This window comes from Shewanella sp. ULN5 (assembly GCF_030731885.1).
In the GTDB taxonomy this organism is placed as follows: Bacteria; Pseudomonadota; Gammaproteobacteria; order Enterobacterales; family Shewanellaceae; genus Shewanella; species Shewanella holmiensis.
The window spans coordinates 1-57,671 of record NZ_JAPJEE010000015.1; the positions used below are offsets into that span (position 1 = coordinate 1).

The following is a 57,671-nucleotide window of genomic DNA, read 5'->3' on the forward strand; positions in this document are numbered from 1 at the left end:
CGAACCGATGACCTATACCTTGGCAAGGTATCGCTCTACCAACTGAGCTAATGTCGCATATTGTTGCTTAACTAGTACAAGCTAAAAGGTATCGTCTTTCGATCTTCCAACTGAGCTAATGTCGCATATTGTTGCTTAACTAGTATCAATCTAAAAGGTATCGTCTTTCTACCTTCCAACTGAGCTAATGTCGCATATTGTTGCTTAACTAGTAACAATCTAAAAGGTATCGTCTTACTACCTTCCAACTGAGCTAATGTCGCAAACTTTCAAATTTCTGTTCTACTTTCTATGGTTCAGAGTTTGGTGCTCTGTAGAAAGTTGAGGCCGCATTATAGGTAATATTTACTATGCTGCAACCCCTTTTTTCACTCTTTTTACAAAAACTGAATCGTTTGCTTAAATTTTAAATACTTGGCTACGATAAAACTGCAATTCTGCAATCGATTCTTTGATGTCTTCTAACGCCTGATGAGCATTCTTCTTTGTAAAGCCATCCATAGTTGCCGGGCTCCAGCGGCGAACTAACTCTTTAATGGTACTTACATCAACATTGCGATAATGGAAATAATCTTCCAGTTCAAGCATGTACTTATTCAAAAAGCGACGATCTTGACCAATGCTATTACCGCACATTGGTGAAGCTCCCTTTGGAACATATTGAGATAAAAATGCAATGGTCTGCTCTATCGCATCTTGTTCAGAAACCTGACTAGCCTTAACGCGATCAATTAAACCTGACTCACCATGATGCTTTTGATTCCAGTCATCCATCCCCGCTAAAACAGCATCGGTTTGATGAATCGCTAAAACAGGTCCTTGAGCAATAATATTTAAATCTTGATCTGTCACTAAGGTAGCAATCTCAATAATTCTATCCACTTCAGGTTCAAGCCCCGTCATTTCAAGATCAACCCATATCAAATTTTTCGCATCAGCAGCCATTTGTTCGCCTTATTCTATCTATCGCCCTAAATTCAGGCTTTTTTATTTCATTGGGTGTATCATAATCCTTTTAAGACACAAAAAAATACCTTTATTGATGAAGATCTGCCTGTGAGTAAAAAGAAACCCCTAAGCCAAGGCCAATTAAGGCGCATGCGTGCCAATCAATCAAAACGATTAAAGCGCTCCGATTCCGCCAGCGATAATGCTGACCTTCAAGATCATTTGCTTACACCAGAACAAGCTGGTGTGGTGATATCTCGTTTTGGACAACATGCGGACATTGAAACCCAAGATGGCACTATTACCCGTTGTAATATTCGCCGCGCCGTCACCAGCTTGGTTACTGGTGACAATGTTATCGTCCGTTTAGCTACTGAAGTACAATCAGGCTCCAATATTGGCGGGATTGTTGAGGCGGTACATCCTCGAAAATCATCTCTTACACGCCCTGACCTCTATGATGGCGTTAAAATTATTGCCGCCAACATTGACCAAATTCTAATTGTGTCATCGGTTTTGCCTAGCTTCACAACTCAAATTATCGACCGATACTTAGTTGCCTGTGAAGATACCGATATCGCACCTGTCATAGTACTAAACAAAATTGATTTATTGACCGATGATAATCGTCCTGAAATTGAGCAGGCACTTAATCGTTATCGTGAAATTGGTTATCAAGTTTATCAACTCAGTAGCCACACGGGTGAAGGGATTGACGATCTAAAAGCATTACTGAAAGATAAAGTCAGTGTATTTGCAGGTCAATCTGGTGTTGGTAAATCATCGGTGATCAATGCATTAATGCCTGAAGCAGATTTATTAATTGGCGATGTATCTGATAATTCAGGTTTAGGCCAACATACCACTACCACAGCTAAATTATTACATTTTGCCAGCGGTGGGGATTTAATTGATTCTCCGGGTGTACGTGAGTTTGCCCTATGGCATTTAGATGCACAAAGAGTCGGTTGGTGCTTTATCGAGTTTAGAGACTTTTTAGGCACCTGCAAATTCAGAGACTGCAAACATGGGGATGACCCAGGTTGCGCACTGCAAGAAGCGTTAAAAGAAGGCAAAATAGCCCAAGATAGGTTTTATAATTACAGCCGTATTATTGCCAGTCTTGACGAGCAACGCCATGCTCGACATTTTCGAGCCATCGATGATATCTAAATGAATCATGTGACTCATTGCTTAATAAATATAATAAAATAATCCAACAACCAATATTTTGGTAAAACGACATAAAAAAGTAAGGGAATTCAATTGGACTCATTAAAAATTGCGTTGCAATACATTATGCCAAAACACTTTTTATCACGCTTAGTAGGTAAATTTGCAGCAGCTGAAGCCGGTGTATTAACCACTGCATTTATTAAATGGTTTATCAAACAATACAAAATTGATATGTCTGAAGCCGCTAAAAGTGAGCCAGAAGCCTACAATACATTTAATGCTTTTTTCACCCGTGAATTAAAGCAAGGTTTACGTCCAATAAACCAGCAAGCAAGCATCATGGCACACCCCGTTGATGGTGCTGTCAGTCAATGTGGTCCTATTGAAGCTGGCAATATTTTTCAGGCTAAAGGACATAGCTACACGTCACAAGCCTTGCTAGGTGGTGATAAAGCTGATGCTGAACGTTTTGATGGTGGCGACTTTGCCACAATTTATCTTGCACCTAAAGATTACCATCGGATTCATATGCCGATAAAAGGCACCCTATCTAAAATGACCTATGTACCGGGTGATTTATTTTCCGTTAACCCACTAACAGCACAAAATGTACCAGGATTATTTGCTCGTAATGAACGTGTTGTGGCCATTTTTGAAACAGAAATAGGCCCATTAGCCATGGTGCTAGTTGGCGCAACTATCGTGGCCAGTATTGAAACGGTATGGGCGGGAACGGTAACGCCACCGGGTGGCAAGCAAGTATTTAGCTGGGATTACCCAACAACAGGACCGGAAGCATTAACATTAGACAAAGGCGCTGAAATGGGGCGTTTTAAGTTAGGCAGTACGGTTGTTATGCTGTTTGCTCAAGATGCAATTGACACCTTTGCTGATGGTGTTGAACCAGGCGAGACCACGCGTATGGGTCAAGCTTTTGCAAACATTAACCTTAAATAACCAGTGTTAATGTGACAACTGTTAACCCTCGCTCAGGTCTTATTGAAGTCCATTTAGCCGTACTACTGTTTGGTGGTACGGCGTTATTCTCTAAGCTTATTCCGCTAAGTGCACTTAATATTACTTTTTTGCGCTGTGCGGTTGCGGCGTTAGTGCTGGCATTATTAGTCAAAGCCAGTAAACAAACTCTAACGCTAAGACATAAAAATGATTACTTCATTGCCATCTTGCTTGGCGTATTAGTTAGCTGCCACTGGGTCACCTACTTTGCCGCAATGCAACTGTCCTCTGTTGCAATAGGGATGATCGCTTTTTTTACTTATCCTGTGATGACAGTCTTAATTGAACCCTTCATAAACCGAACCCAATTAAAAGTGGTTGATGTTTTATCAGGTATGGCTGTATTGGTTGGTGTGATACTGCTAATCCCCGAGCCCAACCTCGACAACGATATTACCTTAGGTATTATCATTGGCGTCATATCGGCAATGTTATTTACCGCACGTAATTTGCTGCATAAACGCTACTTCACCGGTTATAGCGGCCCTCACGCCATGTTTTATCAAACCTTGGTTGCCGTCGTATTTTTAAGCCCCTGGCAAGATGTGACCTTGGCAGACTTAAATCAGCAAACGGTGGGATTAATTATTTTATTAGGGGTTGTGTTTACTGCAGCGCCACATGCATTATTCACTACAGCATTACGCTATTTAAGTGCTAAAACAGTAGGATTAGTGTCATGCTTACAACCTTTTTATGGTGCTATGTTGGCCTTAATTATTCTTGATGAGCAATTGAGTACTAGAACTTTATTTGGCGGTGCCATTATCGTCGCCACAGCCTTATTTGAAACACAACAAAGTCATCAAAAAAATAAGCGCTAACAATAGTTCTTTGCTACTATCCCCATGTCTTTCTTAGAGCTTATTATTATGTTACGTCTGACTAAAACATTGCTCATCTTCATTTTAACCCTCGGCTTTACCTCGTTAAGCTGGGCGAATTCTCCGTTGCAATTAAATAAACCTTTTGGCTTGAACCAAGCTAATAGCCAGCCTGCTGCGTTAGATATCAATACGCAGATAGCAACACTCAAGGACCTCATCAGTCAATCTTCGGCAGAAGAGCAGCATTTTTTAAAAATGGATAAAAACAGTGCTAGTAAAAAAAGAGCACTCGAAAGACAGGTTAACGCCCCTAATATTGCTCCTAAATTAAAAACAGACACCAGTATTACAGAGCAGACATCAACCGCATATCAAACGTTATCGGCCTTAAAACAAACCGATACAGACTTAAATGAACAACTCAACGCCTTAATTGCTCGCCAACGGTTGCTCCCTAATTTGCTGACTCAAATTGAAGCAGCAATCAGCCAACAGAATAAAACTCTAGCCCCTCCTCTGGAGACACCTGTCGGCGAGCGCTATGAGCTTCAAACCCGTTTATTGCTTCAACAAAAGGCCAGTTTAACAGCTGAATTAGATACCAGTCCAAAGCAAGCAGAAATTATCCGCTTACGTCAGCAACTGAATCGTTTGCAGCTTAACCAACAAGAAGGGCTCATTGAGCTAATAAACCATCACAACATTGAAAATCGTCAACAAAAAACGGCTTCTACTCTAGCGGTTAACTTGATTGAGCAGCAGCAATTTTCAGACCCACTGTCTCAGCAAATTCACTCATACAATCAAGAGCTCGGCGAACGTTTAATATCGTTGAACAGTAAAATATCAAACTCGATTGATTTACAAGAACAAACGGAAAAACGCTATCAAAGGTTGGCACTGCAATTAACCAATGTTCAGGAGCAACTGACGTGGGTAAAAAGTAATGCGACTTTTGGTGAGCGATTTCTAGAAATATTACATTCATTACCTAAACCTCCTAATCAGGAACTATTACAAAGTGATATCACAGATAGTCGCTTTGAGCGTTACCAATTAGAGCAACAGCAATCAGCTAATGCACAACAACTCAGCGCTGCAAATATGCTGAGTGAAGAACAAATAGCCGTACTGCGATCACAACAAACGTTAATAGACCAATTAATTGAAAGCTATGATCATTACTTATCAGAGCTGGCGAAACTGAACATCAGTTATGACCAATATATTGTTTTGCATGAGACCCTCAAAAACACCCTAAATGAACAATTATTCTGGGTACCCAATGCCGCACCTATCAACACCTTATGGCTTAAGGATTTAACACAAAGTGGCTTGTGGTTATTTCAAGATGCGCAATGGCAGCAGTTAATCGATTCTTTGCACAATTATGACTATCCATGGGCATGGTGGATTATCATTGTCATCCTGTGTTTTATGGCACAAGATTTATTAACCCCCCATTTTAATCAAGTCATGCATCGATATAGTGAATATGTCGGTAATGTGACCCAGGATAAATTTAAATACACTGTAAAAGCCTTAGTTTTTACACTTATTTATTCCATATTTAAACCGCTTCCCATCTTACTGGCGGGGATCATTTTATTTGATTCATCGAATAACTTTACCCATGCCATCGGTGCTGGTGTGTTATCTATCGGTGTGGTTTACCTCATTTATCAATTTGCGTTTATATTGTCTCAAGATAAAGGCATCTTAATTAGCCACTTTGGCCGCCCCAAAGATCTCATCCAAGACTCCCATAACAAACTCCAAACCTTGATGATTTTCTCATTGCCGGTTATTGGTATTTTGGGATTTACAGAAGCGATTGATAATACGACGTTTAGAAATAGCATTGGCCGCGGAGCCTTCATTTTTTTCTGTTACATATTATGGTTAATGTATAAGTTTTTACTGGGTACTATTCAACAATATCGCAGTGATAAACTCGATAACCTCAACATGAAAATGTTCCAAAAAATCATGTGGACTATATTGCTTTCAGCGCCAATCATCAGCGCCGTGCTCTCGGTGATAGGGTATTACTACACCGCGTTCCAAATGCTGATCCAATTACAAATATCGCTTCTTTTTGGTTTCGGTTTTTTATTGGTGTATCAACTAATTAAAAGATGGATGCTCATTGAACGCCGCCTGATCGCATTTGATCGAGCAAAAGCCAAAAGAGCAGAGCGTATTGCCCTAAGAGAAAGAGAAGGTGCTAACGATATTGAATCTCTCGATAATTTTGAAGAGCCAGTAGTCGACTTAGAAACCATATCCAGTCAATCACTCGATTTGGTAAGATCACTGCTTATTTTGGCCTTTTTTGCCACCACTTTAGCCTGGTTATCACAAACCCATACCGCGTTACTGCCATTTTTAGATGGCATTACCTTATGGACCACCACAACCAATTTAAATGGTATTGAACAACTTTTACCTATTACCTTAAAGTCACTGTGTATCAGCAGTATTATCATAGGTTTATCGGTAATGATATCCAGAAACCTCCCCGGTTTATTAGAGCTTACCTTGTTACAGCGTCTGGATTTATCGACTGGAACTGGATTTGCGATTACCACCGTCAGCAGCTACTTGGTGCTGTTTATTGGTACGTTAGCAAGTTTTGGCTCCTTAGGTATGGAGTGGTCAAAACTGCAATGGCTAGTCGCCGCACTTTCAGTTGGTTTAGGTTTTGGCTTGCAAGAAATTTTCGCCAATTTTATCTCAGGTTTAATCATCTTATTCGAAAAGCCGATTCGAATTGGTGATACCGTCACTATTCGTGATTTAAGCGGCACGGTAAGTAAAATTAAAATCCGAGCAACGACAATTGTTGATTGGGATAGAAAAGAAATTATTGTCCCCAACAAAGCCTTTATTACTGAACAATTAGTTAATTGGTCATTGTCTGACCCCATTACGCGCGTCATTGTCACCGTTAACGTAGCCAGAGATTCAGACCCCAATAAAGTTGAAATGCTATTACGTCAGGTGGTGAGTGAATGTGAATTTGCATTAAAAATACCAGAACCTGATGTTTGGTTTGCTGGTTTTGGCAGTCACACGTTAAACTTTGAAGTGCGCACCTATGCAAAAGATATGGATGCACGCTGGCCACTTCGTCATTCATTGCATAAACAAGTAGTGCAAAAGCTCAAAGACAATCATGTGGAATTAGCTTATCCACAAATGGATTTACATATTAATCAGAAACCGTCTGAAAATAAGTCAGTCTTTACAAAACCATAATCAATAACACTGAGGCTAACCTATGTTGATATTTGCCCATCGAGGCGCAAGTGGTTATCAAACTGAAAACACATTAGCCTCCATGCAAGCTGCATTAGACCTTGGCGTCGAGGCGGTGGAACTTGATGTCCACAATGTGGAAGGGCAATTGATTGTATTTCATGACCGCCGTCTTGAAAGCAAATCGACGGGTAACGGCTTAATCAAACAAAAAACGCTTGCTGAATTACAACACATCAACATAAAAGGACACCCGTTCCCGACGTTGTGGCAGGTGTTGAGCTTGATAAACGGTCAATGTATCGTCAACATAGAACTAAAAGGCGATAACACCGTCGCGCCTATGTTAGCCATGTATGATGATGTTATTAGTCAGCTAAACTTTACCCCTGATCAGTTGCTTTTTAGCTCTTTTAATCATCCCTATCTAGCCCAACTTAAACAGGCTAAGCCTCACGCCTATGTTGCCCCATTACTGGGCGGCATCCCCCTTGATTTAGCAAAGTCGGTCAGCGATTTAAAAGCATATTCATTGCATATCGATTTGGGGTTTATCAGTCAGGCACTGATTGATGACGCCCACCAGCGTGGCGCTAAAGTGTACGTGTATACGGTAGATAATCCTGATGACATTCGCGCATTACAAGCGATAGGCGTTGATGGGGTGTTTAGTAATTATCCCGATAGAGCCAAAGCGGCGATAACAACCAATGAAAACCAATATCACGGCTGGTTTGAGTCAGGGGTAAACTAAATGATCGCTCGCCGCTAAACGGACGTACCCTTAATGGACAAAAGACATTAAATGGCGTACATAAACAAGGACAAGTATGAGCATTATTGTTGCACTGAAAAATATCAACAAAGGCTTTAAAGATGGCAGTACATTTCATCAAGTGCTTGATGATGTCAGCTTAAGCTTGCATCAGGGACAGACTGTCGCCTTAACCGGCCCAAGTGGCAGCGGTAAAAGCACTTTGTTAAATATCATTGCCGGTTTTGAACACTTAGACTCTGGTCAGCTATTACTGCCATCAGCCACAAATACCCTCGCTTCAATCCACTTAGATGACACCTCGCCATGGCAAGATCAACACTGGAGCCGATTTAGGCGTCAGTCACTCGGCGTCGTATTTCAACAATTTAATTTACTCACGCCTTTGAATGTCAAAGATAACATCAGTTTTTCTTTGTCATTAAATCAGCAAGCATGGAGCCCATGGTGTGATGATTTATGTGAGCAATTAGGCATAGTTGAGCTGTTATCTCGTCCTGTAGAAACTTTATCAGGTGGTCAGCAACAACGCGTTGCCATTGCTAGAGCCCTCGCCCACAAGCCGCAATTACTGTTAGCAGATGAACCTACAGGTAATTTAGATGAGCAAGCAGGGATGCAGGTAATGGCACTGTTAACGGATTTAGCCAAACAATCCAATACGTGTATTCTAATGGTTACCCACAGTGATCAATGCGCCGCCTTTATGCAAACTCGCTGGCATCTGCAACAAGGGCATATTATTGAAACCCATGTTCATGCATCGGCGTAATTACCTATGACACTTTCATTGCCACTTATATATCGCAGCTTAGGGGTTTTCAGTCGTCATTACCTTAAGGCGCCTATTCAAGCCAGTGCCATTTTATTGGGCATCATTCTCGCCGTCACTCTGTTAATAGGCGTCAAAGCCACCAATGAAAATGCTAAACAAAGCTACGGCAATGCCACCGAATTACTTAGCCAGCGTGCGAGCTTTTACCTCAGTAATAACGATCAAACCAGTATTGATGAAGGTGTTTATTTCGCCCTACGCCGTGCAGGTATTCCGGCATTAGCCGTCATAGAAGGTATCGTGAGTGATCCCCAAGGACGTTCATGGAAAGTCACAGGCAGCGATATTATGGCTGCGGTATCAATTAAGCCAACATCTCCCCCCCAAACAGCTTCTCCAACGTCGCCCCCCCCATCAAAATCAATACCACTGGAGCGCTTGTTAAACGGCCATGCTGCGGTGATGATGTCAGCTAGTGTGGTTGATAGAGTGAATGCATTGGCCAAAGGGCCATTAGTACTAAATGATATTCCGCTTGAGCTGATTGCAGTAGAAGAAAGCATTGGCTTAGGTAATAACATGTTAGCGGATATCTCATTTGCTCAGCAGTTATTGCAAATGCCTGATCAGTTAAGTTATATCGCGGTATTTTTTCCCAAACAAACCGACGTCGTCGATATCGAAGCGCAAACAAACATCATCATTAATGCACTCGAAGATGCCAAACTGGATAGCCGCCAAATCAGCATAAATCGTCAAGATGATGGTGAGTCGCTCAGCGCACTGACCAGTAGTTTTCATCTGAATTTAGATGCAATGAGTATGCTTGCCTTTGTTGTGGGATTATTCATTGCCTATAACGGGGTACGCTACAGTTTGATGAAGAGACAAAAGTTGTTCATTCAATTGCTCCAGATGGGAATAGGCCGCCATAATTTACTTTGTGCACTTGTGATTGAAATCGTCTTACTGGTTGTTATTGGCAGCATTGTTGGCTTTATTATGGGACTGCAACTCTCACAATGGTTACAACCCATGGTTGCGATGACATTAGCACAAATATACGGCGCTAAACTCTTACCCGGTTTGTGGCAGTGGCAGTGGTTTGCTCAGGGGGTGGGGCTAACGTTATTCGCCTCATTAGCCGCGTGTTGGCCATTATTATTGCAATTATCACGGGTTCCGCTGGCTCAGGGGGGACAACGTCAGGCTCAGTTAATGCCGTTTGAAAAACTTTTCAAACGCCAAGCGTTTGCGGCCTGCCTAATATTAGCGACAACTGCAGTACTGTTTAGTATTACCACCCAATATAAACTCAGTTTGCTTTTACTCGGGTTAGTGACGATTGCCATTCCATTACTTTTACCAATGACTATCAATGTCTGTGTAAAACTAATATTACCTTTAATGCCAAAAGGAATTTGGTATTACGTGGTTGCTGAAACAAAAGAGATTATCGCCCCGCTTTCTTTAGCCATGATGGCAATATTGTTAGCATTATGTGCCAACATCTCCATGAACACCTTAGTGGGCAGCTTTGAAGTCACCCTAAAACAGTGGTTAGATGCTAGGCTTCATGCTGATTTATATATCAAGCCTAATCCCAATGCTATCCCTGAAATGAATGCATGGCTGCAAGCCGAACCTAAGGTCAGTGCGATATATCAGCAATGGATCACCAAAGCCAAGCTTGAAATTAAAGCTCAATCATCGGTACCTATTAACTTAGTCAGCAGAGATATTTACTCTATCAAACACACCACAGCATTTAAGTCCCCCAGCACAACGTCTGCATTATTCTGGCAACAATTCCAACAGGGGCAAACGGTACTGATCAGCGAGCCTTTATCAATAAAGTACCAACTCAATGTGGGCGATAGAATTAAAATAGACAAACTACATAACCAGTCTTCTAAAACATCTGCAGCTATACAGACTCAAGCAACACCCGAATTCATCATTAGTGGGATCTATTTCGATTACGGTAACCCCGTTGGTGAAGTCATCATTCCTCCGAGTGTTTGGCAACAACATGCATTGCCACTCCACCCCATCAGTTTAGCGGTTAATTACCAGGGTAACATTGAAGCACTACAGCAGGAATTGATCACCCAACAAGGGTTATCATCGGCTCACATGTATAGCCAACAAGGCATTAAAGATGAAGCCATTAAAATGTTCACCAAAACCTTTTCGATAACCGTCGTACTGAATAGCTTAACCTTAATGGTCGCAACCATCGGCTTGTTCAGTGCTTGTATTATGCTGACTCAAGCAAGGCTTGCACCTTTAGCAAGGTTATATGCGTTAGGAGTGAGTAGAACACAACTCAGAGTGATGGTGACCTCTCAGATGATGTTAATTGTATTATTTACCTGCTTGCTTGCACTGCCCATGGGAGCAATATTAGGTTATTTACTCATTAACAAAGTTACCTTACAGGCCTTTGGCTGGACCATTGCCATGCTATGGGACTGGCCTGCATATGGGCGCGTTGTCGTAATCGCAATGATAAGTTGTCTGGTTGCTGTGGCGTTACCTTTATATTGGCAAACACGTAAGCCACTCATAAGTAGCCTGCAACAGGAGTCATTATAATGAACCGCTTACGCACGATATTACTTTGTGGTTTGACGCTGCTTGGTTTGATGCTATGCACGAGTGGTTGCCAACCTAATGCGCAAAAAAATGACCATAATGATAAGCAAAATTCTGGCATTTCGATGGGTAAGTTATTAGCCGCAGATGATGCTTTATTACAATACCATCAAGTGAGTAGAGATAATCGCATTGAGTTTCCTAAAGATCATTTACCCCACGAAGGATACCGGATCGAATGGTGGTATATCACTGCCAATCTAACCACTTCAGAAGGTGAGCAAGTCGGTATTCAATGGACTCAATTTCGCAGCGCATTAAGTCCTCCAGACACACAAGAATCGAGCCCAAAATCGGCATGGGCGACTAATCAGATGTTTATGGCGCACGCCGCGCTTACAACCGAAACGAAACATTATAGCGCGGAAAAGTTTTCCCGTAGTCATCCTGAATTTGCCCATGTCAGTGCCGATCCCTTTTCAATTTACCTAGAAAATTGGCGCTGGCAAAGTGAAACTCAACACCCCTTTCCAGCCATCTTGAGTGTTGAAGAGTCTGAATTTGGGTATCAACTCGAACTCAACAACACGGCGCACTGGCAGTTGCAAGGCGAACAAGGATTCAGCGTAAAAAGTGCTGATGCTCAGGTAGCCTCGCATTATTACAGCCAGCCTTATATTGAAGTCACGGGCACAATCACCCGTAAAGGTAAGACAGTGTCCGTATCAGGGGATGCCTGGTTAGATAGGGAGTGGAGTTCACAGTTATTAACCCAAAGCCAACAAGGATGGGATTGGTTTTCTATCCGTCTCAATGCACAACAAACGTTAATGATGTTCAGGTTAAGAGGCCAACATCCACAAGATAGCTTTTATAGTGCCAGATTGATGTTCGCTGACGGCACTGGCCGCAACATAAACAGCGCGACTCACCCCGATGATATCGTCATGCAGCCAATATCGTGGCATACCCAAAATAACACCCGCTACCCAACAGCCTGGAAAATCGACATTCACAGTGAAAACATTCATATTGCCACCCAAGCCTTAAACCCAAATAGCGAGATGTCTTTATCCACCACTTACTGGGAGGGGCCGATAAAAATCAGCGGCTCACATTCTGGCAAAGGGTATATGGAGCTAACTGGGTATTAATCACGACCAATAACACTCCTTTATGAGTATGCTAACTATTTAGCTAGGACTCTATAAAAGCGTTATCTAAATCAGCATTTTCATTAGTAATAAAATGGGATCTACCTCACGCTAAAAAATGTGACATCGAGCAACTATTAATCAGTATACCCATTCAGGGGTATACCCTTACAAATTATCAGGTTTACACTCAAGAACATAACAAACATGAATTACATGTGTATTTGTGAGTTTAAATCAATAAAGAGTGAGGGACACCATGAGCATAAGCCGTCGCGAGTTTCTAAAGGCCAACGCAGCTGCAGCAGCAGCCTCTGCCGTTGGCTTAGCAATACCTATTAGTGTCGTGAACGCTGCCGAAGGTAGCAATGACGTCAAATGGGACAAAGCCCCGTGTCGTTTTTGCGGCGTGGGTTGTAGCGTTTTAGTGGGAACCAAAGGCGGCAAAGTTGTTGCTACCCAGGGTGACCCAGAAAGCCCAGTCAACAAAGGCCTTAACTGTGTTAAAGGCTATTTCCTATCAAAAATCATGTATGGCAAAGACCGCCTAACATCTCCTTTATTGCGCATGAAAGATGGCAAATACCACAAAGAAGGTGAATTCACTCCTGTAAGCTGGGATGTTGCACTTGATACTATGGCCGACAAATGGAAAGCCAGTATTGCCAAAAAAGGCCCAACCTCAGTAGGTATGTTTGGTTCTGGACAATGGACAATTTGGGAAGGCTACGCTGCAGCTAAACTGCATAAAGCCGGCTTTTTAACTAACAACCTCGATCCAAATGCTCGCCACTGTATGGCATCTGCGGTAGGCGGTTTTATGCGTACCTTTGGTATTGATGAACCAATGGGATGTTATGACGACTTAGAAGCGGCTGATCATTTCGTGCTTTGGGGGGCGAACATGGCTGAGATGCACCCTATTTTATGGGCACGTCTTACTGACCGTCGTTTAAGCCATAAAGATGCTCGCGTTCATGTGTTATCAACCTTTGAAAACCGCAGCTTTGATCTTGCTGATAACCCAATGATTTTCAAACCACAAACGGACTTAGTCTTACTTAACTATATTGCTAACTACATTATTCAAAATAATGCCGTAAACAAAGACTTCGTTACCAAGCACACCAAATTTGCCCTTGGTGTCACCGACATTGGTTATGGTTTACGTCCTGAGCATCCGCTACAGAAAAAAGCTAAAAACCCTGACAACGGTGGAGCAACCCCAATTAGCTTCGAGGAATATGCTAAATTTGTTAGCACTTACACCGCTGAGTACGCATCTAAAATGAGTGGTGTACCGGTTGAAAGCCTTGAAACTATGGCCAAAGCTTATGCCGATCCTAACATCAAAGTGATGAGCTTGTGGACCATGGGTATTAACCAGCACACCCGTGGAGTGTGGGCTAATAACATGCTTTACAACATCCACTTGTTAACCGGTAAAATTGCCACACCAGGGAACAGTCCGTTTTCATTAACAGGTCAACCTTCAGCTTGTGGTACTGCACGTGAAGTCGGAACATTTGCCCATCGTCTACCTGCTGACATGGTGGTAAATAACGATAAGCACCGTGAAATTACCGAAAAACTATGGCAACTTCCTGCAGGCGCTATTCCGCCAAAACCAGGTTACCATGCCGTACTTCAAAGCCGTATGCTTAAAGATGGTAAGCTCAATTGTTACTGGACTATGTGTACTAACAATATGCAAGCTGGCCCTAACATCAATGATGAAATTTACCCAGGGTTCCGTAACCCTGAAAACTTTATTGTTGTATCAGACCCATACCCAACCGTAACCGCAACCGCCGCCGACCTTATCCTCCCAACAGCAATGTGGGTAGAAAAAGAAGGTGCTTACGGTAACGCCGAACGCCGTACCCATATGTGGCATCAACAAGTGCCTACACCTGAAGGCGCAAAATCTGATCTATGGCAATTAGTTGAGTTCTCAAAACGCTTTAAAGTATCTGAAGTTTGGCCAGCTGAACTTATCGCTAAAAAGCCTGAGTATGCAGATAAAACCTTATACGACATTCTGTTTGCAAATGGTGTTGTGAATAAGTTCCCTGCATCTGAATGTAAAGGCGCCTATAACGACGAGAGCAAAGACTTCGGCTTCTATCTGCAAAAAGGTCTGTTTGAAGAATATGCGCAGTTTGGCCGTGGCCATGCGCACGATTTGGATACCTTTGACAACTACCATGAAAACCGTGGTAAACGTTGGCCTGTTGTTGACGGTAAAGAAACACTACGTCGCTTTGTTGAAGGCAGCGATCCCTACGTTAAGGCTGGCGAAGGGTTTAACTTCTATGGCAAGCCAGACGGTAAAGCTGTCATTTTTGCACTGCCATATGAGCCTGCAGCAGAAGAGCCTAACAGCGAATATGATTTATGGATGTCAACGGGTCGTGTTCTTGAACACTGGCACACTGCATCGATGACCGCCCGTGTACCCGAGCTACACAAAGCTTATCCTGATGCACAAATCTTTATGCATCCTGAAGATGCTAAAGCGCGCGGCGTCAATCGTGGTGATGAAGTCATTGTGGCCTCACCACGCGGTGAAATCAAAACACGCGTTGAAACCAAAGGCCGTAACAAGCCACCTAGAGGTGTGGTGTTCATGCCATTCTTCGATGCTAGACAGCTTGTAAACAAACTATTGTTAGATGCAACTGACCCGTTATCGAAAGAGACTGACTTCAAAAAATGCCCTGTTAAGGTCATGAAAGCATAAGTCAGGTACACCATTAAAGATGTGGTGAGTTTAGGATAATTAGCGTGACTTGATTAGCCGCTCACCACGACAAGAATTTGAAACATTCATCTAGGATGTTACGGAGTAAAACATGAAAATATTATTGAGTGTGGCGACATTAGTCCTTGGTTTAACCGCCTTTGGTGGACAAGCTGAAACCGCGTCTGTAGAGGTTAAATCATTACGCCAGGCTGAAGTCAGTACAACATTATCTGCTGATGCTGTGCCGACTTACCCAAGTAAAGGCAAAGCGATTGAACGTACCTTTATCCATCAGCCACCATTGATCCCACATAAAGACAGCTATTCTATTACCACCAAAAAGAATGGGTGCCTAACCTGTCATAGCACAGAAAAAGCGACCAAGATGAAAGCCACTGCGGTTGATAAATCTCATCTTGAGGCTGATGGAAAATTTAACAATGAATACTACTTCTGTGTTCAGTGTCATGTCGCACAAGCTGACAATAAAGACGCTATCGTGGGCAACAACCACAGCAAATAAGCTTGATGAATAACTAAAAAATGCCACTTCATTTGAAGTGGCATTTTTATTGGTTAAATATCTAATCTTAAATGAGGTTTCTGGTTATGGCATCACAACATTAAACCAAAAATTGTAATCATCTAACATGGCTAAAAATGAGTTAAATAAAGCTTTATCACCAGCCATTTTAAGATCGCCATTCTTAATCGCATCATCAAAAGACATTTCTTTTAATTGAATACGATTCATGGTTTTCATACTCATGACCAACGCCACATCTGGGTCTTTCACCTGATTTTTACTATGATGTAAAACTGCATTTTCAACGGTCAATGTGAAGTTTTGCTTCAGATCAGTAAAGTCGATATTAATATCAATATTTTTACCTTCCGCTTTAGCTGGATCAAGCCTAACGGCAAGATAGTCAAACAACATTTCTGGGGTCATAGCGCGAATAGTATCTGGTGTAGCCGTTTGAGTGCCACCAGCTGAAGGAATGCCGTTGCGTAACTCATAAGCGCCTTGTAAATACACCGAGCGCCATGGGCCTGACTCAGCTTGATATCCTAACTGCTCAAGGCTATCTGCCAGTAATTCTTTAGCTTCCGTACTATTAACGTTCGCAAACACAGCATGTTTCATGACTTCAGCAACCCAACGGTATTCACCTTTGGTAAATGAGTCACGCGCTTTAGCAATCACCGCTTTTTCACCGCCCATATATTCCATATATTTTTTGGCGACTTGCTCTGGCGGTAAATTATTTAAATTTGCTGGATTACCATCATACCACCCCATATAACGTTGATATACCGCACGGCTGTTATGGCGTAAGGTGCCGTAATAGCCTCGTGTAGCCCAGTTTTGCTCAAGTTCGGCAGGCAATTTGATCATTTCTGAAATCTCTTCCCCCGTATAACCTTGATTCATTAACCTTACAGATTGATCATGGGTAAACTTATAAATATCACGTTGCTTTTTAAAGTAAGGAACAATATTTTTACTTTCCCATAATGGCCAATGATGACTTTGGAACTTGACCTCAACCTTATCACCCCAAAGGTTAATAGTTTCATCTAAAAAGCTGGACCAAATTAGCGCATCACGCACCTGAGCACCACGCAGGGTTAAAATATTATGCATGGTATTGGTAGTATTTTCTGCCATCCATAATGCTTTAAACTGTGGGAACCAAGTATTCATTTCAGCTGGCGCTTCCGTACCGGGCGTCATCTGAAATACCATTTCAACACCATCAACGGTCACTGATTCACCCGTTTTGGTAATTTCTTTGCTCGGCACAAGCAATCCTGCTAAACCAGTAGAAACCGTCATGCCTAAACCACCGTTAACACCGCCTTTGGCATTTCGAGGTAACAAGGCCCCGTACATATATACAGCACGACGTCCCATGGCATTACCCGCTATCACATTCTCAGAAACCGCATGCTCTGTAAAATGTTCTGGCGCGATCACTTGCACTTTACCCGAGGCCACATCATCGGCTGTTGCAAGGCCAGTTGCACCGCCGTAGTGATCAATATGACTATGGCTATAGACAATGGCAACCACAGGGCGTGGACCGAGTTGTTGATTAATAAAATCCAGAGCCGCTTTAGCTGTTTCAGGTGAGATAAGTGGATCAAATACGATCCAACCCGTTTTCCCTTTAATAAAGGTAATATTACTTAAATCGAAACTCCGAATCTGATAAATATTTTCACGAACCTCAAATAGACCATGCTGCATCACTAATTGAGAATTTCGCCACAAACTTGGATTCACGGTATCAGGGGCGGATTTTTCTTCACTGATGTAGGTCTTGTATTGCTCAAGATCCCAAACAACATTTCCTTTAGCATCCTTAATAGTAACAACATCAGGCTTGGCAATAAAACCACGTTTGGCATTTTCAAAATCTTGTTTATCACTAAATGGCAACGCTTCTAGTACAGCATTATTAGCTTGTTTTGTATGGTCGGTGGCGGGTTTAGGTTGGGTTGCAGCAACAGTATCAAATGAAACTGCAAGTGAAAGCATGGCAGCAGAAAGATGTAACAACTTCATGTAAAACTCCTTTTCACAAAAACTTATTGAATCTGATTAAATTTAAACCACTTTACAGTTTAATTCTATTATTTAATTTTTATCTTGCTTTACAAATGTTCACTACTGCCATTCTTCAAATTTTAAGCATAAAAAAACCGCTGCAAGCAGCGGTTTTTTAAACTGTTAAATTAAGAATTACTTCTTAGCTTCAGCAGCTTTACGTTCTTTAACTTGAGCAACAACTTTCTCAGAAACGCTGTTTGGACATGGTGAGTAGTGAGCGAACTCCATAGAGAACTGACCACGACCAGAAGTCATTGTACGTAGTGAACCGATGTAACCGAACATTTCTGATAACGGTACGTCAGCCTTGATACGAACACCAGTAACGCCAGCGTTTTGATCTTTGATCATACCGCGACGACGGTTTAAGTCACCAATTACGTCACCAACGTTATCGTCTGGGCTGAACACGTCAACTTTCATGATAGGCTCAAGAAGTTGTGGCTTAGCTTTAGCGATTGATTGACGGAAAGCGCCTTTAGCAGCGATTTCGAACGCGATTGCTGATGAGTCAACTGCGTGGAATGCACCGTCAGTTAATTCAAATTCAACGTCTAACACTGGGAAGCCAGCGATAGTACCTGTGTTCATCATGCTACCGAAACCTTTCTGAACCGCAGGCCAGAATTCTTTAGGTACGTTACCACCAACAACTGATGATTTGAACACGAAGCCAGTGTTTGCTTCACCTGGACGGATCTTATAGTCGATCTTACCGAATTGACCAGAACCACCAGACTGTTTCTTGTGCGTGTAGCTATCTTCAACTTCTGCTGTGATAGTTTCACGGTAAGCAACTTGAGGCTCACCAACGATTAGTTCAACACCATAAGTACGCTTAAGGATGTCTACTTTAATGTCTAAGTGAAGCTCACCCATACCTTTAAGGATGGTTTCGCCTGAGTCTTCGTCAGTTTCTACGCGGAAAGATGGATCTTCTGCAATCATTTTACCGATAGCGATACCCATTTTCTCTGAACCACCTTTATCTTTTGGCGCTACAGCGATAGAGATAACTGGCTCTGGGAATACCATGGCTTCAAGCGTACATGGGTGCTTAGGATCACATAGTGTGTGACCTGTTTGTACGTTCTTCATACCAACGATAGCGATAATGTCACCCGCTTGCGCAGATTCAATTTCGATACGGTCATCGGCATACATCTCAACCATACGGCCAACACGCTCAGATTTCCCAGTGAACGAGTTAAGGATGGTGTCACCCTTTTTAAGACGACCAGAATAGATACGTACGAATGTTAATGCACCGAAACGGTCATCCATGATCTTGAATGCTAGTGCTTTTAATGGCAAGTCAGCATCAACGATGGCGAATTCGCCGTTTTCAACACCTTCTTCGTCAGTAAGAGGTTGTGGATCAACTTCATCTGGTGCAGGTAAGTAATCAACAACAGCATCAAGCAATAACTGCATGCCTTTGTTCTTGAACGCACTACCACAGTATGTTGGGAAGAATGCCATTGTACGAGTACCCGCACGGATACAACGCTTGATGTCTTCCATAGATGGCTCAACGCCTTCCATGTATGCTTCCATTACGTCATCGTCTTGCTCTACAGCAGTTTCGATTAGCATTTCACGGTATTCTTCAACTAAGTCAACCATGTCAGCTGGCACATCTTGAACTACGAAGTTTTCTGGTAAACCAGAATCATCCCAAATGTGTGCTTTACGAGTTAATAGGTCAACAACACCAGTGAACTCGTCTTCGATACCGATAGGTAGAACCATAACCAATGGGTTAGCTGCTAAAACGTCTTTAGTTTGCTTAACAACACGTAGGAAGTCAGCACCCATACGGTCTAACTTGTTTACGAAGATGATACGCGAAACTTCAGAATCGTTAGCATAACGCCAGTTGGTTTCTGATTGAGGCTCAACACCACCAGAACCACAGAATACGCCGATACCGCCGTCAAGTACTTTAAGCGAACGATATACTTCAACTGTGAAGTCAACGTGGCCTGGAGTATCGATAACGTTGAAACGGTGGTCATTCCAGAAACAGCTTACTGCTGCTGACTGGATAGTAATACCGCGCTCAGCTTCCTGTACCATGAAGTCAGTAGTAGATTCACCATCGTGAACTTCACCGATTTTGTGGATCTTACCGGTTAGCTTAAGGATACGCTCGGTGGTCGTGGTTTTACCCGCGTCAACGTGAGCGAAGATACCAATGTTTCTGTATTTGGATAATTCGGTCATGATTCAACTTTAATGATTAGTTTAAGAAGTAGACGGAGCATGCGAAAAAACTACCGACACACCGCACATCAGGTTATTTAAGGCGCATATTGTAAATTGGAACCTTGCTGGGCGCAAATGGCAGTTGCAATATTTATGATGTTTCGTCAAAAAAAATACGTTTTTTAGACCTTTAATCTATATAAAACAATAAAATAAAAATAATCGAATATTTTTTAAGCAAACAGTAAAAAAACCTAAGTTTTAGCAAAAAGAGTCCATTCGAGCATTCCTGTGTCAGATACAGAGGTTGATATTAAAAAATGCGCTCGATTTGAACAAAAAAATACCCGCTAATAGCGGGTATTTTTATCACAAGATAACAACATTATTTTTCTGCCATCTTGTAGGTTTAATTAAGCCTCAACTGGCGAAATCACAAATAACAGATCGTTTTGGGAAACTTGCTGACCGTTACTATTTAAAATACGCTCAATTCGGTATGTCTGATCTTCAGGATACAACACCGCATCTTGACGGTTGAACCCCGCCAAGGTGACTTGAGAGAACATTTTCATCGCTTCAGTAAGTGCTAGTGTTTGGTCAACCGTTACTATGTCGCCTTCCTTAACAAAATCAGCTTCACCTGGTGCTGGAGAGCTATAGAAAATACCCGCGCCCTGTGCCAACACTTTAAGCTCATTACTTTCACCAACACGCAGTGATTCAGTATCCACTTTAACGGTTTCGGCAGCCGCTTCCATTTCAGCGATAAGCTCAGGAATATCTAACTCGGCCATTAAGCGTGGTAAGTAATTGGTATCGTAAACACCTTCGTTAAAGGTGGTATCCTTCAGAATACGTTTCAATAACGGAATGTTAGTCGCAATACCTTTGATCACTACAGTATCTAGATAGTCATACATTTTCTTGACGACATCTTCACGATCGCTACCGCGAATAATGATCTGCGCGATTAAGCTGTCATAGTATGGCGAGACTTCTTTACCGGTTTCAGCAATCGAAATCAGCTCAACATCATCACGCTGTGGCATGATGCATTCAGTAATTTTACCTGGGTTAGGCAGCAATTGCAGAATACCATGGCTGTCTAAGGCGGCTTTTTCGGCCGTGACACGCACTTCCATGGCATAACCTTGCTCAACCGGCTCTAGCTTCTCAATTGAGCGACCTGCGGCGATATCAAACTGTGCGCTGACGATATCAATACCTGAGGTAGCTTCAGTGACTGGATGCTCAACCTGTAAACGGGTGTTCATTTCCATGAAGTACACTTCGTTAGCATCTAAGTTATAGATAAACTCAACGGTACCAGCGCCCATATAGTCAGTAGCATCACCTAAGGCACGGGTGTAATTCATCACCTTTTGCTTCAACTCTTCTGGCAACATAGTTGAACCAGATTCTTCAATCACTTTCTGGTTATTACGTTGTACAGAACAATCACGAATACCCAGTACTTTGGTATTACCAAACTTGTCACGCAGTAACTGCACTTCAATGTGGCGTAACGAGGTAACGTATTTCTCTAGGTATAAGTCGCCATTACCAAATGCCGCCGCAGCTTCTGTTGCGGTTTTTTGGAATAAACCAATCATGTCTTCAGGACGTTTAACAACCTGAATACCTTTACCACCACCACCTTGAACGGCTTTAAGTAGCACAGGATAACCAATTTCAAGCGCCACATTCACCGCTTGTTCAGCGTTAGTCAAAATACCATGGCTACCTGGAACAACCGGTACATTTTGCGCTTGTGAAGTATGGATAGCATTAGACTTGTTACCCATAGTCGTCATTGAGTGCACGCTTGGACCAACAAAGTTTACGCCGTTGTTAACACATAACGCGGCAAACTGCGGGCTTTCAGATAAGAAACCAATACCTGGGTGAAGCGCATCAACATCTTCATAATCTGCAACGCGTAACACCGAGTATGCATTTAAGTAACTTTCATCTGAAGTGTTACCACCAATACATACTAGCTTGTCGTTCTCTTTCAACATATCCGCTGGTACTGAGGTCATATCAGGATCTGATGCAACCAATACCACGTTGATGTTGTTGTCATGGGCTTTACGAATTAATTTAACCGCGGTACAACCACGAGCATGGATCAAGACTTTGTTGATTGGCTTCATTAGGGCACGAGGATCATCTTGAAGAATCACTTCTTCAACCTCAACGACCTCAGGCACTAATGTTGATAAAGCTTGACCAATAACATCTTCGATATGGGCTGTTGGTAACGGCATTAATGGATCAATACCGCTTAGCTGGCCATCCAAAGTGTCACTGAATGGGTTATAAACCAGACTTGTCATTGCCCCAGGTACTTTGGATAAGTAGTTAGACAACGTCGCGGTAGATGGTAAATATGCAGGCACAACCATTTGACCCGCAAATGGCATGTTCGTCCCTGACAAATAATAGGTTTGCACTAATGGATGGGTCACGAAACTCGCTTGCGCACCACCGGTACAGTCACCAAAGCCAAACATCAAGACTGGTAATTCATTATCACGAATAAAGCGCGTGATACGGTCATTCACTACCGCCATTGAGAACAGTGCTGCTGCACCTTCTTTCGTTTGCATACCACCTGAACTGATAAAACAAATCACCGGTAATTTACGCTTCGCACATTCAATTAATAGCGCACTGAACTTTTCAGCACTGGCCATATCGAATGCACCCGCTTGGAATGCAGTATTTGATACCGCAACACCAACACGTAATTTTTTACCGTTATGTTTAAAATCAGCCAAACCAGTGATTAAACCGCATGGACGAATTTTCTTATCGATAGCATCTTCAATCGACAAACGGAATCCTGGGAAGTTAAGCAAGTTTGCCGACATTTTGTCAGCATTGATCTCGTCAAACTGAGTGAAGAACTTAGCAATAACGCTCTCCCAACCCATTTTGCCTTTTTGCTTTTCTTCACGAAGCACTTTCTGGATTAACAAATCTTGATAACCCATGGTCAAGCGGTTCCAGAAGTCTTTACGACGACCAATACGCACAGGGTTAATTGCCCCAGTGTACTTATCGTGCTCGTCTTCACTGTCGAAGTATTCTGGTAATAAACGCTCGAAGAAGTAGGTTAAAATAACGAATAATGAATCGTTAAGTTGTGGGAAACCGACACTCTTCCATTGCTCTACGCGGGTTAATAGCTCAGCACGGTTAGACTGTGCCATAAAGTATTTAAGCCATTTGTAGAACTTAGCTTTGTCATTAGCTTCATCATTAGTTGATAACGCGATATCAATCGACTTGTGTAATAACTTATCAACCGAAGTACGGGCTAAGCTTTTAGACATCATCGCTTCTTTAGAAATCGACGCTAAGCTACCGACGACGTTATCATATAGGGCGTTGAAGATAAGAATGTTATGACATTGCCAAATGAAGTCTTCACGCAGCTCGTCATTTACAACCACATCCAATACCGTCAGTTGGTTCAGCTCTGGCCAAGGCGCTTGGGTAGCAGACTTAGGTAATGACTCTAAATGCTGAATTAAGCCTTTAAAGTTGTTTGCAGCGTTGCTTTTCCAGCGATGATACAAGGACCAACCAATGTTGAACAATAAAGCCTTACGGGCTTTTTTATAGTTCTCTTTTGGTTCACCTAAAATAAAGCGCGTAATCACGTTACGCTCGGTCGACACTTCACTGCGCTTAGCAGTAAAGTTGCCCCATAACTTGTTGAGCTCTTCGTCATAAACCAATTTATCTGGGTTAGTTAACCAAGCTTGGAATACACGTTCTTGCTCTTGCTTGATACGCTCAAGTAAGTCACCTTCAGGTACGCTAACTTTCGATAAACGACCATACTGCTCTAATGAAATAGAGTGAATGCGGCTGCGTAAAGTTAAGTAACGTAAATAACGGTATGCACTACCAAAAATGTTGTGGTGCATCGTCGGGTTGCTAGCGACAGCCAAACCTGTGTTATTTTCAAGTGTCATCAGATTTTTAGACGGCGCTAAAAAACGCTGTAAACTGCGATCGTAGTGTTCTTTTAAATCGTCAGACTCACGCACAAAGTTTACTGCAGCACGTTCAATGGCTTCAATAGAACTGATAATGGCACGACGTAAGTTATGCTGACGTTCGTCTTTATCACTTGGGGTGAAGTCAACAATGCCGTCAATGCAACCCGCGGTATACAACTCTTCAGGTGATACCCCAACTGACTTAGCACATTCCTGCCAAGATAAGTTGTACTTACGTGCAATACTTTGTAAGCCCTGAGGTTGAATAGTATTGAAAATACCATCACGAATAGACAATAAAATGTTGGCGGCAGCCAGTGGAATAGCACCACCAGAATAGCCAGCACCAATAACAATACCTACAGTAGGCACGTCAACGTTGGCACTTTCGGCAATCGCTTTAGAAATGGTATGTGCTTGGTTTTGACTATTAGCCACTTCACCAGCATCAGCACCTGGGGTGTCGATAAGGAAAACAATCGGCATAGACAGCTCAGCAAAGTGACGGATCGCTTTACAGGCCGCTAAATGATGTTCTGGCATCCAAGCACCGTTTGCAGTACTGCGCTCTTGGGCAATAAAACCAACGCGGCGAGTACGCGTACCGAAGTTTAGTTCCACTTCAGCACGGTAAAATGACCCTATGTGGCTTTCTGAGATGATTTTGCCTTTAAGGTCAGCAATCATACGCTTAGCGCCGGGACGATTTTTATCTTGAGATGGTAAAATAACTTTGTTGACGTATCCGTCAACATCTAAAGATGCCAAACCTTTTAAGTTTGATTGAATTGCATCTTCAGTTAATAACCCTTTAATTTCTTCCGACAAACTCTGCTTACTATGAGCAGGAAATAACGAAAAATCTTTTGCCAAGTGTTCAGCTTGTAAAAATAATGGATCTGCTGAAAGTACTTGGGTCTTGTTAGCGGGCTGCTTTTTGCTGGTCATCCTTAGATCCTCTGCGTCGTTAGCCTCTGAAATTTTTAGCCCGTAAATATAACTTTGTTAATAGCCTAATTACCATATAAACTACCTTGAACGCTTCGTTCCATTTTTGAGACAGTGAGGGCAAGATGCCGGATTTGAACGGTATGATGCTGTTTACAGCGGTAGTAAGGGCTAACGGATTCTCTCAAGCTGCACGAGACATCGGACAACCTAAATCAACAATTAGCCGAAAAGTTGCACAACTTGAAGAAGAATTAGGGGTCCGTTTATTACAAAGAGACTCTAGAAATATCAGTCTAACGCAAATTGGCGCACTGTTTTTTCAGCATTGTGAAACCATCAGTCAAGAAATTGAAGCCGCAAAAGCGATAATTGAAAACACCCATAGTGACATTGCAGGCTCCCTAAGAATTGCCATTCCGGTGTCTTTTTCTCAAGAAGTCATTGGCCATTTATGCTCAAGTTTTATGCGGCTATACCCTAATATTGAATTGGATATTCAGTTTACCGATAACGACATAGGTTTAGTCGGCGAAGGTTACGATATCGCAATAAAGTATGGCCCATTACAATCGTCTGATTTAGTGGCAAGATTGCTTTTTGAACGTCAACCAATTTTAGTTGCCAGCCCCAATTACATCAAAAAACACGGTGCCCCCGCCACGCCACAAGAGTTAACTAAGCACCAAGGCATTTTATTAGGCACCAGCTTATCGGCGCCGATTTGGTCTATTGGTAAAGGCAATCGTAAAATCATGGCGACATTTCAGCGTAAAGTGAGGGTTAATAGCGCCAAAATGGTAAAACGTTTCGCACTGGATGATTTTGGCATCGCCCTGCTGTCCAACACCAGTTGTAAACAAGAGATTGCATCTGGCAGCCTAGTGCCTATATTACAAGAGTGGCCAATGGATCCGATTAAAGTATACGGGGTGTATTCTAGCCGCAGACAACTCGCATCAAATATCAGTGCCTTTTTAGACTTTATCTCTAAACGATACAGCAACCAAGAATCACTGACTTCAATCGTTAAGTAAGCCGCTGCCATTTATAGGCCTTTTTATGCTATAACCAAATAACCATTGCCTGATATGTGCCGCCAGAACAAGGACCGACAAGATGATATCCAAGCACTTACTGAGCTTAACAACCTTATTACTTATAACCACTAGCGCGATGACTCAGGCCAATACCCTATCAAAAGATGTGGAAGAGTTACGTGTGCCACTGGCCAGTAAAGCCATGCCGCAAGTGGTGGAACGTTACCAAGGCATCTCTGAAAGCTTAAGTAACAAACTCCTGAGCGAAACTAACGAGTTAACCATGACTCAAATGGTTGCTAATGAAGGTCAGCGTTTATGGCAGCAAGCCGTTCGAGATGTGCAATCAGGTAATACCGATGATCGCACCTTGTACTGGAGTCGTCTTATCATGCGCGCCAGCCTAAAAACTCAACCCGCGGGTTTTAACATGGCAAGTTGGCAGCGTGAAATACTGGTCAGTGCAATAGAAACATCGTCGCGCGGCTTTAGTGATATCGATTTCAAACCCGACAGCCGCATCAAAATTTTGCTAACAGGATTTGACCCGTTCTTTCTAGACAAAGACATTGGCCAAAGTAACCCCTCAGGGGTAACGGCTTTAGCCTTGGATGGTTACACATTTAACGTTAATGGTAAAAAAGCCCAAATTGAAACAGTGATGATCCCGGTGCGTTTTGCCGATTTTGATAACGGTATGATTGAATCGTTATTAACCCCGATTTATCGTGACAACAGTGTGGATATGATTTTTACCGTCAGTATGGGACGTGAACAATTTGATATTGAACGTTTCCCCTCTCGAAATCGCACCGCCGCCGCCCCAGATAACCTAAATGTGTTAACCGGTGCATCAACAACCAAGCCTATTGCCCCATTACTGAATAACAAAAGCTTAAATGGTCCTGAATTTGTGGAGTTTTCTCTTCCCGTTGCCGCCATGCAACAGGTCAAAGGCAAATGGGCCGTTAATGATAACCATCAGGTCAGCACGGTTTCAGGTGGGCAATTTGATGCAAAATCCCTTAATGAGTTACAGAACGTCATCTCTGTAGAGGGATCTGGCGGGGGATATCTTTCAAATGAAATCTCTTACCGAAGCATATTACTTATGCAACAATTTAATCGAAACCTACCCGTCGGACATATTCACACCCCTAAAGTGAAGGGACATGACGCTGAAGTTGAACACCAGATTGTTGAACAAATTAAGGCTATGGTTGCTGCCGCAGCTGCAACTTTGTAATATCAAGCACCTTGTTAATGTATCGATTTTCTCAATAGGTTATTTCTGCAAATGCAGCAGTATTTTAATAAGCATTTACGTCATATTGGTCACGCGCTGGGGTTGGTTAATACCAAACCCAGCACAGCTAAAGCGCGTGTACCAAAACCGCAAATAATCACGCCACTGCAACAAACTATTTTGGATAAAATAGAAGTCGATTACCAACTCGCTGAGCACTACTTTAATAAATCATTCCCTCGCCCAGAAGTGCAATTCACCTTAAGGGGAAAAAGTGCTGGCACCGCACATTTACAGTTAAATAAATTGCGCTTTAATCCTGTATTGTTAGCGGAAAATGTCAGCGCCTTTTTAGATGATGTCGTCCCTCACGAAATCAGCCACCTAGTCTGTTTTCAAGTCTTTGGTCGCGTAAAACCCCACGGTGCAGAATGGCAAAGCATTATGCGTAAGGTTTATCAACGTGTTCCTAAAACCACCCATAAATTAGACACGCTATCGGTTCACGGTAAACAATTTGAGTATTTTTGTGGCTGCGGCAGTGTGCAACTTAGCGTTAGACGACATAACAATGTTGTGCGTGGTAAAACCCAATATCGCTGTAAAACTTGCCAAATTATGCTACAAAGCGATCCTGTTTAACGCATACGCCTATGCTGGCAAAGTAAATAACTGTCACTCATATCTGCATGCTAAAACCGTAACCGTTTTCTATTTGCAAGCAGTTCAAAATGACACTTAGCTAACAAGGTTAACGTTAGCACATTATTGATTGATTATTTATTGCCTTAATGGCAGATTTGATAACTCCTGTTACCAAACAAAGCCATACAAAGGATCTGTATGATAAATAACATCAACAAAACACAAAGCTACCTCGGCATCACTTGGATATTGTCTATATTCAATATTATATTTTTAATTCCTGTCGCTGCAGTCTTAATCGCCTTCACTTTTTCAAGCCATGGTTTTCCACTTGAATTTATGTTTGAAAATTGGGGGCTATCTGCTTATATCTGCATTTCATTTATCAGTTCAATTATTTTTATTTTAAAAAGTAAATCGTTCGAGTCTCACAATTTTAAATCGACATTTATGTATAGTTTACTGCCAAATATCAGCATGACACTTTTTGTACTGTTTATTTTATTCATTTCAAGTAAACCAGTAGTTATGACTATCTCCTCGCATTAACGGCTCAATAAATAGCCTTAAAATCAATATTGAGCAGAATTCATCCCCCATCATTGCATCAGTCGAAAGTATCCCTTACCATCACGCAAAAATGACAGACAAGCTGTGTCTTTTAGCCGCTTGAGTCTGCAGAATTCATCATATTTAAGGTCAGCGCTATTATGCTTTTTCCAACTATCAAAATGCGTTCAATCGTATTTTGCAGCTTGCTATGTGTTTTCATTGCTCCTATTACCGCTCACTCTGCTTCACACCCAACGAGTTTTAATCAGGCTAAAAAAATGATCCGCAAGATCTACCAAAATAATTTGCCTTTGCAGAGCTTTTACTGTGGTTGCGATATCACCATAGCCGGTAAAGTATGGCAGCCAGAACTGGAAAAGTGCGGCTATCAAGTGCGTAAGCAGCAAGTTCGCGCCAACCGTATTGAATGGGAACACGTAGTTCCAGCGTGGGAATTTGGTCATCAACTGCAATGCTGGCAGCAAGGTGGGCGTAAAAATTGTGGTAAAACCAGCCCTGAGTTTAACAAAATGGAATCCGACTTACACAACCTTACTCCAGCCATTGGTGAAGTGAACGGCGATCGCAGTAATTTTCGTTTTAGTCAATGGAATGGCAAAGCCGACCAATACGGTCAATGTGACATGATTGTAGACTTCAAAGGTAGAAAAGTGCAGCCACCAGCAAAAAGTCGTGGCGCGATTGCCAGAACCTACTTTTATATGCAGCAATCATACAAGTTACAAATTTCATCTAGCCAGCGCCAACTTTTCCAAGCATGGGATAAAATGTACCCCGTGGATAAAAATGAATGTAAACGTGATAAGTTAATTGCTAATGCGCAAGGCAATCATAATGATTTTGTCTACAAACAATGTCAGAATCTAGGCTTTAACTAATAACACTCAGCTCGGATAACGCAACCTATGAGAATCCCAAAGATTTACCAAGCGATTGATGCCTTAAATATCGGTCAAATTGTTGCTTTAGATGAAGATGGCGCAGCGCATATTGGCAGAGTGTTACGCATGAATGAAGGCGATCAAATCAGCCTTTTTTGTGGTGATGGTAATGATTATTTAGCTGAAATAACTCAATCCAGTAAGAAAAATGTCTCAGTAAAGGTCTTATCTGCAACGGCGAATTTAACCGAGTCACCATTAGATTTACACCTCGGGCAAGTCATCTCTCGCGGTGATAGAATGGACTTTACCATTCAAAAATCGGTAGAGTTAGGCGTAACCACTATTACCCCGTTATTTTCTGAACGCTGTGGTGTTAAGCTTAGTGGCGAACGTTTAGAGAAAAAGATCCAACAGTGGCAAAAAATTGTTATCAGTGCTTGTGAACAATCGGGCCGCAGTGTTGTGCCACAGGTGCGCCCAGCAATGGATTTAATAGATTGGTGCCAAGAACAAACCCAGGCATTAAAGCTGAATTTACATCCGCGAGCCGCTCACGGTATTAATGGCTTAACCCAATTAGGCCAACACAATAAAGTGCGTTTGCTTATCGGCCCTGAAGGTGGCTTATCGGATCAAGAAATTAGCATGACTGAACAATTTAGTTTTACAGACGTATTGTTAGGCCCAAGAGTGCTTCGCACCGAAACTGCTGCACTCACGGCAATAACGGCATTACAACTCAAATTTGGTGATATCGGTTAATGAGCCCAGCTCACACCCAACAACATAATCACATTTTAAGGATATCTACATGATCAAGCTCGGCATCGTGATGGACCCAATCAGCGACATCAACATCAAAAAAGACTCAAGCTTCGCCATGTTACTTACTGCCCAATCTCGCGGCTACCAGTTGTTCTATATGGAAATGCAAGATTTGGCGATGGTTAACGGTAAAGCAATGGGTAATATGCGCCCGTTAACCGTTTACAATGATGCAGCTAAATGGTTTGAGCTGGGCGAAGCAACAGATACCCCTTTATCTGACCTAGATGTGGTGTTAATGCGTAAAGACCCGCCGTTTGATACTGAATTTATCTATGCAACTTACATGCTTGAGCGTGCCGAAGAGGAAGGCACACTTATTGTCAATAAACCGCAAAGCTTGCGTGATGCCAATGAAAAACTGTTCACTGCGTGGTTTTCAGAGTTCACGCCAGAAACCATCGTTACCCGAGATGCCAAACGCATTCGTGCGTTTCACCAACAAAAGTCTGACATTATCATCAAACCGTTAGACGGCATGGGCGGCAGTTCTATTTTCAGAATTAAGCAAGATGATCCCAATGTGGGCGTGATTATTGAAACCTTAACCAACCACGGCCAACAATACGCTATGGCTCAGGCTTTTATTCCTGAAATCACTTTAGGTGATAAACGCATTTTAGTGGTTGACGGTGAGCCGGTACCATACTCACTGGCACGCATTCCGATGAAAGGAGAAACCCGTGGTAATTTAGCGGCAGGAGGCAGCGGCGTTGCCCAACCCTTATCAGAAAGTGATTGGAAAATTGCCCGAGCACTGGGCCCAGAATTAAAAAAACGCGGCTTAATATTTGTCGGTTTAGATGTGATTGGTGATAAACTCACCGAGATAAATGTAACCAGCCCAACCTGTATACGTGAAATAGAAGCCGCATTCGACGTAGACATTACCGGAATGCTGATGGATGCCATCGAGGCTCGTGTAAACAACGCTTAATAATCAGGAATTTTCATGCTGTTTTTAAACACTTACCGTGGTTTTATTGCTGCATTCATTTTGGCATGTAGCCAATTCGTTGCCATAAATGCTGACGCTAATGACAATGATTTAGCAACACAAAAGCAAGCTTTAGCAAGTACGCCAGCGGCGATTGCAATGGCAAACAATGCGCAAAACATTTCTCAATCTCGTCCTAAAAATATCATTATTATGATAGGCGATGGAATGGGGCCCGCTTACACCTCGGGATACCGTTACTATAAAGATAATCCTGAAACCGAAGAAGTTGAGCAAACAGTATTTGACCGCCTTCTGGTTGGCATGGCCAGCACCTATCCTGCCAGAGTCAGCGGTTATGTAACTGATTCGGCCGCGGCGGCAACAGCGTTATCAACCGGTTTTAAAAGTTACAATGGCGCGATCAGTGTTGATGTAGAAAAACGTCAACTTGCCACCTTACTTGAAAAAGCCAAAGCACTGGGATTATCTACGGGTGTCGCTGTCAGCTCACAAGTTAACCACGCCACACCAGCGGCTTTTTTAACCCACAGTGAAAGCCGTAAAAACTACACGGAAATTGCTGAGCGCTATCTTGATACCGACGCAGATGTCATTTTAGGGGGGGGACAACGTTATTTTTCAGAAGAACTGCTCAACAAGTTCACCGCGAAAGGTTACCAGCACATCACAGAAATGAGCCAACTTGACTCAGTTACCACACCTAAGGTGTTGGGTTTATTCGCAGACGTACAATTACCTTGGGTAATCAATGATAAACAAGCTAATCAGCTCAGTTTACTAACACAAAAGTCACTCGAATTACTGTCTCAAAACCCAAACGGCTTCGTGTTATTGGTTGAAGGCAGCTTAATTGACTGGGCTGGACACAGTAACGATATCGCTACCGCCATGGCTGAAATGGATGGCTTTGCCCACAGTATCGAGGTGGTTGAGCAATTTGTGCGCGAGCAAAAAGACACTTTAATGATAGTCACCGCTGATCATAATACAGGAGGGTTATCTGTGGGTGCTAACGGTGAATATGTGTGGAAGCCGGAAGTATTACATCAGGTAAAAGCCAGCCCAGACATGATTGCCGCGCAAGCGATTGCCGCACAGGAATGGCAGCCGATAGTGACAAATTTATTAGGGTTTGAACCAAAAATTCAAGAATTTGCCACACTGACTAATGCCCGTATGCAAGGTAATGAAGCCATGGCGATTGCCTTACGTAAGCTTATCGACATCTATTCAAATACCGGTTGGACAACAGAAGGTCACACGGGCGATGATGTGCAAGTATTTGCTGCTGGCCCTGGTGCAAAACTATTTTCAGGCCATCAAGACAATACCGATATTGCCAACAAGATTTTTAGCTTACTGCCCTCATCTGCGCAGTAACGCAACATGATTGCTAGCAAAGTAGAATGAATGATTATATGGTCTAAATTTAGCCACATAAGATTACCTTTGAAGCGACCCCTGTCGCTTCAAATTTTTTAACGGCTCCGCTAAAAAACTGATAGTAGGTCAACGTGTTAACAAATCCATCTCAATTAATATTAAGAAACAGCGACGAATTTGCCGGTCTTAACCTGCTTATCATTAATTATGAGTCCGATACGTTAGCGCAGCAGTGCCTCGAAAGCGCCAAACAGGTTACCGCCTTGGCGTTAGACTTTCACCATCACCTGGCCTTAGCACCTTTAGCAAATGACAACCTGCGCTGTTACTTTGGCCACAAATTACCCGACACGCTTGATGGTGAAAAATTTGATGCTGTCATAGTGTATTTCCCTAAAGCCAAGCCCTTAGCAGAATACTTATTTACCCTAGCAGCCACTCATCTTAGTGACGACGGTTTATTACTTGTCGTCGGTGAAAACAAAGGCGGGATTAAATCTGTTAGCAAATTACTGCCCGATTTTTTCAGCCCTGCAACCAAGCTTGATAATGCGCGACACAGTTTACTATATCGGGCCTTTTTAACCCGTTCTGCGCCTACATTAGTGATGCAAGATTGGATCAGCGAATATACTTTAACGACTCCGCAAGGTGATATTACTATTTGTAACTTTGTTGGGGTATTTAGCGAGAAAAAGCTCGACCTTGGCACAGAGTTACTGCTGTCTCACCTTCCAAAATTAAGCGGGCGTGTATTAGATTTTGGCTGTGGCGCAGGCGTAATTACCGTGGCATTACTCAAACAATACCCGGACCTGAACATTGAATGTATCGATATCAATGCAATGGCACTGGCATCATGTCAGTTGACCTTAAACGCCAACAACATGCAGGCTAAAGTGTACCCATCGGACGGGTTTAACCAAATTAGCGATAAGTTTGACGGCATTATTTCTAACCCACCTTTTCATGATGGTTTAGACAGTACCTTTGCTATCGCCAATGCGTTTGTTAGCCAAAGCGCCGCACGTTTAAATCCCAAAGGGGTTTGGCAAATTGTGGCAAATAGACATTTACCCTATGCCGATAACATTGCCAAGGCTTTTGGCTCAGTCATAGTGCCTGCGGAAAACAACAAGTATAAATTGTACTTTCAAAAACTCTGAACCTGAAAGCTAGGTTAAAGGACACACTTTACAGCCCGCTACAGTCATTGATGCTGGATTATCAAGCTGAATTCGGCTAGATTTAGGCTATGTTGATATTTATCAAACCTAATATCTCAAATAAAAACAATAAACAAAGGATGTTATGTTAGAACCTACTCTTGCCGTATTAAGTGCAGACCTATCAAAGGTCGAGCTGAGGCTTACCCCAAATACTCACGGGCCGATTTCAACTGAGGATGTCACTCAGTTACTTAAGCAGCCTGAATTTGCGATGTTATTTCCGATCACCCCAGCTATTGATAAAGCCGTCAACGAAGTTAACGCCCTTTGTGGTCAAAATCCTGGTAAACACGAACTTTTTTTCACTATTGCTGAACGTAAAGATGGCACGATCAATATTAAAGTCAGCGATGACAAAATGCATGCATCAATGACAATCACCTCTGCATGGGGTGGAAAAGACATTGTATTAGCTGATGTGTTGAACACCCTTAAAAACCATAAAATTAAAATGGGCTTAAGTAAGCCTAAAATCATGGCGTTGATGCAAAGGTTAGATATTTTACCGCCTGGCGAAAGCTGTGAAGGTGAAATTGCCACGGGCAAAGCTCCTGTTAATGGCGAACACGCCATATTAACCCGGAAAGTCCCGTTAGCCCGAGAAAGACTATTGCAACCTCAGGAGCGCGAAGATGGCTCTGTCGATATGCGAAACCTCGGCGCGCAGGTTACCGTTAAACCCAATGATGTGTTAATGATTAAAAAGCCAGCTACCGATGGTGTAGCGGGTTATAACGTGCATGGTGATACCTTAAACCAAATCCCCGGCAAAGATCAGTTAATGATCCCCGGTGATGGTACCGCTTTGCATCCTAACGATGCCAATAAACTGATCGCCACTGTATCGGGTCAGCCGGTAGAAAACCGTAAAGGCATGCAAGTTGATGACGTACTACAAATTAAAAATGTCGATGTAAAATACGGTCATGTCGATTTTAAAGGCAGTATTTTAATCACGGGTGATGTGCACGAAGGCATGGAAGTGAAGTCCAGCGGTGATATTACCGTAATGGGCTTTGTCGACTCCGCCACCCTTGAAGCTGAGGGCGACGTTATTGTCAGTAAAGGTGTCATTGGCCGATTAATTAAAGACCATGAGTTAAGCACCAAAATTTCAGCTCAGGGACAAATTTGTGCTCAGTTTGTGCAATATTCTGAGTTAAAAGCCCAGGGTGAAATCCTAGTCACTAAACAATTATTACATAGCCACTCAGAATCTGGCAGCACTATTACCGTCAGTGATGCAACGGGTAAACGGGGTGACTTAGTCGGCGGTAAAGCAACCGCTGCTAAAGGTATTCATGCTATTGCCTTTGGTGCAACGGCGGGAACAAAAACCGAATTATTCTGTGGTATGCAACAACAAGAACTAAAGCAAAGCTTAAAAGCATTAGATGAAAGTGTTAAGCAATTAGTTGTCGCTGGGCTTGATATCGAATCAAGATTAAGAAAACTACCACCCAAGACAGAATGGCAAAATGATGCAGGGATGATTGAGCAAGTGAAAATGATGCTTGATCAAAAAAATCAGATTGCCGCTGAACGTTTGAAAGAAGAAATTGAATTCGAACAAATTAAAAATGAAGTCGAAGATTATTACGATAAATATTTTATTAAAGCAGGCCGAAATATATTCGCCAACGTTGAGGTGCATATTGGTAATGCCCAAAACCGTACTCAACGTGAGCACGGCCCTTGTGTTGTAAAAAACATTAATGCTGAAATCAGTTATGACTACAGCAAGTAAATCAGGAAGCCACTAACGTTATGAACACGTATTATCCTGCTAAGTGTGTTCACAGCCATGGATAATGTCCACTGGCCAGCCATCGTGCAACTGCATTTGCACGATGAGCTCATCTACATAAACACCCCTCAAGCGTGGCAAGACTTTCTTATCACTGATGCGATCCATCTGGTGACCGAAGACCTACTGATTGACAGTAGCGGCCAAAGCTATTCATTTTGTCAGCAAGCAAATCAGCACAGTCTTACCCCCTCTGGTAAGTTAACCGTCAGCCAGTTTATCCCTGTAGTACAACAATTTGCTCAATTACAGGGGCATTGCTGCAGCAGTAAGCTGATGTTTACCAGCTTCGAACAAGGTTTTGCGATAATAGATCAGCTAGATTGATTGAGCTATTGCTAACCCTCTGGCAAAATAGGGCTAATTTTAGTGAGTGAGCTTGAGAGTGTGCATGGAGTTATTAAATATTGAGTGTTTGGGTAAACGGTTACGTTTAGAAGGCTCAATGGCAGGTTGGCAACAGTTATTCTGGGACAATCAACTGGTATCGCAAAAATCAGCCTCACCAGATAACCAAGTATTTAATATTCATCAATTTGAGTTAACCTTACAGCCATCGTCGCCCCCTTCAGATGAGGCTTTATCACAACCGCTCCAAACTGACACCCTAGTTGAAACTCACCTAAAAAAAATTCCCGTCCGTCTTGAAGTCGACGTTAAATGGCAGCCATTTAATCTTCAATATTGTGTATTAATTGATGAAGAACAGGTTAGTCAAGGACAGCGCACCACTAAAGATATTGAACAACAAGTACCTGAAATCCCAACACCCAAAGCCAACAAAATCAGCATAGTGGGCTTAGCCTCATTAGGTTTTAAACTATTAAAAAGCGCTAAGGTGGTGAAAGCCTTGTTAGCGGGTGCCAGCGTGGCAGCTTATTCATGGTTATTCTCTATCGAGTTCGCACTCGCTCTTATTGCCTGTTTGGTATTTCATGAGTATGGCCATATCAAAGCCATGAAGCACTTCGGAATGAAAACCAAAGGCATCTATTTAATTCCATTTATGGGAGGTTTAGCCTTAAGCGATGAGCGTATTAACACCCGCTGGCAAGACGTGGTTATCTCCATCATGGGGCCAACATTTGGTTTGTTTTTATCTATCGCTTGCTTGGTAGCTTACTGGATCACCGGCAACGTTTTCTTTGCCGGCTTAGCCGCCTTTAACGCTTTACTCAACCTGTTTAATCTATTGCCTATTTTACCACTAGACGGCGGTCATATTTTAAAAAGCATCAGCTTTTCAATGAACAGCCTTGCAGGGTTAGTCGCCTGTATCGCAGGCGCTGCCATTGGGGTGTACATCAGTTACAGTTTAGGATTAGCCCTATTAGGCTTTTTATTGCTTATTGGCAGTTTAGAAATCGTTTTCGAATGGCGAGGACGTCATCACAGTCATTTACTGCCGCTTGACCGTTATGGACAGATCTTTTCAACGGTTTGGTATTTGCTTACCGTAGGAAGTTTAGTCGCGATCATTTGGATGGTAGCCGGCACTGGCGATGATATGCTGCGTATGCCACTAGAAATCTTAAAAAGCTAATTGAAGTGAGTTGAGGCTGTATTCAACAACATCAACTCATAAAGTGCATAACCAATCCTGCGCAGGCTTTAATAGAAGCCAACTTTAAAAACACTGGTTTTAATTAGCGTTATTAATGAACTATAACCCGAACAGTATAAAGCTTAATGCGCCTTTCAATATTTGTCGCTATTTTTTAACGGGTAATTTTTGTGACCAATAATTCATGTTAATCAATTACCTGCTGCAGGAATGTTCAGGATGAACTGAATGTCGCGATCACATGGATGTGAAAGAGCGACCTTTAGTCAGATAATACAGCGAGATGCCCCAAGCACGTCCCTGCGGGCTTAACCAAAAGATCCCTGTTTTGGATACTCGCTGGATCATCTGCACCTGAAATTTCATCTCTTCGATTTAGCTCCACTCGTAACGACTATCAAAAGTAAAATATGAAGATAAATCTAGTGAATCTTTGAATGATTCATTTGAATTGAGGACATCGAGAATCTTTACTCCTAGAACCCGTGAGCTAGGCATGAATGTCACGCTAGCATTCGTTGGGCCAAGGACGGCCCATCGGAAGCGATAGAGATTTTTGATAATGGCCTGTGCAGACTGTAAAAACAGCTAAAAGCTGGATCGATCCCCATCGAAAATATGCGCTTTCAGCATTTTTAGTCTGGGCCGGCAGAGTGTTCCAAGAGGGAATTGCTGTTTATTCCCTTTTGGCCTGTACAGGATGGAATCCAGCAATGTTGCTCCTCTCTTTTTATAGAATCAAGTCAAATACCACGACTTGCCTCGGCCGTTTAGGCCGCAAAAGAAAACCAAACTTAAATCTCAAACACATTGGTCATCACTTTATACAACTCTGTCCCTTGATGCACTGACGCCGAGGCGAAGTGCAAAATAGGCACGCAGTCTTTATCTAAACTCAGCGATGTAAACGCCTTGTCTGAACCATATAAATCTAAACGTAATATATTCACCAACGCATTGCCAGCCAATAATGGCTCGCCCACTTTAGCGCAATACTCGACCATGCCAGATTGCGGTGCATGAAATTTTTTATAATCCTTTAAGTAACATGCATAACGCGGCATTTCAGCAGGTTGAACAGTTTCTTGAATAACACCTCGATGGCTTAAATACGCCATAATACCTTTAGCATCGACCAGCGCATCAGCCATATCAATCCTCTCTTGACTAGCAAGTTCAAGAGTAAAAGCTGCCACAGGCACATCGAAATGACGGCCTTGACTGGCCGCATATTCAGTGAGTTGCCACCAGGGACAAAAAGCCGCCTCGTCCATGGCGCCGCCAAAACTGTTAGGTATGATCAAACTGTAAGGTATGGAGAAAAATTTAGCCGAGTCCATGTCGTATTCTGGGCAGTACAAATGTTTACAGGATTTTGGCCCAGTGTGCAGATCTAAAACAATATCAGCACTGTGAGCCAAAGATTGTAAATTCACCGCTAAACGGTGACCTGTGGTGATGCCCCAAGGCTGTTGTAGCTTGGTATGACAAGCCTCTGTTAGCGTCGCTTTAAACGATTTAATCAGCTCGTCATTAGGTAAATCTTGATGCTGTTTATACCAGGCTGCTATGTCGATTTTATGATCTAAATATTCACGATTCCAGTTAACCCCTGTAATGGGGTCAAATCGACCTAAGGTAAACTCACCACTTTTTTGGTTAATACCTAGCGGGTTCGCCAAAGGGGCAAATACGATATCCCCTAATACATGACAGTTTTCTAACAGGGTCATCAGCTGGTAAATCACGGCATTACCTATCAATTAATATGAAAAATAGAAATGAGATACTAATAAATATTAGATAGAATGCGACTTATAAGAATTAAATGTATCCTGTGTAAAAATCACCTTTTTTATAGAGGGATACTAAATTTCAACTCTATTTTCTAAATAGTGAGGACAGTTTTGGATGATAATAAACGTTAATAGGATACTTTTCTAAGTAACTGTACAATCCATGTCACCCAATCACTATTGTAGTGGCTCATCAAAACTGGCTTACAATATAGATTTAAAATAGATATAGGAATGTCAGCTAACGTATCTTTGTTAACATTAAGCTAGTGACCATTAGAGACTTCTTCAGCTAGCCAATTGCGGACATTAAGCCTTTGCTGTGCGTTTATATAATAGTTTGATCAAAAAACTACACGATTTAAGGTCATTTACATGCTAATGTTTGATCTTTTTATTCGATCGGTTTTACAAACACAAACTAAAACTCCCTACCTTTTCTGTTCAAGGGTTTCGTTCAGCTTTTCCCTCAAACGATTTACCCACTTGCTCTTGTATTCATCTTCGCTTAACACTTTACCCTTTTCTTTCAATCTTGGGTGATTACAAGGCACAAAACAGTTAGTTCTTTCTCGAATGAACTGATGCTTGTTTAGGGCATACAATTACCCCAGGAAGCTGAAATAGCCGTCGCCAATATGAATAAGCTAAATGTTCCTGATCTTCAGCTACGCACTCTGGACAATATCGATAATAACGAGGCCACTTAGTACTTGAAGCATTCACCCCAATGCTTGTCATAACATGCGACTTATCATTATAAATCAAGCTATAACGCACATCCTGAATACGCGATGGCTCAACAAACGATTGAAAAAAAGGAAGTATAGAATGTCGTTGAATGACCTCATTATCACTTATTAACCAGATATGGTCGACATGAGATAACAACGCTTGAACATGCCCTTGTAAGAGAGCAGAAGGAATAATATTTCTAGATCCGAAAAGAACGTCTAACGCGACTTTATCATCTCTTAATCCTTGCCTTGAAACAAAGCGCGCTAAAATGCTAACTAGCAACTCATCATCATGTGCTATAGGAAATTGCAAAATCATAACAGACCTCATTAAATGAGATCGGTTTAGAAGATTTTAGTTATTCACAATCACTGCGATTAAGCGATTCTATTAACGACTTTTTCTCTTCATCACTTAACGAAGCGATTAAAATAGCCAACTCTGCACTATGGTCATCTTCACAAAAAAAATAGTTAAGAGGTACTTTTAATTCACCCGCCATTTTTCTAAGCGTTTGAATATCAGGTACATGCCTACCTTTCTCATAGTGGTTCATTCGGCCACTGGCAGAACTTTCATCCATACCGACTCTTACACCAAGTTCTTTTTGTGAAATGCCGAGTTTTTTCCGAGCCTGCTTAAGGCGATCTGGAATTGGGTTGTTATGCACTTTATTTTCATCATAAAAATCTCTCATACTTAGATTGTCTAAGTTTTACTTATTTCTGTATACTTAGCAATCCTAAGTTTTTAATTTTTTAAGATCGGAACATGATTAACGAAACGATTTCTTTGAACCAAAAATTCAGAAAGCTATTAATACAGGTTGAGGGAAGCTCAATAGGCAGGAAACAACTTATTGAATTAGCAGAAAATCTATTTAAATTATCGAAGATCCAAGCGCAGCGCTTGGTTGCAAGAAATATTCATGTCCTAACAACAAAAGATTTAATCATTGCGACAGGCAAAAACAATGCACGGGTTTATCAAATTCTCCCCGAACTTCTCGCAATTTTACAAAAAAATGAGCATGAGAAAACAACTAAAACTCAGGCTAAAAAAAGCGTATCCACTAATGAATTAATAACAGAAGAAACTAAGACAAGTACTGAATTGAAGATGGTACTAGGTGAAATCCAAGCTTATCAAGATTACCTAGAACAATTTCCTCAACAAAACAAAACCATTTTGTCACTGCTTAACAAGACCAGAGATCATGCATCAGACCTATATGGCCGCCTTAATGCTATCAACAAAATAATTAAGGCTACTGAAATAGAAGACAACATGACATGTTAAGAGACTGGCAAAATCGCTGTATCAAACATGCGACTGAAACCTATACCCAACAAACTGGATATCTCATGCTTGCTTGTCCTGGTGCGGGTAAAACTATAACAGCTGCCCATATTGCTAAATCACTCATCGACAATAATAAAGTGGATTATGTCGTCTGCTTTTCACCATCACGTATAGTTTGCCAAAGCATTGAGCAAACGTTTGAACACGTATTACATAGAAAATTTAATGGCCGTTTAGGGGCTTTAGGGATATCGAGAACCTACCACTCTTTAATCAATACAACCGAACTAATTAGTGATTTAAGTAATAGCAGAGTTTTAGTTATTTTTGATGAAATACATCATTGTGCAGGCGACGGTGATTCACCCTCAAATGTTTGGGGAATGCAGTTACTCGTAACAATCCAAAACTTAGCCACTTACACATTGTCGTTAACGGGTACACCTTGGCGTACCGATACTCTCCCAATCCCTTTCGCAAGATATACCGATCCTGAAGGTAATATTTTGTGTGATTTTTCATACGACATTGTTGAAGCCATTAAAGATAATGTATGTCGTATGCCACAAATAACTGCAATTGATCTTCAACATGTTGTGGTAAAGAGAAACCAACAACTTCAAACATATGACAATCTACAAAACCTTCTAGAAGAAGGCGATGTTAGCTATCAAGCCGTAATTAAACATCCAGAGGTAATCAAACATTTGTTGTCTCAAAGTGTTGAGCAACTAAATAGTCTTAGGAACAGCTCACCCAATGCAGGTGGCTTAATCGTTGCGTCGTCATACCTTCATGCTTTGCAAATTCAATCTATTCTATCTGGTCACTTCAACAAAGAATCAACCCTAGTATCGTGCAGGCTAGATGACTCACCAGAATTGATTGAGTATTTCAAAAATAATCAATCGGAATGGATTATCAGCATCGCGATGATAAGTGAAGGAACAGATATACCCAGACTGCAAGTTTGCTGCAATCTCACAGATGTCACTACTGAGCTCTACTTTCGACAGATATTAGGAAGGATACTCCGCGTAACACAAACGCAAAGTCATTTTGCATATATGTTCATGCTAGCAGAGCCAAAATTAGTTGAATATGCAAAGCGATTAGATGAAGCCGTACCTGGAACCTACACCTATCAAAAATCAGCTCATTTACTGGACAGCATAGATAATTCAACACCTAAGGAATTGCCCAAAAAATCTTCATCTTCTAACGATAATAAAACTAGTACAGGACTTGATTTTGATACTCTCGACACCAACACTCATCAACTTGGGAGCAAAAAAAAAGTTAATGAGCTGGTATTGTCTTCGTTTAAATCACAGATTCTTTCGAGTTATCTAAATTATGCTTAATCAATCGTATCGCTTTATTGATTAATTAATGCATATTCTCATGCATCGCGATCACCTAATACCATCCATCGCGATCACTCAATACCATCGATGCCGATCACTTTTCAGTCAAAATAGTATTGAGTGATCGGCTTGAATAGTACAGTTCATTTTTTGTACTTTTTGTCTACCCAGTAGGTGTTTTTAACCGTTATTCTTTTCATTTTTGATGATGAGAATGACCATGCCAACGGCACCTATTTCAATGCGTAAACTTAAAGAAATTTTAAGACTAAAATACTGTGCGTTTATAATATAGTTTGATATTTTTTGGCAATTTTGGTGAGGAAGCCGGTTAAGGACTAACACATTTCTGCCCCAAAGTTACTCAGAGTAAATGCTTTACACAACTCAGTGGACGTATTTTTACCCTACTAAATCTAATTCAACTTTCATCAAGGAAGTTGTTCTTTTATCGATGACAATAAGTCGAAAATTGAACATGGAAACTACAGGTGAAGCTAAATGGGTAATGAGGATTGGATAACCATTTTAATCAAAACGTTCAAGATTATTGACGCATAAGGTAAATTTTTTCAGCGAATTATTAAGGTCCGACTGTTAAAACCTCATACTTTAAGCATGCGTAGTGTCAATAGGTTACTTTTTTAACACTTAATTGGTGTCAATAAGTTACAAAATCAGTATACTGCTATAAGCAATTGAGGAGGTTTTAATGTCAGTATCACAGCAAGTAACCAGCTATATAATGCACCAGCGATATGGTCGTGTATTCACGCTTGATGATTTCATGAAAAGTTCAAACCTTGAATCAAACCGAGCGGCGGTCACTGCACTAAGTCGCTGTGTTGACATGAAGTTAGTCAAACGTTTATCTCGTGGAGTCTATTACAAACCTCAAAAAAGCCGTTTCGGCACTCTGCCTGTAGATACACAAGAACTGATAAAAGCTCTCAGCCGAAAAAAACATGCTGAATTCGTAGTATCAGGTGCAACCGCTGTCAACGCTTTAGGTTTATCAACACAGCTCCCAATGGTTAGGAGTTATATGATGACAGAGCGTGTCAGAGCAGATCTTAAATCCGTCAATATAAAAATCGAATATAGTAAAGCACTTGATCATTTTTCGAAGCACTTAAAAATCAGCGATAAAGCGCAGAAGAAACAAGCTTTTATATTTTGGAGTGCGCTACATTACATAGGCAAGGACAGATTCTCGGATTATGGAAGTCTGTACATTTCACGTTTTAACAAAACCTTAAGCTGTAATGTTAGACAAAAATTTTTGCAGGCTCTTCCGCCATCAATGAATTGGGCCAAAAAGGAAATAGGACATTAAATTGAGCAAATATTTAGCACTACCAGCTTCTGAAAAACGTGAAGCATTATTGGCTGCAGAGGAACAGCATAAGAGTAAACTTCCTGCATACATAATCGAGAAGGATTTTTGGGTTACACAGATTTTAAACATCCTCTACACAAAGATTGCACCTACTTTTGCTGAGAAATGTGATAAGCCATTTCTCTTTAAAGGTGGGACTAGTCTTTCTAAAGGCTACGGCCTAATTAATAGAATGTCTGAGGATATCGACCTATCTTTTTCTTTAAACCTCCTTGGTTGTCAGCCTATCGATTTAGTGAGATTTACCAGTAGAAGAGCCAGACAAGTTGAAGCTATTGCAATCGATACAAAGGCTGAAGAATTAATAAAAAAACAGCTGATTAACCAACTTACTGAACATTTACAAGCACTGGATTCAGAAGTCAAAATTGAAATTGAGTCTGATGCACCACTTAACATCGCCATATACTACCCTAAAGCTCTAAACGAAGATGAATATGGAAGTGCTGCTCAACAAAGAGTTTTGCTCGAAACTGGAGGCCGTTCTGACAATCATCCAGACAAATTCATTAAAATAAACCATATGTTGGGCGAGGCTATACCAGAGCTTTTAGATGAGAGTTTTGATGTTTTAACCTTGTCACCTGAAAGAACAATTTTAGAAAAGATGTTCGCAATACACACGAACCATGTGAAAGAATCCTTGGCTGATAAACATGCTCGACATCTGTATGATATTATCGAAATTGACTCCAGTTACCCAGATTGGTGTACAAATAAAGCCTTGTTCGAGGTTGTAGTTAACTTTTGTGATGTCTACTACAAATGGCACGCTGATTCATGCTCAACAGCCTTGAAGGGACCTTTAATGCTTACCCCTCAGAATTCAGATATGACGGATAAGTATAAAAAGGATTGGGAAAGCATGGCAGATATGTTTCCTAAGGCTGAACTGCCCTATTCATTCGAAGATTTAATAGATAACGTCAAATCGATTGAAGTTAAAGCAAATGGTAGCTTCTACGCTTGATTTACCGTATACGCAAGCTGAACTACTTTTAGCCTCTTCTTATCTAAAATATAGCCACTCGACTAAGTGGCTATTTATCACATCTATATATTGTAGTGGATGAGTGAAACTGACCATTACTTTGGAGATTATTTCGATACTTTACATTAGTAGAAGTTATCCCAAACGTCTCGGTCTTATGTAATTTGTAACAAGGTTTTGTCCATCTTTGAGTCAGCGAGATCTTCGCTGACTCAGTTATGCCCCAAAGTTTGTTTGGAAATATGGCCTGCGGCACTAACGTCGTGGCGCTTCGCCCACACCAGACCAAAGGGGCAAAACGCTTGCGCCCCTTTGGAAACCCTCAGCGCCCCAGACGAAAAATGCTGAAAAGCGCATAATTTTCGATGGGGATCGATCCAGCTTTAAACCTCATCTGTTTCCCGCTTCGTTTATTTTCAAAAAGCCCTAACGCTTCCGATGGGCCGTCCATGGCCCAACGAAAGCTAGCTTGGCATCCCTGCCAAGCTCACGGCCTTTTTTCTATTACCTCAATTCAAATTGAATCTGCAAGTTTTAAATTGTACTTTGTCGGCTTTTAATGTTTTTACTTTTAGCCATATAAAATATTCAAATGATATGAAATTAGTTCGGTTATATCATCCTGACAGAGGTTTTTTTTATGATATCTTTGCGTCTTGATCTTTGGCTGTTTGTTCATAAATTTCGAGGTTGCTTTTTATCTCTCGAAATTCAACAGGCTCGTTAAGTTAAATTACCTAAGATATTGGGGACAATATGCAGTACATAAACGCAGTTATTTCAAAGTTATTGACCCTTTTAATAATCATAACTTCTATTGTTGGGTGTAGTTTGGGGAAAAATTTGGCCCCAAACGAGATAGTACCTAATCAAGTGGTTAACCCTAAAGATAGCATCATACGCGACATAGAAACTCCAGGATATGACCCTACTCCGCGAATACTGGTTTCGACCATACCTCTAAACGGTATTATGATTCGCAATAAAGCGGGCAGTAATATCAGTAGAATCAATTATCAGGCTGAAAATAATCGTTGGATTGCAGAGTATTTTATGGAGAAAAAATGGAAACCAATAAACTATAAGTCGATCATGATTGGGAAGAACAATGATATTCCAGCCTATATTGAAGTTGGCAGCATGAGGGCCGAACCGTGCATTCAACACTACTATATATTGACAAATAATGCCGATGCAATTGACATAGAGGGGTTCAATACCTGTGGCGCTTATGCCGAGCTTCTCACGGAATTTCTTAAGTCTTATTCACTGCCTAAAGGTACTAAGGCTTACGAGGTAAAAACTAATTCATCTTGGCCAAGCGTATTCCCCCGATAGTGTTAAGGAGGGAATGGATAAATTTGCCATTTAACCATGTATTTTGCCAACGAGGCTTCAAAGTAAAACTCTTTCGTCGCTCAAGTTAGTGCTTTGCTCTGGGGGCAGCAAACGGTGCCTTAGCGAGGCGGTAGCCAACAATATTCTTAACACAATAGATGAACACGTCCGATGAAAAATGGAATTATTAATGCCAGGGCTCTTTTTGTCATGGCGTTTGGTGGGGTAAATTTAGGGTAAACTTTTTAAAAAGTAAATTGAAACACAGCCTTTTATAAAACGTTTCTGTCCAAAACCGTGTTGGTGAATCAGACTTGCCTAGTCTGGTTCATGCGTAAAACCCCGCCATTTTTGCGCAGGCTTTGGGCTAACGCGCTTTGGTCCAAACTCGTGTCAGGCCGATCAGTTCTGGCACGTTTATGCCCCAAAGTTGGTTAGCCTTCGAATGAAGGCTTGATTACATTTTTATCTAAGTAGTAGCTACGGGAAAGTGTGTTCTGTATTCTGTGTTGTAGATTCTTAGCTATCAATCGCCTCCGGCGGGGTATGTGCAGACACTGCTGAAGCACGCCTCAAGTACATCCCTGTAGGCTCAACGAAAACATCCCTGTTTTCGACGGCTTCAGCCATATCTGCACTGGATAATTTTCTTCTTCGATTTAGGCTGAAGAGTTAGGTTTCTGGCTTGAAATACCCCAAAATCATCTAGAGTAAACACTCATTCCCACCCTACTAATGTGAGTTTTCCCCAATAAAAGTAATGATTGTCAACTAGTATTTTTACTTCACTGTAAACTTAAAAAACCCAAAGAAACGACAATGCCGATTCTAATTTAATCAATTTAAAATCAGGTGGTTAACTCTTTGTTTGGCGTTTGCGCAAAATAACTATTTAGTAAAGATTACATAACTCGATCTAATTGGTTAGTTTATTTATCCAGGAAAAGTGTAGCAGCTATTACGACTAAGATAGTAAAAAACAAACCAAATGGTATATGACGTGTATAAAGTAATATTTCAACATTCTCTCGCAGTGATGAAAATTTTCGTTCGTCAACCTGAGTCGCATCGTTGCCACAGATTGTTGGAACCCAAAATTTTTCTATAAAACAATTTTCGCGATTGAAAAAGTCATGTCCACCTTTATAAAAACGGTTTATAACTTGCGAGCCTTCAAAACCACTCCTTCCAGCCATCCCCATATCAACGCATGCATAATGACTGAGAATTAAAACATTGTCGTTATATCCACATTCATTGAAAATATTTTTGATAAAGTACCTTCTACTTAAATTATTAAAGCAATAGTCTGATTTCATAACAGAGCTAACGAGAAAAAGTTTCTTTATATTTAGGTCACAGCTAATGGGGAGTGATTCAAGTGCTTTAACTACAGCGTAAGTACCGAAACTATGTGCAAACACTGTAAGTTGAGCATCAGGATATTGCTCCGATAACCTTTCTAGCTCTGCCGTTAACTTTCTAATAACTATTTCTCTATATTTAGGTAGTAGTAATTGAATAGCTGAGAAGTAGTTGTATTTAAAATTTTCAACGACGAAATCATCTTCATGCTTACTGATAGCACTTTCTAGCTTGTTTTGCCAATGACCAAGAGTCCTGATACCATGAACAGATAAAATTACTTTTTTTCCAGCAACCCGGATTTTTGAAGTGTTTGATGATTGATCCCAAGCTATTTTATTTGCCAAAACTACTTTCCAATCACTTAATTCAAAATCATATAAAGAAAAACTAAGATTTTCGAAATTTGAACGCTGTTCCTTCTTTAAGTTTTCATAAGATGTTAACCCGATAATTTGTTTCGGGAGGTTATATTTTTTTGGGCTTGATTGTATTTTTTTTAGTAGTGATATCCCACCATTTTCTAAAGCTCTTCCATTCTTTGTCATAGGTAAGTTTAAGTCGAGAATAACCATAGAGTAGACTTTAACCTTCATTAGGTTTGTTGCCTCATTTACAGATATCACATGCTCTATATCTTTCTCACTAATCTTTAGACCTAATAGCTCATCTTTTACTATGCCAAATTTTTCCAGATTATCTTCGACTATTAAGTATTTACTCATCAGTTAGCCCATCTACAATTTTTATTAGGTCTTCTTCCCAACTCTTACTTTGTGTGTTGTAGTACACGCATCCTGAAAAAATATTAGGAAAATCATTATTAAGGTCAATACTCAGCTTATCTATGCTTACTGCATCGCTATGGCGACCAAAGATATCGAATTGAGTAACTACGATTACAGGTACAAATTTTTTCCGATACTGCATTTTTGCCATGATATCCCTACCAGCCAAAGCTTTAAGAGCTGGTTTTTCTCCAGGCTTTGGATCAAAATTAGGCATAGACATATCGAGAATAATGATATCAAAATCAAGTTTTTTTATTTTTTTTGCTGTCCCTGCATATGAAACTGAGTAATCAAAGTCGGAATTTTTATAATTTTCTTTTAGAACATCAACTATATCAGTAGCTTTATCTAATTGATCTTCCGCAATAAGGAAGTTAATATGTTTCATCAAAAACCCCTATTTCATCTAAGTGTATTTCCACGCCAAAATCTCGATTGTCTAGATAAACCGTTATTATATTGTTTGATTTGATATCATTTGTAATAACTTTCTTTATCTTAAATAGTCCACTTCCCGACTCTTTGTTTGCATCATCAATATAAGTTGAATTAATTTTTTCATTAATGGCTTTGACTTTACCTTGACTAATACTACAGTCATTAGGGTTAACTTTGTTAACAATTTTCAGCCTTAATTTATTGTTTATGATGTCAATACATATTTTTATTTTTATTGGCTCTTCATCTTTTGAGTGCACTACTGTATTGTCAAGTAAAATTAGAAAAATCATTACAAACTTTCTAAAGTGCTCACCTTTAATGAATTGTTTATTAAGATCTTGGGCGTTGATATCAAATGTTCTATTAGGGTGAAGTTCAAGTATCATTTCTTTTGCTGCATCTATAGATGAGCCAAGAAGGAAGCTTTGGCTTGTCTCATTTTTCCATGCCATCCACTCCATTAACTCATCGACTTTCTCATTCATTTCTCTTTGAGCAAGCTTTACTTTTCTTGTTAATTCATCAAACCTGTATCTAGAGTTTGTGATTTCACATCTGAGCGCGTCAAATAAGTCATTAATACTTTTTCTATAGTCGTTGTTAATATAATCCTTAAGCGAATCTAATGATTCATTAGTAGAACTGACTAAGTTATCAAGAATTAAATCTAAAATGTCTTCAATGGGTGTTTCTTTAGAAATGTTGCTAATTAAGTGTTCAACGAATTCTTGGTCAGTTAAGTAATTAAAAGCTTTTTCTTTATCGCTAAATTCACCTGTATTTATGTGTATGTAATGCTTGATTTCTTGAATTTTCTTATCTAACCCTATAGAAAAGCTTCTAAATGCATCATCTAAAACGCTACGAGTTTGTGGTGAAATATACGGGTTTTGGTCAAACCAATATTTATTTTTTTCGAAATGCCCTTTATCTGTTTTTAAATAAGATAGTTTGTGCTTTTTAGCTGGGCCCCATAATAAGTTAACAATACCACCGTGTCGAATGTTCATGTTTAGAAAATAGTCCAGACCATTTGTTGGACTTAATGTGAAAGCATCTCTAACTTGAAGATAAAAATCTAAAACGGATACAAAATAACTATTATTGCTCAATATAACAGTGCCCTTTTTCGTAGTTACATTGGTATAGTCGCTCTCGCTAATCTTTTCTTTTTCAGATTCTTTAATTGACTTGAATGTTTTGTCAAGGCGTTTGGTTAAACTATTTTTTACTGAAAGAAAGTCAACTTCTATCTTTCCTGCGCCACACTCAGTGACACAAGTTTCTTTAATTAACTTTTCAAAATTTCTAAATAGATCTTCTCTCAGTTCAGCATTATCCAACTTAGACAAAAGTGACTTTAATATATAAAATCTAAAAATATATACTTCCTCTGAAGATTCAAATATATCTATTTTCTCTAATGCTGGAGGTAAAAGAACCTCTTTGAAAAAATATGTGAATTCATCACCGTCTGGTATATGAATGTTTTTTGCTTCATCAATTCCCATTGAATCTAATATATCTTCACATAAGAGGCCTAAAATTTCGCCATCCTTGTAACCTAATAGTTTGTAGTGCTGATTGGATATGATTGCTCTGTCCACTAATTGAAATTCAGTTAGACCATCTTTGTCTTCGTTGTAAATGTAATCATAAACTTCTTTTGTTGGTAATAGGTTCTGACCTTTTCCATCAATAATTAATCTTGCTAGACTATGAATTGCTTTGTCATAGTGTCCCAAATTGTAATAGCAAGAGATTAATTTTGATTGTGCATATTCAGAGAATAGAAAGTCTTTATTTCTGCTTAATTCTTCATAATAAGGAATTGCATCATCAAAATTAGCGTTTTTGTAATATCTATCTCCAATTATTTTTAACTTACGGCTGCCATCAACTAAATCAAAATTATCATTATTTTGATAATCTTCTAACAAAATTTTCTGTGAAATATGCTCTAAAGGCAACTTGCTTACAAGATCTAGCTTTGTAAATGGATTAAGTAAAGAGCTATATATATCTATGTATGCATACAACTTTTCGGTATTAAATTGGTCTAGACTGTGAGAAAATTTATCACAATGCAACTTTATAAAGTATGACCAATCAGTATGATAAAATCGGAGGTAATATTTTTGTAGCGTTATAATTGATTTTCGTTTGTCTGAAGAAGTATATAACTCTGCGATTTCATTGCATATAATACCAAGTAAGTTATTTAGTCCAGATTTCAAATCGCATCTTATAAGTGATTTTATATAAATTTCATTTATAGAAACTAAGTTTGATTTTTTTGAAAGTAATTTTTCAGACTCGCTTATTACATCGTGGTATTTACCTTTAATATAAAGGTCGCAAATACGAATTAGTTCTTCATCATGATTATCTTTATTGATTTTCGACTTCGTTATTAGTGCAACTATATTTTTTAATGGCTTATCATCGATATCGTTGACTAGTTTTTTAATGGCATCAAGATGTCTTGATAATTTAATACCATTTAAGTACGTTGACTGAAGTATTCGTCTAAAACCTAAGTATCTATCTACTATATTGTTGGCCGAGTTTTCTGAAATGATATCAGAATAGTTGTCGTATTTTTTTGATGGTGAAAAGAAATGGGAGAAACAAATTATATCGTTATTACCATTAACTCCAAACTCTTCTGATTGATGCTGTATTGAAAAAGAATATCTTTCAAAAGATACGCTTTTATCACACCTGATAAATGGATAATTTGAGTAAACTTCTGATAGACTGTCTGATTTATTTAAGTTGAAATATTCAATCACTTCATTTCTAAAATCATCTGATTCACTATGTAGACCTTTTTCAGACAGAAGATTCAATTTAGATGAAATATACCAATTACTAAATCCAAAATCACTAAATATCTGTTCTAGCTTAAGTTCGGCGATATCCAGTTTCGAAGATAATAATAATATATCATATTCATCAGAAAGCTTTATGAAACTAGATATTTCAGCAGAAAACGAACTCAAAATGGTTGCTTCAAATGCAACATCAAAATCTAGACCATGTATCGAATCCATATATCGAAAATTGCTTTTGATACAAAAAGTAGGGGGGAATTTACAATCCACAGCACGATCTCGAGTACTTTCTTCCTTGAGCATGTTGGTAAGCTTATGCAATGACTCTTTCTCTGGAAGTGCGCGAGTTATTGATAATGTTATTGTTGGATCAACTCTGTTTGTCATCGGTTTCCCATCAACTGTTACAACTTTACTTGACGGTTTTTTTTTCAATCCTACAACCTGCTTAATAATTTTAGATTGCAGGCTTAATCCTTTTTTTCTAGTTCTTTTCTTCGTCATAATTCTACCTAAAACCTTATATTATCGATGTCAAGATAATTTATATCGTTTAACTATTTAGTGCCCGAAATCGATTTATTCTGATGATGGCTAGTAGCCTTATTGATATAAAATGTATATCAATTAAGTGCATAGTATTTCATTCGCTTGAGTAGCCAATTGGGCGAAACTGTTGTGTGGCAGTATAGTTCAAGCTTAGGCATAGATACGTGCCTGTTTACGAGCACTCTTTGGCAGCTAGTTTTTTATTTCTGTAATATTATATTGAATCGAGTTGGCAGCAGTTATATCTTGATTTTCACTATTCTCGACGACAGCTATTTGGTTACCAATATAGGAAGCTAACTTGCTTTCTGCTTTTTCCTAACTTTTAGTCTGTCCTTCAAATCTAAGTTTAATTTCATTGTGAGAATCTCTTGCCGTTCTTAATATGTTTTTTAATTCTGTAGCTCGGCTTCTAGCCCTCGCAGATTTTAAGTGGGTCTGAATTTTTGCCGAATTAGTGAAGACAATAAAACTATTAATCCAAGAATACCTAACGCAGTACTTGATAAGTGCTCTTGTAAGAATGAGGTGCCGAGTAGCCCACCAACCAAGTATTGGCCTATTATTAAAAGGTTTCCTGCATATTTGTTTTTTGAGCATTTTTTCTTGATTACTTAAGTAAGATTCTAGCTCTACTAGCCTATTCTCTATGTGTCCTAAGGGTACAGATGTAGGGGGATAGTCTCTTTTTGCTGAGCCAAATCCAGACATAAAACCTGCAATGCCAGTTATGAAGCCACTTGCGATAAGCATCAAATCCATGTAATTCAAACTCACTTAACTCTCCTTGTATAGCCAACAGAATATTTGCTTAAACTAGATTTTATCCATTTTAAAACAATAGCTTGTTGGTGGTCAAACTTGTTGTACTAGTTTTTGTTCAGGTTCACTTTTCTCATTATCTACATCAAACATTAAATGCAGATTTTGGCTGTAGTAAATCCCAAGAACAGTAGACATATTTTAGCCTTTCTTTGCCCAAACCCAAATTATCCCAATTCATATTTTGAGAACGCAAGCTTTAAACTATTTTTGTCCAGGTACGGCTTAGAGTGAACGCTCTAAATCGTTATTGCCCCATTGTTAGTTAGCGCCTAACTCATTCATCATTCATTTATTTAGGCATTTCCAATACTACTACTTATGCGAGATGGTGGTGGGAGCCTGTTCCTACAAACACGTCAAATAGTAACTCTTACGTGTGCTTTCTCATATAACCACTTACAAAACATGATATTAGCATAGATCTGGGTTAGTATGTCTGAACAATCATCGGTTAATCGGTTCGGTCTACAAGTTATGTATCTATCAGAATTAAAAGCACAGCATTTCAGACAGTTTGAAAATTTTTCTATGGCCTTCAACAAGGGACTAAACTTACTTGTTGGTGAAAATAATGCAGGTAAAAGCTCTGTTATCGATGCAATTCGACTCGTCCTTGATACAACTTCAGCGGAGTGGGTTAACCTGAAGAGTACTGACTTCCTAAATGGCAAAAATGAGTTACAAATCCAGTTAAAGTTTGAGGACTTATCCCTACGCGAGTCTGGCTTATTTTTAGAACATTTAACAAATGAAGAAGTAACCCCTGGAGTTGATAAATCAGTTCTATTCATAACTCTTTCAGCAAAACTCGCCCCAAACCCTTTCAAAAAATCTCAATTTATAAAGACCGAAATCCGTTCTGGTATCAATAATGATGGCCCTATAATTGAAAGAGACTTTCGTGAGTACCTCGCTGCTACTTATTTAAAACCCCTACGTGATGCCGAAGCCGAACTATCTGCTGGACGCTCGTCTAGGCTATCTCAAATTTTAGGAAGTAACGCCAGTTTAGCTGGGGATACGAGCGCAACTCAGCGTATTATTGAACTACTTACTGATGCAAGTAAGGAAATTCAGTCAGACGCCGCAATCCAAACTGCGCAAGACAATATAGCTACCCTGCTGAACTCTTTAACATTCAGAGCGAATGTATTTACGCCAGTCTTAAGTTTGTTAGGAAGCAAGGACTACGCAGACATGAGCGAATCAGAAAAATCATTCGCTCTTAAATCCATTTTAGAAAAACTAACCCTTGAACTTGATGCTTCAGGTATTAAGCACGGATTGGGTTATAGCAGTCTGTTATTTATGGCTACCGAGTTAATGCTAATAAAGCAAGAGGAAGAGCAATACCCTCTGTTGCTAGTAGAAGAGCCTGAAGCTCACCTTCACCCTCAGTTACAGTTGAAGTTTATTAATTATCTTCGAACTGAAAATAGCCAACTACAATGCATTTTATCCACCCACAGTCCCGTACTTGCATCAAAAGCCCCCTTAGATAGTTTAATCCTAATGCAAGAAGGCCAAGCTTTCCCTCTAAGAAAGGGATGCACAGCACTCGAAGACGAAGATTATGTTTTCCTTGAGAAATTTTTGGATTCCACAAAGGCAAATATGTTTTTTGCAAAAGGTGTATTGCTAGTTGAAGGGGTTGCAGAGGTAGTTTTAATCCCCAAAATAGCGGAATTACTTGGACGGCCTTTAGAAGACTATGGAGTGTCGCTAGTAAGCGTAAATGGTTTATCAAGGAAGCGCTACGCTAAGGCTTATCGATCCAGCCCTACCTCAGTAAATCCACAACCATTACCTATCAAGGTAGCTTGTATCACGGATTTAGATTTGTGGCCACATGAAGCCGAAGATACTGGTGATAACGATTATGGTTTTAAAACCAAAAAACAGCCAAAACCAAGTGGTAAAGGCGGAAACTTGAAGTATTGGCTTAATGAACTCAGCCCTGCCGAAGTAGATGCAAAAAGAGCTAAAAAGTCCGAGTTTGATGGAGAGCTAGTTAAAACGTTTATATCTAATGACTGGACGTTTGAGTTCTGCCTTGCAAAGTACGGACTGAGCGAAGAGCTATACCAAGCGATAAATAACAGCATGGATGGCTACGATGCACTAAATACTGATGCACAAATAAGAGCTGTCCAGCTGTATGGCGTTATCGAAGGTAAAGGAGATGGGAAAAGTGAAGTTAGTTATTCACTGGCTGATATCCTATCTAAGTACAAAGACCGCCCTCTAGATCTAAAAGCAAAGTTACCATCCTATATTGTTGATGCTATTGAGTATGTAACAGAACCGTTTCCTTTAGAAATGGAGCAGCAACAAGATGATTGAGATCAATGATATAGATATCCGCACAGTTGAGAGAGAGCTGGATGTAACGTTTGATACTACAAGAAAACAGATAATCAAAACATTCAATGACGTGCAGGCCTGCCCAGGTAGTGGCAAAACAACAATGGTGGCAGCCAAGCTTCTCATCATTGCCAAAAAGTGGAAACAAGCGCACCAAGGTGTATGCGTACTAACTCATACTAATGTGGCCAAGGGTGAAATAATAGACCGTCTTGAGCGGAGTGTTGATGGTCAAAAGCTACTGTCATACCCTCATTTTATTGGCACAATTCAAGAGTTTGTAAATAGATTCCTTGCGGTACCATACCTGCGCTCAGAAGGTTATAACGTAAACCAAGTTGACGACGATATTTGTTGTAATAAAGGGTGGCACCTTCTCTCTAGAGGAACTAGAATCTTCCTAGAACGAAATCACATATCTTCATTGCAAAACCTACAATATAAGCTCATTGACGGTGAGCTGATATTATCCGTGCCTGGGTTTAGAAGAATTTCAACATCAGCAAGCTACCAGAATTTAGAGTCTGTTAAATCTAGTTTAATCAGTGATGGGTACTTTTATTATCATGAGATGTATGCGTTTGCTAGGAAGTACATCCTAAATAATTCATCGATTAAAGGCTCACTTCAGTCTCGCTTCCCCGTTGTGTTTGTTGATGAGATGCAAGATACCCAGAGGTTCCAAGATGAATTGCTAAACGAAATATTCCAACATGACAATGTTAGCTTCCAAAGATTTGGCGATCCTGACCAAGCTATTTATAGTAGTGGGGAAGAGGGAAATCAAACTTACAATCAAGTTACCTTAGAGAAAGTCGAAGACAGTCACCGCTTTAACCATTCTGTTGCGCTGCTGGCAAAAAATTTAAGTTACAACCGTATCAATCTGAACTCAGATACAGCTGCACCAGAACAAGTCTTACACACAATTTTTTTGGTTGACGAGAAATCGCGACACAACGTTTTTGAGAGTTTTGCAGAATTGTGTGCACAAGCAGTCCCCGCAGACTGTAAAAGTCCAATTAAAACTGTCGGTGCCGTTGGTGTTAGAAAGGATGATGGATTAACCATTTGTAACTATCTCAACTCATTTGATAAGGGGAATTCAACAAATACGTTTAAGCCAAGCAAACTTATTCATTACTTTTATGAAGGGAGTCGCCTAAAAGATGGGCATCAAGGATATCGTCTAATTCTTGATGGAATTGTCAGATGCGGTCGAATATCTAATTCTAAACTATCACACCAAGATGGCACTCAATCTGGATACTCAACCACATATATACGTAAATACCTGAGAGAATCGGGTTTAACCATTGACTTTAATATCTTGATTAAGTCATTGATTGAAAATGAAATAACAGAGGGTGCATGGAACCAGTCAGTCACTACTTTATTCAGTTATTTGAACTTGGATGACTTGACCCAAATTCAAGAGTTTATCTATTTTGAAGGTGATACGTCCCTCGCAGATACTGTCAACAATGTCTGCGCTAACAAGGTTTATACAGACGTTGCAGGACGAATAATCGAAAATGAAGTTGCAACAATTCATGCAGTTAAAGGTGAAACACATGCTGCTACGTTGGTCTTGGAAACAAAATTCCGTTCAAATGATTTAAAGTCATTAATTGACTATATTCTAGCCGAAAACATTACGAAACCAACAGCCGCTACAAAAATCAAGTTCATGAAGCAGTTATATGTCGCCTTCTCAAGGCCTGAGCACTTGCTTTGCTTGGCTATGGATAAGTCTGGGTTCCCTGTACAGCATGTTGGGAAGCAGGAATACGCAGGCTGGAAAATTTGTGACCTTACAATGGTGTAATTTTCTATGTGGTAGAAGCTAATTGTGAATTGGGGGAACGTAAATATACAGTGTGCATTTTTCTCGTAAACTCGACGAATCACTGTAATTCTTTGAGCTTGTTCTGGGTATTGACATACTTTTCCTAATCCTAAGCGGACGAGTTAGAGTTTTGTATCTAACTCGTTTTTGTCCAACTTCGAGTCAGCGAGATCTACGCTGACTCACTTTTGCCCCAAAATGAGTTAAGGCTCGCCCTATTAGGTCAAATAATTTATTGGCTTGGGTATACAAAAAGTAATGGGCGTGCTCCTCAAAGAAATATGGTCTAAGCCCATTGGCTTTCAATGGTTACCTTTAAGGTTTCTCTGTTTACATTATTGGATACGTGAGTTATATCATATGGTTAAATCTTAATGGATGGAGTAAAGCAGTTGTTTGATGATGATAAAGTACTAAATCTTGGGAAGACATATACTTATACTGTTTCAGTAAGGGATATGGACAAGCTTTTTGCTGGTAAGCTTATCCTTTC

Annotated in this window: 38 protein-coding genes and 1 pseudogene (1 of these 39 running past the window's edge); 29 read left to right on the top strand and 10 right to left on the bottom strand. The window is 40.5% G+C overall.

The window, feature by feature from the left end:
* Positions 1-399 precede the first annotated feature (399 nt).
* Positions 400-945, bottom strand: a complete 546-nt coding sequence (orn, locus tag ORI98_RS13895) for an oligoribonuclease (protein WP_306135605.1) — start codon at positions 943-945, stop codon at positions 400-402.
* Positions 946-1,056: 111 nt separating this feature from the next.
* On the opposite strand from orn, the gene rsgA reads away from it, so the two are divergent.
* From rsgA to ORI98_RS13945, 10 genes are all read left to right on the top strand, one after another.
* On the top strand, positions 1,057-2,121 hold the full coding sequence (rsgA, locus tag ORI98_RS13900) for a small ribosomal subunit biogenesis GTPase RsgA (RefSeq protein WP_306135606.1): 1,065 nt from the start codon (positions 1,057-1,059) through the stop codon (positions 2,119-2,121).
* Positions 2,122-2,214: 93 nt separating this feature from the next.
* The gene (gene asd / locus ORI98_RS13905; RefSeq protein ID WP_261297170.1) at positions 2,215-3,081 is read left to right on the top strand and encodes an archaetidylserine decarboxylase; all 867 of its coding nucleotides are present in this window, start codon (positions 2,215-2,217) and stop codon (positions 3,079-3,081) included.
* Positions 3,082-3,092: 11 nt separating this feature from the next.
* Positions 3,093-3,965, top strand: coding sequence for a DMT family transporter (locus tag ORI98_RS13910; RefSeq protein ID WP_261297171.1), 873 nt, complete (start codon positions 3,093-3,095; stop codon positions 3,963-3,965).
* Positions 3,966-4,013: 48 nt separating this feature from the next.
* Positions 4,014-7,229: a mechanosensitive ion channel domain-containing protein gene (locus ORI98_RS13915; protein WP_306135607.1), complete on the top strand. Its 3,216-nt coding sequence runs from the start codon at positions 4,014-4,016 to the stop codon at positions 7,227-7,229.
* A gap of 22 nt (positions 7,230-7,251) precedes the next feature.
* Complete coding sequence (locus ORI98_RS13920) at positions 7,252-7,983, top strand: glycerophosphodiester phosphodiesterase family protein (protein WP_306135608.1); 732 nt, start codon at positions 7,252-7,254, stop codon at positions 7,981-7,983.
* Positions 7,984-8,059: 76 nt separating this feature from the next.
* On the top strand, positions 8,060-8,776 hold the full coding sequence (locus ORI98_RS13925; protein ID WP_261297174.1) for an ABC transporter ATP-binding protein: 717 nt from the start codon (positions 8,060-8,062) through the stop codon (positions 8,774-8,776).
* A gap of 6 nt (positions 8,777-8,782) precedes the next feature.
* Entirely contained in the window at positions 8,783-11,377 is a 2,595-nt protein-coding gene (locus ORI98_RS13930; RefSeq protein WP_306135609.1) for an ABC transporter permease, read from the top strand.
* The gene (locus ORI98_RS13935) at positions 11,377-12,531 is read left to right on the top strand and encodes a lipocalin-like domain-containing protein (RefSeq protein WP_306135611.1); all 1,155 of its coding nucleotides are present in this window, start codon (positions 11,377-11,379) and stop codon (positions 12,529-12,531) included. Before ORI98_RS13930 ends, ORI98_RS13935 begins: the two co-directional genes overlap by 1 nt.
* A gap of 259 nt (positions 12,532-12,790) precedes the next feature.
* Positions 12,791-15,274 carry a nitrate reductase catalytic subunit NapA gene (napA, locus tag ORI98_RS13940; protein ID WP_261297177.1) on the top strand — a complete coding sequence of 828 codons (2,484 nt, stop codon included), beginning with the start codon at positions 12,791-12,793 and terminating at the stop codon, positions 15,272-15,274.
* A 112-nt stretch (positions 15,275-15,386) separates the two neighbouring features.
* Positions 15,387-15,800 (top strand): nitrate reductase cytochrome c-type subunit, encoded by a 414-nt coding sequence (locus tag ORI98_RS13945; RefSeq protein WP_261297178.1) that lies wholly within the window; start codon positions 15,387-15,389, stop codon positions 15,798-15,800.
* 84 nt (positions 15,801-15,884) lie between these two features.
* On the opposite strand, the gene ORI98_RS13950 is transcribed toward ORI98_RS13945, so the two are convergent.
* From ORI98_RS13950 to ORI98_RS13960, 3 genes are all read right to left on the bottom strand, one after another.
* Positions 15,885-17,849, bottom strand: a complete 1,965-nt coding sequence (locus ORI98_RS13950; RefSeq protein WP_306135612.1) for an alkyl/aryl-sulfatase — start codon at positions 17,847-17,849, stop codon at positions 15,885-15,887.
* Positions 17,850-18,026: 177 nt separating this feature from the next.
* The gene (gene fusA, locus ORI98_RS13955) at positions 18,027-20,120 is read right to left on the bottom strand and encodes an elongation factor G (RefSeq protein WP_261297180.1); all 2,094 of its coding nucleotides are present in this window, start codon (positions 20,118-20,120) and stop codon (positions 18,027-18,029) included.
* A 395-nt stretch (positions 20,121-20,515) separates the two neighbouring features.
* The gene (locus tag ORI98_RS13960; RefSeq protein ID WP_306135613.1) at positions 20,516-25,069 is read right to left on the bottom strand and encodes a biotin carboxylase N-terminal domain-containing protein; all 4,554 of its coding nucleotides are present in this window, start codon (positions 25,067-25,069) and stop codon (positions 20,516-20,518) included.
* A 125-nt stretch (positions 25,070-25,194) separates the two neighbouring features.
* Here ORI98_RS13960 and ORI98_RS13965 point away from each other — a divergent pair, with 125 nt between their 5' ends.
* The 11 genes from ORI98_RS13965 (at position 25,195) to ORI98_RS14015 (ending at position 37,205) form a co-directional block, all read left to right on the top strand.
* Positions 25,195-26,106 (top strand): LysR family transcriptional regulator, encoded by a 912-nt coding sequence (locus ORI98_RS13965; protein WP_261297182.1) that lies wholly within the window; start codon positions 25,195-25,197, stop codon positions 26,104-26,106.
* A gap of 82 nt (positions 26,107-26,188) precedes the next feature.
* A complete protein-coding gene (locus tag ORI98_RS13970) occupies positions 26,189-27,355 on the top strand; it encodes a hypothetical protein (RefSeq protein WP_371931166.1) in 1,167 nt (388 codons plus the stop codon).
* Between the two features lie 51 nt (positions 27,356-27,406).
* Positions 27,407-27,997, top strand: a complete 591-nt coding sequence (locus ORI98_RS13975; RefSeq protein ID WP_306135614.1) for a SprT family zinc-dependent metalloprotease — start codon at positions 27,407-27,409, stop codon at positions 27,995-27,997.
* Positions 27,998-28,731: 734 nt separating this feature from the next.
* Positions 28,732-29,451 (top strand): endonuclease, encoded by a 720-nt coding sequence (locus ORI98_RS13980; RefSeq protein WP_261297237.1) that lies wholly within the window; start codon positions 28,732-28,734, stop codon positions 29,449-29,451.
* Between the two features lie 27 nt (positions 29,452-29,478).
* Positions 29,479-30,219: a 16S rRNA (uracil(1498)-N(3))-methyltransferase gene (rsmE, locus tag ORI98_RS13985; RefSeq protein ID WP_306135615.1), complete on the top strand. Its 741-nt coding sequence runs from the start codon at positions 29,479-29,481 to the stop codon at positions 30,217-30,219.
* Positions 30,220-30,268: 49 nt separating this feature from the next.
* Positions 30,269-31,219: a glutathione synthase gene (gshB, locus tag ORI98_RS13990; protein ID WP_306135616.1), complete on the top strand. Its 951-nt coding sequence runs from the start codon at positions 30,269-30,271 to the stop codon at positions 31,217-31,219.
* 159 nt (positions 31,220-31,378) lie between these two features.
* The gene (locus ORI98_RS13995; RefSeq protein WP_306135662.1) at positions 31,379-32,623 is read left to right on the top strand and encodes an alkaline phosphatase; all 1,245 of its coding nucleotides are present in this window, start codon (positions 31,379-31,381) and stop codon (positions 32,621-32,623) included.
* 134 nt (positions 32,624-32,757) lie between these two features.
* A complete protein-coding gene (locus ORI98_RS14000) occupies positions 32,758-33,792 on the top strand; it encodes a methyltransferase (RefSeq protein ID WP_261297187.1) in 1,035 nt (344 codons plus the stop codon).
* A gap of 145 nt (positions 33,793-33,937) precedes the next feature.
* Positions 33,938-35,602, top strand: coding sequence for a DUF342 domain-containing protein (locus ORI98_RS14005; RefSeq protein ID WP_306135617.1), 1,665 nt, complete (start codon positions 33,938-33,940; stop codon positions 35,600-35,602).
* 57 nt (positions 35,603-35,659) lie between these two features.
* A complete protein-coding gene (locus tag ORI98_RS14010) occupies positions 35,660-35,989 on the top strand; it encodes a DUF4144 domain-containing protein (RefSeq protein WP_261297189.1) in 330 nt (109 codons plus the stop codon).
* A 64-nt stretch (positions 35,990-36,053) separates the two neighbouring features.
* Entirely contained in the window at positions 36,054-37,205 is a 1,152-nt protein-coding gene (locus tag ORI98_RS14015; RefSeq protein WP_306135618.1) for a site-2 protease family protein, read from the top strand.
* 815 nt (positions 37,206-38,020) lie between these two features.
* Here ORI98_RS14015 and ORI98_RS14020 read toward each other — a convergent pair.
* The 3 genes and pseudogenes from ORI98_RS14020 to ORI98_RS14030 all read right to left on the bottom strand — a co-directional run.
* Positions 38,021-38,983: pseudogene (locus ORI98_RS14020) on the bottom strand (succinylglutamate desuccinylase/aspartoacylase family protein); the annotation flags it as partial.
* A 600-nt stretch (positions 38,984-39,583) separates the two neighbouring features.
* Positions 39,584-40,078 (bottom strand): TniQ family protein, encoded by a 495-nt coding sequence (locus ORI98_RS14025; RefSeq protein ID WP_306135619.1) that lies wholly within the window; start codon positions 40,076-40,078, stop codon positions 39,584-39,586.
* Between the two features lie 40 nt (positions 40,079-40,118).
* Positions 40,119-40,457, bottom strand: a complete 339-nt coding sequence (locus ORI98_RS14030) for a helix-turn-helix domain-containing protein (RefSeq protein ID WP_371931167.1) — start codon at positions 40,455-40,457, stop codon at positions 40,119-40,121.
* A 74-nt stretch (positions 40,458-40,531) separates the two neighbouring features.
* Here ORI98_RS14030 and ORI98_RS14035 point away from each other — a divergent pair, with 74 nt between their 5' ends.
* The 5 genes from ORI98_RS14035 (at position 40,532) to ORI98_RS14055 (ending at position 46,157) form a co-directional block, all read left to right on the top strand.
* Positions 40,532-41,059 (top strand): hypothetical protein, encoded by a 528-nt coding sequence (locus tag ORI98_RS14035; protein ID WP_306135620.1) that lies wholly within the window; start codon positions 40,532-40,534, stop codon positions 41,057-41,059.
* Positions 41,053-42,426, top strand: coding sequence for a DEAD/DEAH box helicase (locus ORI98_RS14040; protein WP_306135621.1), 1,374 nt, complete (start codon positions 41,053-41,055; stop codon positions 42,424-42,426). The genes ORI98_RS14035 and ORI98_RS14040 overlap by 7 nt, the downstream gene beginning before the upstream one ends.
* A gap of 715 nt (positions 42,427-43,141) precedes the next feature.
* Positions 43,142-43,765, top strand: coding sequence for a DUF6088 family protein (locus ORI98_RS14045; protein WP_306135622.1), 624 nt, complete (start codon positions 43,142-43,144; stop codon positions 43,763-43,765).
* Position 43,766: 1 nt separating this feature from the next.
* Complete coding sequence (locus tag ORI98_RS14050) at positions 43,767-44,798, top strand: nucleotidyl transferase AbiEii/AbiGii toxin family protein (protein WP_306135623.1); 1,032 nt, start codon at positions 43,767-43,769, stop codon at positions 44,796-44,798.
* Positions 44,799-45,575: 777 nt separating this feature from the next.
* Complete coding sequence (locus ORI98_RS14055; RefSeq protein WP_306135624.1) at positions 45,576-46,157, top strand: hypothetical protein; 582 nt, start codon at positions 45,576-45,578, stop codon at positions 46,155-46,157.
* 929 nt (positions 46,158-47,086) lie between these two features.
* On the opposite strand, the gene ORI98_RS14060 is transcribed toward ORI98_RS14055, so the two are convergent.
* From ORI98_RS14060 to ORI98_RS14070, 3 genes are read right to left on the bottom strand one after another with little or no spacing between them, the layout of a single operon-like run.
* A complete protein-coding gene (locus ORI98_RS14060; RefSeq protein WP_306135625.1) occupies positions 47,087-48,247 on the bottom strand; it encodes a hypothetical protein in 1,161 nt (386 codons plus the stop codon).
* Positions 48,240-48,701, bottom strand: coding sequence for a hypothetical protein (locus tag ORI98_RS14065; RefSeq protein ID WP_306135626.1), 462 nt, complete (start codon positions 48,699-48,701; stop codon positions 48,240-48,242). The genes ORI98_RS14060 and ORI98_RS14065 overlap by 8 nt, the downstream gene beginning before the upstream one ends.
* Positions 48,688-52,095 carry a tol-pal system YbgF family protein gene (locus tag ORI98_RS14070; protein WP_306135627.1) on the bottom strand — a complete coding sequence of 1,136 codons (3,408 nt, stop codon included), beginning with the start codon at positions 52,093-52,095 and terminating at the stop codon, positions 48,688-48,690. Before ORI98_RS14070 ends, ORI98_RS14065 begins: the two co-directional genes overlap by 14 nt.
* Positions 52,096-53,397: 1,302 nt before the next feature.
* Between ORI98_RS14070 and ORI98_RS14075 the strand changes: the two genes are divergently transcribed.
* The 3 genes from ORI98_RS14075 to ORI98_RS14085 all read left to right on the top strand — a co-directional run.
* On the top strand, positions 53,398-55,308 hold the full coding sequence (locus ORI98_RS14075; RefSeq protein ID WP_306135628.1) for an ATP-dependent endonuclease: 1,911 nt from the start codon (positions 53,398-53,400) through the stop codon (positions 55,306-55,308).
* Positions 55,301-57,157, top strand: coding sequence for a UvrD-helicase domain-containing protein (locus ORI98_RS14080; protein ID WP_306135629.1), 1,857 nt, complete (start codon positions 55,301-55,303; stop codon positions 57,155-57,157). Before ORI98_RS14075 ends, ORI98_RS14080 begins: the two co-directional genes overlap by 8 nt.
* Positions 57,158-57,552: 395 nt before the next feature.
* A protein-coding gene (locus ORI98_RS14085; protein ID WP_306135630.1) for a HEPN domain-containing protein crosses the window boundary here: on the top strand, positions 57,553-57,671 show its 5' portion. 1,303 nt of this gene lie beyond the right edge of the window; 119 of the gene's 1,422 nt are visible here — the first part of the coding sequence; it begins with the start codon at positions 57,553-57,555; the stop codon falls past the right edge of the window.

What these genes read in the sequence shown, in the direction of transcription:
- ORI98_RS13920 (WP_306135608.1), top strand. Translation starts at nt 7,252, where the DNA reads ATGTTGATATTTGCCCATCGAGGCGCAAGTGGTTATCAAACTGAAAAC.
- ORI98_RS14080 (WP_306135629.1), top strand. Translation starts at nt 55,301, where the DNA reads ATGATTGAGATCAATGATATAGATATCCGCACAGTTGAGAGAGAGCTG.
- ORI98_RS13915 (WP_306135607.1), top strand. Translation starts at nt 4,014, where the DNA reads ATGTTACGTCTGACTAAAACATTGCTCATCTTCATTTTAACCCTCGGC.
- orn (WP_306135605.1), bottom strand. Translation starts at nt 945, where the DNA reads ATGGCTGCTGATGCGAAAAATTTGATATGGGTTGATCTTGAAATGACG.
- napA (WP_261297177.1), top strand. Translation starts at nt 12,791, where the DNA reads ATGAGCATAAGCCGTCGCGAGTTTCTAAAGGCCAACGCAGCTGCAGCA.
- ORI98_RS14065 (WP_306135626.1), bottom strand. Translation starts at nt 48,701, where the DNA reads ATGAAACATATTAACTTCCTTATTGCGGAAGATCAATTAGATAAAGCT.
- ORI98_RS14060 (WP_306135625.1), bottom strand. Translation starts at nt 48,247, where the DNA reads ATGAGTAAATACTTAATAGTCGAAGATAATCTGGAAAAATTTGGCATA.
- rsmE (WP_306135615.1), top strand. Translation starts at nt 29,479, where the DNA reads ATGAGAATCCCAAAGATTTACCAAGCGATTGATGCCTTAAATATCGGT.
- ORI98_RS13970 (WP_371931166.1), top strand. Translation starts at nt 26,189, where the DNA reads ATGATATCCAAGCACTTACTGAGCTTAACAACCTTATTACTTATAACC.
- ORI98_RS14055 (WP_306135624.1), top strand. Translation starts at nt 45,576, where the DNA reads ATGCAGTACATAAACGCAGTTATTTCAAAGTTATTGACCCTTTTAATA.
- ORI98_RS13950 (WP_306135612.1), bottom strand. Translation starts at nt 17,849, where the DNA reads ATGAAGTTGTTACATCTTTCTGCTGCCATGCTTTCACTTGCAGTTTCA.
- gshB (WP_306135616.1), top strand. Translation starts at nt 30,269, where the DNA reads ATGATCAAGCTCGGCATCGTGATGGACCCAATCAGCGACATCAACATC.
- ORI98_RS13935 (WP_306135611.1), top strand. Translation starts at nt 11,377, where the DNA reads ATGAACCGCTTACGCACGATATTACTTTGTGGTTTGACGCTGCTTGGT.
- ORI98_RS14025 (WP_306135619.1), bottom strand. Translation starts at nt 40,078, where the DNA reads ATGATTTTGCAATTTCCTATAGCACATGATGATGAGTTGCTAGTTAGC.
- ORI98_RS14030 (WP_371931167.1), bottom strand. Translation starts at nt 40,457, where the DNA reads ATGAGAGATTTTTATGATGAAAATAAAGTGCATAACAACCCAATTCCA.
- ORI98_RS14010 (WP_261297189.1), top strand. Translation starts at nt 35,660, where the DNA reads ATGGATAATGTCCACTGGCCAGCCATCGTGCAACTGCATTTGCACGAT.
- ORI98_RS14045 (WP_306135622.1), top strand. Translation starts at nt 43,142, where the DNA reads ATGTCAGTATCACAGCAAGTAACCAGCTATATAATGCACCAGCGATAT.
- ORI98_RS14040 (WP_306135621.1), top strand. Translation starts at nt 41,053, where the DNA reads ATGTTAAGAGACTGGCAAAATCGCTGTATCAAACATGCGACTGAAACC.
- ORI98_RS14035 (WP_306135620.1), top strand. Translation starts at nt 40,532, where the DNA reads ATGATTAACGAAACGATTTCTTTGAACCAAAAATTCAGAAAGCTATTA.
- ORI98_RS13965 (WP_261297182.1), top strand. Translation starts at nt 25,195, where the DNA reads ATGCCGGATTTGAACGGTATGATGCTGTTTACAGCGGTAGTAAGGGCT.
- ORI98_RS14015 (WP_306135618.1), top strand. Translation starts at nt 36,054, where the DNA reads ATGGAGTTATTAAATATTGAGTGTTTGGGTAAACGGTTACGTTTAGAA.
- ORI98_RS13975 (WP_306135614.1), top strand. Translation starts at nt 27,407, where the DNA reads ATGCAGCAGTATTTTAATAAGCATTTACGTCATATTGGTCACGCGCTG.
- ORI98_RS13995 (WP_306135662.1), top strand. Translation starts at nt 31,379, where the DNA reads ATGGCAAACAATGCGCAAAACATTTCTCAATCTCGTCCTAAAAATATC.
- ORI98_RS14070 (WP_306135627.1), bottom strand. Translation starts at nt 52,095, where the DNA reads ATGACGAAGAAAAGAACTAGAAAAAAAGGATTAAGCCTGCAATCTAAA.
- ORI98_RS14005 (WP_306135617.1), top strand. Translation starts at nt 33,938, where the DNA reads ATGTTAGAACCTACTCTTGCCGTATTAAGTGCAGACCTATCAAAGGTC.
- ORI98_RS13930 (WP_306135609.1), top strand. Translation starts at nt 8,783, where the DNA reads ATGACACTTTCATTGCCACTTATATATCGCAGCTTAGGGGTTTTCAGT.
- ORI98_RS13925 (WP_261297174.1), top strand. Translation starts at nt 8,060, where the DNA reads ATGAGCATTATTGTTGCACTGAAAAATATCAACAAAGGCTTTAAAGAT.
- ORI98_RS14075 (WP_306135628.1), top strand. Translation starts at nt 53,398, where the DNA reads ATGTCTGAACAATCATCGGTTAATCGGTTCGGTCTACAAGTTATGTAT.
- ORI98_RS13980 (WP_261297237.1), top strand. Translation starts at nt 28,732, where the DNA reads ATGCGTTCAATCGTATTTTGCAGCTTGCTATGTGTTTTCATTGCTCCT.
- ORI98_RS13945 (WP_261297178.1), top strand. Translation starts at nt 15,387, where the DNA reads ATGAAAATATTATTGAGTGTGGCGACATTAGTCCTTGGTTTAACCGCC.
- ORI98_RS13960 (WP_306135613.1), bottom strand. Translation starts at nt 25,069, where the DNA reads ATGACCAGCAAAAAGCAGCCCGCTAACAAGACCCAAGTACTTTCAGCA.
- fusA (WP_261297180.1), bottom strand. Translation starts at nt 20,120, where the DNA reads ATGACCGAATTATCCAAATACAGAAACATTGGTATCTTCGCTCACGTT.